Origin of the sequence: Actinomadura pelletieri DSM 43383 (assembly GCF_003634705.1) — a bacterium.
Lineage (GTDB): Bacteria > Actinomycetota > Actinomycetes > Streptosporangiales > Streptosporangiaceae > Spirillospora > Spirillospora pelletieri.
Window position 1 is genome coordinate 797,117 of the sequence record NZ_RBWU01000002.1, and the last position, 54,172, is coordinate 851,288.

Consider the following 54,172-nt stretch of genomic DNA (forward strand, 5'->3'; position numbering starts at 1 on the left):
CGTCGAGTCCCTCGCCAGGCTCCGTCCCGCGTTCGGCGCGGACGGGACGATCACCGCCGGTTCGTCCTCGCAGATCTCCGACGGCGCCGCCGCGGTCGTCGTGATGTCGAAGGCGAAGGCCGAGGAGCTCGGTCTGCCCTGGCTCGCCGAGATCGGCCCGCACGGCAACGTCGCCGGCCCGGACACCTCGCTCCAGTCCCAGCCGTCCAACGCGATCAAGCACGCCCTCGACAAGGCCGGTTTGGACGTCGCCGATCTCGACCTCATCGAGATCAACGAGGCGTTCGCGTCCGTGGGCGTCCAGTCGATGCGCGACCTCGGGGTCGGACCCGAGAAGGTCAACGTCAACGGCGGCGCGATCGCGCTCGGCCACCCGGTCGGCATGTCCGGCGCCCGCATCGTCCTGCACCTGGCGCACGAGCTGAAGCGCCGCGGCGGCGGAACCGGTGCCGCGGGCCTGTGCGGCGGTGGCGGCCAGGGCGACGCCCTCATCCTCCGGGTGCCCTCGTCCTGACCGGGGCCGCGCGGCGGTGAACCGACGAGTCACCGGGAGCCGATGTTGACGGTGACGGTCGTGAAGCCGAGGGCCCTGAGCATGTTCTCCAGCATCGTCTTGGTGTTGGCGTCGGCGCGTTCCTTGAGGCCGCTCTGCGCGGCGGCCGTCTGAATCTTCTGCGCCGCCAGAACGTACATCTGCTGCTGGTTGCTCGGGTTGTCGCTGAAGAAGTCGCCGAAACGGTCGAACAGGCCGCGTTCGGTGGCGTAGACGTAGCTGTGCTTGGTGTCCAGGTTGGTCTTGTCCAGTTGGGCGTGCGGCAGCGTGAGGGTCGCGGCCGTCCGGTCGGCGTTCACCTTCACGGCGCCGGAACCCAGCTTCGAGAAGTCGACGTAGGCGTCCACGGAACCGTTGCCGACGAACAGGGTGCGTTTGCCGCGCAGCGCGCTCGGCAGGAACTTGGCGTCCTTCTCCAGGTCGACGATGACCTGGAAGTTGCCGCTCGCCGCCTCGTAGCGGTGCAGGTCGCGGATCGACTTCAGCAGGACGGGCCCGCTGCGGTCCTTGGTCTCCTCGGCGAACGGGTTCAGCCAGCCGGGAAGGCCGCGCCAGACCTGCTGGACCACCAGCACGGCGGCGATCGTCGCCACGACGAGCAGCACGGGGACGAGCAGCCCGCGCCGGGGCCGCACGGGATTCGAAGACGCGTCCTTGTCCATCTATCGGATCTTCCCGGAAGAACCGGTCCGTATCTGGCGGGACGGTGAGGTCGGTGTGAGCGAAGCCATAGCGCGGCCCGAAACCCGGGCACGAGCAGGCGCGTTCCATCGGGCGTGGACATGGTGCGTGTATTTCGTTACGTCTCCCTCGCCGAGGCGGTCTCCTTCCTGGTGCTGCTGTTGGTCGCGATGCCGCTGAAGTACGGCGCGGACGCGCACGCGGGAGTCCAGGTGGTGGGACCGACGCACGGAGCCCTGTTCATCGCCTACATCGGGCTCGTGTTCGTCGTCCGCTCGCGACTCGGATGGAACCTCAAGCGGACGGTGCTGGCCCTGGCCGCGGGTGTGCTGCCGGTCGCGCCGTTCTTCGTGGAGCGCTACTGGGCGAAGCGTCCCGTGTCGGCCCCGGCGTCGTAGAGACGCGGGTGCTCGAACGGCCGGAAGTTCACCGGCCCCAGCGTGCAGTCGCGGTAGGCGGCGAAGTGAACGCGTAGCCAGGAGCGGCGCCGGGCCTCACTCCAGGAGGCGAAGCGGCGCCCGGTCTGCGCGTCGGGAACGCTCGGCGGATCGTCGCCGAGGAGCCAGGCGTCGACCAGTTCGCGGTACCGGTTCGGCGGGTCGGTGCAGGTGCGGGCGTCCTTGAGGGTCTCGCTGATCTGCCGGACCGCCCGCGCGGCGTACCCGGGTGCCAGGGTCTCGTCGAGATGGACGGTGGCGACGCCGTCCTCGACCGTGAGAGGAGCCCACGCCGGACGCTGCTCCACCGTCGTGAACGCGCCGGGCGTTCCGTCCAGCCGCGCGGCGAGCGGGGTGGCCGCCGCGATCAGTCTGGGCAGCGCGTCCCGGAGCGCGGGGTGGACGCAGACGGTCAGCGGCCAGTCGCGGCACACCGGTTCGGCCGCCACGGGGGTGACCGTCCCGTCGGAACGGTGGAGGCCGAGCGTGGCGGCGCCGGTCGCGCCGAGGGCGACGACGAGGGGCAGGACGATCAGGAGCCGCCGCGTCGCCCACATCACGTAGCCGAGGATCAGCGCGGTCGTCAGCCCGGCCGCCCAGGTGAGCTGGTCGACGAGGATCTCGGGACGCAGCGTCGTGAACAGGGCGATGTGGTCGAACGCCGCCGGCGGAAGCAGGCTCCACCACGACACGCCGGGGACGCGCGCCGCGGCCCACACCGCCGCCACCGTGAGGACCAGGGCGGCCGTCGCGCGGTGCGGGATGAGACGTCCCGTCAGGTAGCCGACGACGACGTGCAGGACGAGGGAGCCCGCGCCCGCGACCACGCCCAGCGGATGCGGATGCCCGGCCTCCGACTGGGCGAGGGTGGCGGCGACGACCACGACCGTCACCGCCGCGTAGGAGACCAGCGCGGCGGCCGACAGCAGCAGCAGGTCGAACAGGACGCCCGTGGCGGGCGAGCGCGCCGTGAGGTCGCGCAGATAGTCGAGCGGACGTTCCCGCACCGCCGTCCACGCGGCGAGGGCCGCGGCGACGGGACCGAGGAACCGGACGGCGTTGACCAGCGCCACGACGGTGTTGTCCCAGTACGCGACCGGGCACAGCGACATCGCGGCGGCCACCGTGCCGACCACGGTGAGGACCGGCACCGCGACCAGCAGTGCCGTGCGACGGGCGTCCAGCCGGAGCACCCGCCCGAGGTCAGACACCGGTGGCGCTCCGGGCGGGCGGCCGCCGGGCCCGCAGCCTCGCGATCTGCGGCAGCGTCATCTCCGGCAACGTCAGCCGCCCCGGCCTGCGGTGACCGGCGTTCCGCGATGCCGGCGCGCCCTGTGGGGCCCTGGCCTGTGGCGTTCCCCCTTGCGGGGCTCCGGCCTGCGGGTGCGCGGCCCGCGGGCGCACGGCCTGCGGATTCACGGCCTGCGGGTTCACGGGCTGTGGGTTCACGGGCTGCGGAGTCATGGCCTGTGGGGTCATGGCGCCGGTGTCGCGTCGCCGGGCGCCGGCGGCGCCGCGGCGGTCGGCGGCGGTGCGGCCACGGCGGGCGGTGGCCGAGTGCGTGGGTTGCTCGCTCAGCCTGCCGCGGGCGAGCGTGAAGAGCCGGTCGCACCAGCCGCTGAGCGTCCCCGTGGCGTCGGCGGTGACGACGACCGCCGGGGCGAGGGAGCGCAGCACCGGGATCAGCTCCGCCATGGCGGCGGTGAGCGCGTGGTGGCCGGGACCGGCGGCCCCGGTGGGCCACGGCTCGGCGGCGGCGCACAGGTCGCCGAACGGGTCGTCGAGCAGGACGACATCGGGCTCGTGGACGCAGGCGGCGGCGAGCCCGGCGCGGAGGCGGACGTCGGGCGGCAGCAGCGCGAGTTCGGTGCCGGCGGCCTCGACGAGGTCGAGCCGTCGCACCATGGAGCGCGCGGCGGATGCGCTCGTCCGCTTGTAGTAGGCCGCGTACTCGACGAACTCGCGGGCCGTCATGTGCTCTGCCCGCGCGAACCGCGCGGGCAGGTATCCGATGACGGCCCGTGCGGCGCGCAGACCGGCGGCGGTCGTGATGTCATGTCCGAGAATGTGCAGCGCACCGGCATTCGGCCTGCGCAAGGTCGCGAACGTGGCCAGCAGAGTGGATTTCCCGGCACCAGGTGGACCGGCCAGGCCGACCACGCCTTCGGGCACGCCGAAGGTCACCGGGCGCAGGAGCCACCGCCCCCCGCGGCGGACACCCATTCCTCGGGCCACGATCACGGAATGATCCGCGATCACAAGTTTCCCCCCGTTACTCGTCATGCGGTCGCGGCGGCCGGTCGGCGCGTCCCGTGAAAACGGGTGCGCCGGTGGCCTCGTCCCCCAACATTGCCACGTGGCGCCCGTCGGACCGGACCTCCGCCGTTCGGCGGGCCCGGCGTGCCGGTCGCTTTTGCCGTGCCGCGATGCATCGACACGGTGACTATAACCGGGCTTGGTGATGGCTGTCAGCAATCTTTTTGCCTTTACGGCAGCGCGTCTGGATTTTTTGCCTGCCCCGCCGAAATGCCAGAATTCTTGATAATACGGACAAATGGTAAATTGGACGTCGAGTGTGGAGGGGTGGGCGGCACGCCGGGCCGTCCGGGCCGTCCGGTCCGCTGGGAGCGTACGGGCGTACGGTCACCACCGGTCATGGGGCAGGATGGACCCATGCCTTCTCGGGACTTTTCGTTGCACGGGGCCATCGATCTGGGGGCGCGCCAGGCGGCCGCCCGGAAGCAGCAGGAGCGCCGGGCCCAGGGCGGAGACACGTCCGCGGGCACGGGCGGGGGCGGCGCCGCCACCGAATACGTCGTGGACGTGACCGACCAGACGTTCAACGCCGAGGTCGTGGAACGGTCGCAGTCCGTTCCCGTCCTCGTGGACTTCTGGGCCGAGTGGTGCGGCCCGTGTAAGCAGCTCTCGCCGGTTCTGGAGAAGCTGGCCGAAGAGGCGGCCGGCAAGTGGATCCTGGCCAAGATCGACATCGATGCCAACCCGCAGCTCGCCGCGTACATGCAGCAGATGGGCGTGCGGGGCATCCCGTTCGTGGCGGCGGTCGTCGCCGGGCAGCTGCTTCCGTTCCTGAACGGGGCGGCGCCCGAGGCGCAGGTGCGGCAGGCCATCGACCAGCTCTTCGAGGCGCTGGTCAAGGAGGGCCTCCTGCTGGAGGCACCGGAGAGCGGCGAGCCCGGGGACGCGCCCGCCGTCGACCCGGTGCGGCAGCAGGCCGAGGACGCCCTGCAGCGCGGCGACCTGGACGGCGCCAGGGCCGCGTTCGAGCAGATGATCGCCAGGGATCCGCGGGACGCCGGGGCCAAACAGGGCCTCGCGGCGGTCGAGCTGAGCCGGCGGGTGCGGGCGCTGGACCCCGAACGCGTGCTCCAGGAGGCCGCGGAGAAGCCGGGCGACGTGCAGACGCAGATCAACGCGGCCGATGTGGAGATGGCGTCGGGACGCTTGGAGCAGGCGTTCGAGCGGCTGCTGTCGGCGGTTCGGGGCAGCGCGGGCGACGATCGCGACGCGGCGCGCAAGCACCTGCTGTCGCTGTTCGAGGTCCTGCCGCCGGACGACCCGCGTGTCACCAAGGCCCGCAGGTCCCTCCAGTCGGCCCTGTTCTGACGCCCGACCCGCCGTCTTCCGTGGGCGTCGCGGCTCGTCGTCCCGCCCGCCGGGAACCGCCCCGCGGGCGTGTCCCGGGCGGGACGAGCCGGGGCGATCGGGACACCCTACGGCCTGGTTGAGCGTATGCTCGATGGCAATGACCGCGCCCGTACGGCCCATGTGAAGCACGTCCACGGGGCCGATCCCGTTGATCCCCGGCTCCACCGTCTCGTGATCGACGCGATGAGCCGGTCCGCGTCCGCGACCGGTGAACCCGTCGTCGCGGCGCGGGTGTGCCGAGTCACCTGAAGGGACCGGGCCGCGGCTCTCATCCGAGCAGAGGGGCAGTTGTCGTGGCGAGCGTGCCGAGCGTGTCGTACTCCATCACCGTCCGGCTGGAGGTCCCGGCGGGCGGCCGGGCCGTCAGCCAGATCACCCATGTCGTGGAGAACGCCGGCGGGATCGTCACGGCCCTCGACGTCAACACCGCCGGGCACGAGACGCTGCGCATCGACGTCACGATCGCGACCCGCGACACCGAGCACGCCGAGGCGATCGCGGCGGCGCTGGAGCAGATCGACGCCGTCAAGATCCACAAGGTCAGCGACCGGACGTTCCTGATGCATCTCGGCGGCAAGATCGAGATGCAGTCCAAGGTGCCGCTGCGCAACCGCGACGAGCTGTCGATGGCGTACACGCCCGGCGTCGCCCGCGTCTCCCTCGCCATCGCCCGCAACCCCGAGGACGTCCGCCGCCTGACGATAAAGCGCAACAGCGTCGCGGTCGTCACGGACGGGTCGGCGGTGCTCGGGCTCGGCAACATCGGCCCGGAGGCCGCGCTGCCGGTCATGGAGGGCAAGGCGGCGCTGTTCAAACGGTTCGCCGGCATCGACGCCTGGCCGATCTGCCTCGACACGCAGGACACCGACGAGATCGTCCGGACCGTCCAGATCCTCGCGCCCGCGTTCGGCGGCATCAACCTGGAGGACATCTCCGCGCCCCGCTGCTTCGAGGTCGAGGCGCGGCTGCGCGAGCTGCTCGACATCCCCGTCTTCCACGACGACCAGCACGGCACCGCGATCTGCGTCCTGGCCGCGCTGACCAACGCGCTGCGCGTCGTCGGCAAGGACATCGGCTCCGTCCGCATCACGATGGCGGGCGCGGGAGCGGCCGGCACCGCCATCCTCAAGCTGCTGATGCACGCGGGCGCCCGCGACCTGGTCGTGTGCGACTACCGCGGCGCCGTCCACGCCGGCCGCGACGACCTGGACGAGTCGCTCGGCTGGATCGCGTCCCACACCAACGCGGGCGGCTACGCGGGCGACCTGCGCGGCGCCGTGAAGGACGCCGACGTGTTCATCGGCGTGTCCGCTCCCGGCATCCTGACCGGCGACGACGTCGCCACGATGAAGGACGACGCGATCGTGTTCGCGCTCGCCAACCCCGAGCCGGAGGTGTCCCCGGACGAGGCGCGCGAGCACGCCGCCGTCGTCGCCACCGGCCGCAGCGACTACCCCAACCAGATCAACAACGTGCTGGCGTTCCCCGGCGTGTTCCGCGGGCTGCTGGACGCGCAGGCGGACGTCGTCACCCTGGACATGCTGGCCGCCGCCGCGAAGGCCCTCGCCGAGGTCGTCACGCCGGACGAGCTGGGCCCGAACTACATCGTGCCGAGCGTCTTCCACCCGGAGGTCAGCACCCGGGTGGCGGGCGCGGTGCGCGAGGCCGCGGGCGGCCGTCCCCGCACCGAGGCCTGAGCGGTCTAGGAGTTCTTCTTCGGGAAGATCTGCTCGCGCCGGCGGGGCCAGATCCCGCCGTACCAGAAGATGATCACGCCGGTGAGGATGACGCCGACGCCGGTCGCCGCGCGGGCCCACAGGACCGCGTCGGGGCCGGTGTTGGGGAGCTCGTCCGGCGGGGTCTTGGTCGGCGCGGGCGCCGCCTCCGCCTTCTCGCAGTTCGCCTTGACGGTCTTGGCCGTGAGGCGCTTGCCGGCCCAGTTGACCGTGATGCGGGTGCGGCGGTCCTCGCGGACGTCGACGGCCACCGTCCGGGTCGCGTCCGGCCGGATCTGGCCGGGAATCGCGGCGGTGTCGTCGTTCTTCTCGATCCCGAAGTCCTCGGTCTTGCTTCCGGTGTTGCGGATCGTGACCCGGACCGTGCTCGCCGGGCACGACACGGCCCCGATGGTGGCGGTCACCGGACGCGCCGAGCTGCCGCCGCTGGGAGACGCGGACGGATCGGAGGTGCTCGCGGACGCGCTGGGCGAGGTGGTGGCCGAGGCCGCGGGCTCGGAGTCCGGCGACATCCAGCTGACCAGCGCCGGGACCGCGATCAGTGCGCCGATCACGATGAACACGGCCGCGATGACGACCCTGGGCAACTGCATTGCTGTCCTCCCCGGCCCAACTGGCGGGCATCGAGCGGGTGGCCGAACTGACTCTAGATCATTCTTAACCTAGGTCCTTGTGGTGCCGATATCCCCATCGATAGGAATGCGTAACAGGCTAACGAGCCGGCGGACGTGCCGCCGGAGGTCCGCGCAACGCATGATGGAACGCATGGAAGACGGCATCAGGGTGGGGCTCCTGCTGGTGGCGACCCCTCAGCTCGAGGATCCGAATTTCCGGCGGAGCGTCGTCCTGCTGGTCGAGCACGACATGGAGGGCGGCACGCTCGGCGTCGTCCTCAACCGGCCGACCGAGGTTCCGGTGGACCGGGTGCTGCCGCCGTGGGCGGAACTCGTCACCGGACCGGCGGTCGTGTTCCAGGGCGGCCCGGTCGCGCTGGAGAACGCGCTCGCGCTGGCCCGGCTGCCCGGCGAGGAGGAGCCGCTCGGGTGGCGCGCGCTGGACGGCGGCGCCGAGGTCTCGCGGGTGGGGCTCGTCGATCTGGAGGCCCCGCCCGGGTTGCTGGCGGCCGAGCTGCTGCAACTGCGGGTGTTCGCGGGTTACGCGGGCTGGTCGGCGGGGCAGTTGCGGGCGGAGATCGAGGAGGGCTCGTGGTACCTGGTGCCGGCGGAGGCGGGAGACGTGTTCGCGGGCGACCCGGACGGGCTCTGGCGGCACGTTCTGCGCAGGCAGGGCGGTGACCTGGCGTTCGTCTCCACGTTCCCCGAGGACCCGACGCTGAACTAAGGTGAGCGATGTGAGTACGAAGATCCTGCCCGACGGCGACACCCAGACAGATGTCCGGCCGGACCTCTCGCACGGTGACGGCGACCATGAGCGGTTCGCGCACTATGTGAAGAAGGCAAAGATCACCGAGAGCGCGGTGACCGGCACGCCGGTGATCGCGCTGTGCGGCAAGGTCTGGGTCCCGAACCGCGACCCGAAGAAGTACCCGGTCTGCCCGGAGTGCAAGAAGATCTATGAGTCGATGAAGTCGGGCGGCGGCGAGGGCGACGAGTGACCGGCCGCCGACCGGCGGCCGTCGACGCGCGTGCGTGAGTAGGGTCCCGCGATCAGGGGGCTGACCGCGGGGCCTTGGTGTTGACATTTTTACGGGGGACGAATGCGGCGGATGGCCGGGGTTTCGCTATGCGCACTGTTGGTTACGGTCGGTGCCGTTTCGGGGTCGGTGGGTGACCGGCCCCGGGGCAGGGCGGCACCGGTGGCGCCGGTGGCGCGGGCGGCGGCACACGGCGACGAGTGCTTCTCGGGCGCCCTGTCGGACGGCGGGGCCCGGGTGACGCGTCCGGACGACCGGGCCGACGACCGGGCCGACCTCGACCGTGGTCAGGTCGTCGCCATGCTCGCCGACCTTCGCCGGACGCTGCGCGACCGGTTCGGCACGTCCGACGAACGGCGCCTCGACACGGCGCTGCGCCGGGCGCGGCCCGTCGTCGTGCCGGTGCGGTTCCACGTCGTCCACAGCGGACGTCTGGGCAAGCTGTCGGAGGCGTCCGCGCGGCGGCAGGTCTCCACGCTGAACGCCGCCTACGGAGGTAGGACGGGTGGTGTCGACACGCGCGTCCGGTTCCGGTTGGTGAGCTATGGCAGTTTCGACCAGCCGGCGTGGTTCGACAATCCGCACCGGTACGAGGCCCCGATGAAACGGCGGCTGCGCAAGGGGGGACGCGGCACGCTCAACATCTTCACCGCGGCGGTCGGCACCGACGTGCTGGGCTACTCCACGTTCCCGCAGCAGTACCGGAAGAACCCGCGTATGGACGGTGTCGTCATCGACTACCGGAGCGTGCCGCGCGGGCAGTACAAGTCGTTCAACCGCGGGTACACGGCCGTCCACGAGATCGGGCACTGGCTCGGCCTGCTGCACACCTTCGAGGGCGGTTGCGTGCCGCCGGGCGACGGGGTGGCCGACACCCCGTACGAGGCCGCACCGGCGGAAGGATGTCCTCACTTCCGGGACACATGCCCGCGGCGGGGCGTCGACCCGGTGCACAACTTCATGGACTACGCGCACGACGCCTGCATGCGGGAGTTCACCGCAGGCCAGGGCCGCCGGATCCGCGCGTCCTGGGCCGCCTACCGGTCCCGCTGAACCCCGCCCGTGCCGTGTCCGCGCCGTGCCCGCGGGTTGTGGATCTCGGCACATGTGCGGCGCGGGCGGCGCGATCTGTCGGTGCGGCTCGATAGCCTTCGATGACCGTGAGCACCTTCGCCGCATCGAGCATGCCTCCCGCCTTCCCCGAGCGGGCCGCCTGGGGAACGGCGTCGTCCCTGCGCGCCTGGCAGCAGCAGGCGCTGGAGGCCTACTTCGGGCGGGACGGCACCGCGCCCGGTCCGCGCGACTTCCTCACCGTCGCGACGCCCGGCGCCGGTAAGACGACGTTCGCGCTCCGCCTCGCCCGGGAGCTGCTGGAACGCCGTATCGTCTCGGCGATCACGATCGTGTGCCCCACCGAGCATCTCAAGCGGCAGTGGGCCGAGTCCGCGGCCCGGGTCGGCATCAAGATCAACCCGGAGTACCAGAACGGCGACGGGCCCGTCGGCAAGGACTTCCACGGCGTCGCCGTCACCTATGCGACCGTCGCCGCGCGGCCCGCGCTGCACCGCAACCGCACCGAGTCCCGCAAGTCCCTGGTCATCTTCGACGAGGTGCACCACGCGGGCGACGGGCTGTCCTGGGGCGACGCCGTCCGGGAGGCGTTCGAGCCCGCGACCCGCCGGCTCGGCCTGTCGGGCACGCCGTTCCGCACCGACATCAACCCGATCCCGTTCGTCCAGTACGACGAGGGGCCCGACGGCGTCCGTCGCAGCCGCGCCGACTACACCTACGGCTACGGTCCGGCCCTCGCCGACGGCGTCGTCCGTCCGGTGATCTTCCTGGCGTACGCGGGGGAGATGCGCTGGCGCACCCGCGCGGGCGACGAGATCACCGCGACCCTCGGCGAACCGCTCACCCAGGACCAGACCGCCCAGGCGTGGCGTGCCGCGCTCGACCCGAAGGGCGACTGGATCAGACAGGTCCTGGCCGCCGCCGACCGGCGGCTCACCGAACTGCGCCGCGCCATTCCGGACGCGGGCGGCCTGGTGATCGCCACCGACCATGAGACGGCCCGCGCCTACGCCGCGATGCTGCGCGCCGTCACCGGCCAGGGCGCCACGGTCGTGCTGTCGGACGACCCGTCCGCGTCCAAGAAGATCAAGCAGTTCACCGACTCCGGCGACCGCTGGATGGTCGCGGTGCGGATGGTGTCCGAGGGCGTCGACATCCCGCGCCTGTGCGTGGGCGTGTACGCGACGTCCACCAGCACGCCGCTGTTCTTCGCGCAGGCCATCGGCCGTTTCGTCCGGGCCCGCCGCCGGGGTGAGACCGCCTCGGTCTTCCTGCCCTCGGTGCCGACGCTGATGGGTCACGCCGCCGAGATGGAGACCGAGCGCGACCATGTCCTCGACCGTCCGGTCCGCGAGGACGGCCTGGACGACGACCTGCTCGCCGAGGCCAACCGGCAGAAGGACACCCCCGACGCGGTCGGGGAGGAGCTGCCGTTCGAGACGGTCGAGGCGTCCGCGACGTTCGACCGCGTCCTGTACGACGGCGGCGAGTTCGGCATGCACGCCGAGCCGGGCTCGGCCGAGGAGGAGGAGTATCTCGGCATCCCCGGTCTCCTCGAACCCGAGCAGGTGTCGGCGCTGCTGCGCAAACGGCAGGCCGAGCAGCTCGCCACCGAACGCAAGCGCAAGACCGGCGACCCGCGCGCCGACCGCACCGCCGCCGAAGACCTGGCGTCCCTGCGCCGCGAGCTGAACGGCCTCGTCGGCGCGTGGAACCACCGCACGGGCCAGCCGCACGGCGTCATCCACAGCGAGCTGCGCCGCTCCTGCGGCGGCCCGCCCATCGCCCAGGCCAGCGCCGACGACATCCGCAAGCGCATCGCCAAGATCCGCGACTGGGCCGCCAAACGCCGCCACTGACGCGCCCGGCGTGCCCTTCGTCCGGCCGGTGCCGGGCCCGTCCGCGCTCGCGTTCGCGCCGTGGTGACCGGAGTGGGTCAGGGGGGCGGCCCGGTGCTTGTGTGCGGCGGCGCGTCCCAGGATGATCAATAACTCCGCGCCATTTCGGGAGGTACGGAGTGTACCTGGCAGGGTTCGAGGAGATCCTGGAGGCGGTGCTCGCGCGGCTCGGGCGGTTCGTCGAGGCGCGCGATCGTGCGGACCTGCTCGCCCCCGCCGGAGTCCGGGACGCGCAGGCCTTGATGACCGCGGTGTTACGGGCGGCGCCGGACGCGGACCCGCCGGAGGAGTCCCTGGCGCGAGCGGCGTCCGCGGCGGGGCTCCTCTACTACGGGCGCCAGCTGGTACAGGACGACGAGGACGACCGGGACGAGGCCACGCGGCTGCTGGAGCTGGCCCGGTCGCGGGGCGGCGGTGACCTGGCCGACGAACGGGCCGACCTGCGGGACGCGGTGTCGGCGAAGCCCGTGCCCGGTCCGGCCGACCAGCTCGACGGGCTGAACCTGCGGGCCGCGATGACTCCGGCGGGCACCCCGCTGGCCCAGCTCGACGAGTGCGCCGCCCTGCTGCGGCGGGCGCTGGCCGCGGCGGACGAGGACCTCGACCCGCGCATGTACGAGAGCAACCTGATCGGCCTGCTCGAACGTCGGTACGGCCGCACCGGACACGAGGACGATCTGCGCGAGGCGACCGCGCTGTCGGAGTCCCTCGTCGAGCGGACGGAGGACGAACACCCGGCCTATGCCGGTCGCATCTCCCAGCTCGCCCTGCTCGAGCAGATGGTGTTCGCGCAGACCGGGGACGCCGCGACGCTCGACGCCGCCGTCGACCGGCTGCGCGAGGCGGCACGGCACACGCCGCCCGGTCACGAGGACCACGCGATGCGGCTGTCCAACCTCGGCCGCGCCCGGAAGCTGCGCTACCAGACGACGCGTCCCGAGCCGGAGGAGATCGCGGCGGCGGTGGCCCTGCTGGAACAGGCGGTCGCCGCCACCCCCCGCGACGATCCCCACGCCGCCCAGGCCACCCGCCGGGGCGAACTCGCCGCCGCCCTGGCGCTGCACTACCGCGAGACCGACGACGTGGCGCATCTGGAGGCCGCCATCCGGTGCGCGCACGAGGCCTGGCGGCTGACCCCGCGCGGCGACCACAACATTCCCGAACGCCTCCAGGACCTCGCCGTCGTGCACATGCTCCGGTACCGGGTCACCGGCGACCGCGCCGACAAACGTACGGCGATCAAGGCCGCGCGCGGTCTCCGGCGGGCCGTCCCCAAGGGCCACCCGCTCCATGACGCGGCCGAGATGCTGCTCAACGAACTTTGACCGCTATCGAGATGCCAGGGCCCCGAGAATCCGGGTGACGGTCTCCGCCGGGGTGCCCGTGACGGGCACGACGGGGACGTCCTCGTCCGGGCCCGGGAACTCCAGGTCGGCGAACTGGGAGTCGAGGAGTTCGGCGCCGAAGAAGTGGCCCTCGCGGGCTCTCATCCGGGCCGCGATCGTGTCGCGGTCGCCGTCCAGGAGGACCACCCGGACGGCGGGACGGCCGCCCGCGAGCAGGTCGCGGTAGCGGCGTTTGAGAGCCGAGCAGGTCACGACGCCGGGACGGCCCGTGGCGAGCCGGTCGTCGATCCACGCGGCGATGGCGTACAGCCAGGGGAGCCGGTCGGCGTCGTCGAGGGGACGGCCCGCGCGCATCTTCGCGATGTTGGCCGCCGGGTGGAAGGCGTCGGCCTCGGCGTACTCCCAGCCGAGGCGTTCGGCGAGCAGGGTGCCGACCGTGGTCTTGCCGCTGCCGGACACACCGGCGACCACGATGACCGTGGGGGGCGGTGGCGCCATCAGAACGCGGCGGTCAGGCGGCCACCACCGGGGCGCCGGACAGCGCGACCCCCTCCCGCGCGAGCTCGTCGAGGGCGCGGTCGACGGTCGCCTTGCCGACTCCGGCGGTGAGGTCGAGCAGGACCGTGGTGCGCAGGCCGGCGCGGGCCGCGTCCACGGCCGTCGCCCGGACGCAGTGGTCGGTGGCGATGCCCACGATGTCGACGGCGTCGACGCCGCGGGCGGCGAGCCAGTCGGCGAGGGGCTGCTCGTCGTCGGAGACGCCCTCGAAGCCGCTGTAGGCGGCGCTCTCCCGGCCCTTGCTGAACACCGCCTCGATGGGCGCGAGGGCCAGGTTGGGATGGAAGTCGGCGCCCGGTGTGCCGATCACGCAGTGCGGCGGCCAGGTGTCGGCGAAGTCGGGCGCGGCGGAGAAGTGGTCGCCGGGATCGAGGTGGAAGTCGCGGGTCGCCACGATGTGCGCGTACTCGGCCCGGTGCGCGGCGACGTACTCGGAGATGGCCGTGGCCACCTGCGCGCCGCCCGCCACCGCGAGCGAGCCGCCCTCGCAGAAGTCGACCTGCACATCGACGATGATCAGAGCCTTCTTGCCCATGACCGCTCCCTGTACCCGTTTCACTCCGACCGTACCCCAGGTGGACGCGGTCAGCGGGGCGGGTCGCCGTCGTCGAACTCGGTGGGCAGCGCCGGTTCACCCCTGGACAGCTTGGTCGCCGTCGTCGGCAGCTCCGCGACACAGCGCGCGTGCCGCTCCCGGGCGGCGGCGAGCGACTCGCGTCCGACGATCTCGCCGTCGCGCACCAACGGGACCTGGAGGAGCCGGTCGTGGGGCGCCCGGCTCGGCTCCCCGGTCGAGACGGTCTCGGCGTAGGCGGTGCCGTGGCCGTCGACACGGCGGACCGCTGTCTTGCGCCCGCCGCGGCTCGGCTTCCCGGGGGAGCGCTTGGCGACCGGGCGCAGGGGCACGTCGTCGCCGGGTGCGTCCGCTCGGGCGACCAGCTTGTAGACGAGGCCCGCCGTGGGCGCGCCCGACCCGGTGACGAGGGACGTTCCGACGCCATAGCCGTCCACCGGCGCGGCGGCCAGCGCGGCGATGCCGAACTCGTCGAGGTCTCCGGTCACCACGATCCGCGTGTCGCGGGCGCCGAGGGAGTCGAGCTGGTCGCGGACGAGACGGGCCATGACGCCGAGGTCGCCGCTGTCGATCCGCACGGCCCCGAGGGACGGCCCGGCCAGCTCCACGGCCGTCCGGACGGCCCGCTCCACGTCATAGGTGTCGACCAGGAGCGTGGTGCCGGCGCCCAGCGCCTCGAGCTGCGACGCGAAGGCGTGCCGTTCGCTGTCGTGCAGGAGGGTGAACGCGTGCGCGCTCGTCCCGGCGGTCGGCACGCCGTGGCTCCGGCCCGCCTCAAGGTTGGACGTGGTGGTGAACCCCGCGATGTAGGCGGCGCGCGCGGACGCCACGGCGGCGCGCTCGTGGGCCCGCCGCGACCCCATCTCGATGATCGGCCGACCCTGCGCCGCCGCCACCATCCGGGACGCCGCCGACGCGATCGCGCAGTCATGGTTGAGGATCGACAGCGCGAGGGTCTCCAGCAGGACGGCCTCCGCGAACGTCCCCTCGACCGCCAGGATCGGCGAGTCCGGGAAGAAGCAGTCGCCCTCGGCGTAACCCCAGACGTTCCCGGTGAAGCGGTACTTCTCCAGCCATCGCGCGGTGGGTTCGTCCACGATGCCGTTCGACGTGAGGAAGTCCAGTTCCGCCGTCTCGAAACGGAAGCGCTCGATCGCGTCGAGGAGGCGGCCCGTCCCGGCGACGACGCCGTAACGGCGCCCGGCGGGCAGACTCCGCGCGAACACCTCGAACACCGCGCGGCGGTCGGCGGTCCCGCTGCGCAGGGCCGCCTGAAGCATGGTCAGCTCGTACTGGTCGGTCAGCAGAGCGGTGCCGTCGGCTCGGTCCACATGTGGAACCTTACGGCCGGGTGTGGGCACGATGGTCGTGCGGGTCATCACATCCGGGGAGCGGGCGCATAGCATCGGGTGCGGTGGGACCGCGTCACGCACGGAGTGGACGACCGCGGAGAAAGGAGGCGACGCGGAATGACCGCCATGAGCACGGCGCCCGCGCCCGTCGAGCTGGAGCGGCCGGACGTCGATGAGGAGGTCGGCGCCGACCGGCCGTGGCTGGCCATCGTGTGGAACGACCCGATCAACCTGATGTCGTATGTCACGTATGTTTTCCAGGCCGTGTTCGGCTACGCCAAACCGAAGGCCGAGAAGCTGATGCTCGATGTGCACCACAAGGGACGGGCCGTGGTCGCCAACGGCACCCGCGAGGAGATGGAGCGGGACGTGGAGATCCTGCATTCCTACGGGCTGTGGGCCACCGTGAAACGGGACGACTGACCCCGTGAGCCAGGTGACGAAGACCCGCCACGGCCTCAAGGTCCGCCTGGAGGCGGAGGAGGTCGCGCTGCTGCGCGCCCTCATGGAACAGCTGCTGGCGTTGATCGGCGAGGCGCCCGGCGCGGACGACGAGCTGGCGTCCCTGGGCATCGCCGAGAACGCCACCACCCCCGACGACCCCGTGCTGGCCCGGCTGTTCCCCGACGCGTACCGCGACGACGGCAAGGCCGCCGAGGAGTTCCGCCGCTACACCGAGATGGGGCTGCGCGACGGCAAACGGGAGGCGGCCACTGCGGTGCTCGGCGCGCTGGGCGATCCGGGGGCCGACATCGTCTTGGACGAGAAGCAGGCGCAGGCGTGGCTGCGGGCGCTGAACGACGTCCGGCTGGCGCTCGGCACCCGGCTCGACATCACCGAGGAGTGGTACGAGGAGGCGGAGACCCTGGACGCCCGCGACCCCCGCGCGCCCATGTTCGCGGTCTACGACTGGCTCACCACGCTCCAGGAGAGCCTGGTCCGCGTCCTCTGGTGAGACGGGTGGCGGCGGCTGCGCATCCGGTGAGATCTGCGTATCCGAACGGCCGTATCGAACCGGCCGAGCCCGGAGGCCGTTCGGAAACACCCCCCGGTAACCTTCGGGACATGCTGACGATCGAACGTGCTCTGGTCGAAAAGATCATCGCGCATGCCCGCGCCGACCATCCCGACGAGGCATGCGGCATCGTGGCCGGACCGGTCGGATCGGACCGGCCCACCCGGTTCATCGCGATGACCAACGCCGAGCGGTCGCCCACCTACCACAACTTCGACACGCAGGAGCTGCTGCGGGTCGACCGGGAGATGGACGCCAACGGCGAGGAGCAGATCGTCCACTACCACTCCCACACCTCCACCGAGGCGTACCCGTCCCGCACCGACATCGACTACCTGCGCAACCCGCTGGCCGACCCGCGCATCCACCGGGTGCTCGTGTCCACCCGTGACCCGGAGGAGGTGGAGTTCCGCTCCTACCTCATGGTGGACGGCGAGGTCGTGGAGGAGGAAGTCAAGATCGTCGAGTCGTACGACGACTGAGACGGCGGTGTGGCGGTGCGCGGACGTGCCGGTGCGACGGCCGGTAGACTGACCGTCATGGGGACGAGCGGGCACAAGGCGGGCGCACGGCGCCCCATGCGCGCCTTCGCCGTACCGCCCGTGCAGAGCTTCCTGTTCGGTCATTCGCGCGCCGAGGTCGTCTACGACTGTCGCTGACGCGCCGATCCGGCCGAGATATCCGGTCGTAACCCACCCCGGAATTCCCCCGTGCCCCGCCCGGTTGTGACGCTGGGGGGCGGGAAGCCCCGTACGAACTAAGGAGATCATCGCGATGGCGATCGAGGTCCGGATCCCCACGATCCTGCGCAACCTCACCGACGGCGCCAAGGCCGTCGAGGGCAAGGGCGGCACGCTCGACGAACTGTTCGCCGACCTGGACACCCGGCACCCGGGCCTGCGCGACCGGCTGGTGGACGACAAGGGCCTGCGCAAGTTCGTCAACGTCTACCTCAACGACGAGGACGTGCGCTTCCTCGCCGGTCTCGGGACGCAGGTCTCCGACGGCGACAGCGTCACGATCCTGCCCGCCGTGGCCGGCGGCTGACGAGGGTCGGCGGGCAGGGCCATGCGTTTCGATTCGTTGCTGGACTCGCTCGGCCGCACACCGCTGGTCGGGCTGCCCCGGCTGTCCCCGTCCGCCGACGTGCGGATCTGGGCGAAGCTTGAGGACCGCAACCCGACCGGGTCGGTGAAGGACCGTCCCGCCTTCTACATGATCGAGAAGGCGGAGAAGGAGGGGCTGCTGACGCCCGGCTGCACGATCCTGGAGCCGACGTCCGGCAACACCGGCATCTCCCTCGCCATGGTCGCGAAGCTGCGCGGCTACGACATGATCTGCGTCATGCCGGAGAACACCTCCGCCGAGCGGCGCCAGCTGCTGGAGATGTGGGGCGCGCGGATCATCTCCTCGCCCGCGGCGGGCGGGTCGAACGAGGCCGTCCGGGTGGCGAAGGGCCTGGCGGCGGAGAATCCCGACTGGGTGATGCTCTACCAGTACGGCAACGAGGCCAACGCGCTCGCGCACTACGAGACGACCGGCCCGGAGATCCTGGCGGATCTGCCGACGGTGACGCACTTCGTCGCGGGGCTCGGCACCACGGGCACGCTGATGGGCGTCGGCCGGTTCCTGCGCGAGCGGGTGCCGGACGTCAAGATCGTCGCGGCGGAGCCCCGGTACGGCGACCTGGTGTACGGGCTGCGCAACATCGACGAGGGCTTCATCCCGGAGCTGTACGACGATTCGGTGCTGACCACCCGGTTCTCCGTCACCTCGGGGGACGCGCTGCGCCGCACCCGCGAGCTGCTGGAGCTCGAGGGCATCTTCGCGGGGATCTCCACCGGCGGCGCGCTGCACGCGGCGATCGGCATGGCGAACAAGGCCGTCAAGGCCGGGGAGCGGGCCGACATCGCATTCGTCGTCGCGGACGGCGGCTGGAAGTACCTGTCCACCGGCGCGTACGGCGGCACCCTGGAGGAGGCCGAGGCCCGGCTCGAAGGTCAGCTCTGGGCCTGATCGCCCGGCAGGGTACAGTGCGTTCCCGAACGCTGTTCTAGACGGTCGGAGGGCACGGATGAGCGGATTCGGGGCGGCGACCGAGGTGCGGCGGGTCGGCGAGGGCCGGTTCGAGGCCGTCCTGGACGGCGGCTACGCCATCGCCGGTGCCCTCAACGGCGGCTATCTCATGGCCGTCCTGGCCCGCGCCGCCGTCGCCGCGTCCCCGCACGAGCATCCCGTCTCGACCGCGGCGACGTTCCTGCGCGTCGCCGCGGCCGGGCCCGCGGAGGTGATCGTCGAGCCCCGCAAGGAGGGCCGCACGACCGCCACGTCCCTGGTCACGCTCGTCCAGGACGGCCGTCCCACCGTGGACGCGCTGATCACCACCGGCACGCTCGACGCCGACCACGAACCCGCCTGGTCCGGCGCGCAGCCGCCCGGAATGCCGCCATTGGAGCGGTGCGCGCCGTTCGAGCCGGTGCCGGAGACCCGCGACTTCGCCGAGCGGCTCGACCTGCGCTTCGACCCCGCGCTGATGGGCTGGACGGACGGTCGGCCCAGCGGACGTCCCGAACTTCGCGCCTGGCTCCGGCTCAGCGACGGCCACCCGCCCGACCCGTACTCCCTCGCGCTCGCCGTGGACGCGTTGCCGCCGGTCACGCTGAACCTCGGCCGCAACGGCTGGGCCCCGACCGTGGAGCTCACCTGGCACATGCGGGCCGTTCCCGCGCCCGGCTGGCTCGCCGTGCACGGCACCGGCCGCCTCCTCACCGGCGGCTGGTTCGACGAGGACGTCGAGGTGTGGGACTCCACGGGCCGTCTCGTCGCGCAGAGCCGCCAACTCGCCCGCGCGCCCCGCACCCCGGAGTGACGTCCCGGGTGTGACATTCAACGGTGTGATGTCCAACGCATGAACGACCTGCTGCGGGCGGAGTCGCCTAGCCTTGTGCACCATGCCGAGACAACCCGCGGGGACGGGCTCCCGGACGCCGCCACCTGGCCGTCCGCGCGGACACGGCCGTGCCGCCCTGGGCGGCGGCCGTACACATTACTCCGGCCTGACCAGTGTCGTCTCGTATGTCATGGGAGACGGGGTCACACTGGTGTCGAGCGCCGACGAGTCCGTCGAGGACGTGTACCGAGTGCCGGACGACCGCGGACCGGCCCGCGCCGAGGCGACGGCACGGGCGCGGGACGCGTTGGACCGGGACGCGTTGGACAAGGCCCTGACCTGAATTCCTCGGGGGACACGAAGGAGGAGTGAGCGTGCGGGTCACTGTGATCGGCTGCTCCGGCAGTTTCCCGGGGCCGGACAGCCCCGCGTCCAGCTATCTGGTCGAGGCGGACGGTTACGCGCTGGTGCTCGACCTCGGCAACGGCGCGCTCGGGTCGCTCCAGCGGTTCCGCTCGCTGTACGAGATCGACGCCGTCTGTATCTCGCACCTGCACGCCGACCACTGTCTCGACCTGTGCGGGTACTGGGTGGCGCGCAAGTACCGTCCGGGCGGCCCGCCGCCGCGGATCCCCGTGTACGGGCCCGCGGGCACCGCGGCCCGCATGGCCAAGGCCTACGACCTCGCCCCCGACCCGGGCATGTCGGAGGCGTTCGACTTCCGGCCCCTGCCGAGCGGCCCCTACGAGATCGGGCCGTTCCGGGTGACGACCGCGCTGATGCCGCACCCGGTCGAGGCGTACGCGTTCCGCGTCGAGCACGGCGGCCGGACCCTCGCCTACTCCGGCGACACCGGCCCGTCCGATCTGCTGGTCGACCTGGCGAGGGACGCGGACCTGTTCCTCTGCGAGGCGTCGTTCCTCGACCGGCCCGGCCTGCCCGAGGGGCTGCACCTGACCGCCCGCGAGGCCGGTGAGCACGCCGCCCGCGCCGGGGTGGGACGGCTCGTCCTCACCCATCTGGTGCCGTGGAACGACAGCGACGTCTCGCTCAAGGAGGCGCGGGCGAGCGATTACGACGGTGCCATCGACCTGGCCCGGGTGGGCGCCCAGTACACCCTGTGAACCCCGCTAGGGTAAGGCGCATGGCTCGCCCCGACGATCGCGCACCCGACCAGCTCCGTCCCGTCCGCGTCAAGCGCGGATGGCTCGACCACGCGGAGGGGTCGGCGCTCATCGAGTTCGGCGCGACCCGGGTGCTGTGCGCCGCGTCCGTCCAGGAGTCGGTGCCCCGCTGGCGACGCGACAGCGGGCTCGGCTGGGTCACCGCCGAGTACGCGATGCTGCCGCGCGCCACCAACACCCGCAACGACCGCGAGTCCGTCAAGGGCCGGATCGGTGGCCGCACCCACGAGATCTCCCGGCTGATCGGACGTTCCGTCCGGGCGTGCGTCGACTTCAAGGCCCTCGGCGAGAACACGATCCAGCTCGACTGTGACGTTCTGCAGGCCGACGGCGGCACCCGCACCGCCGCGATCACCGGCGCGTACGTGGCGTTGGCCGACGCCGTCGCGTGGATGCGGGAACGCAGACTGCTCCGGGGCGACCCGCTCGTCACGTCCGTGTCGGCGGTCAGCGTCGGCGTCGTCGACGGCGAGCCCCGCCTCGACCTCTGCTACGAGGAGGACAACGTCGCGGGCACCGACATGAACGTCGTGTGCACGGGCGACGGCCGGTTCGCCGAGGTGCAGGGCACCGCGGAGGGCACGCCCTTCGACCGCTCCGAACTGGACGCGCTCCTCGACCTCGCCGCCGCGGGCTGCGCCGAGCTGACCCGCATCCAGACCGAGGCCCTCGCCCGATGACGAGGATCGTGCTTGCGACCCACAACCGGGGCAAGGTCGCGGAACTGCGGCGCATCCTCGACGGCTTCGACGTCGTCGGCCTCGACGAGTTCCCCGGCGCGCCCGACGTTCCCGAGACCGAGCTGACGTTCGAGGGGAACGCACTGCTGAAGGCGCGGGCGGTCGCCGCGTTCACCGGGCTGCCCGCCGTCGCCGACGACTCCGGCCTGTGCGTGGACGCGCTGAACGGCATGCCGGGAGTGCTGTCCGCCCGCTGGTCGGGGGGCCTCGGCGCCGCCACCGGCGACCGTGATGCCGCGAACCTCCAGTTGGTCCTCGACCAGCTCGGTGACGTTCCGGACGGTCAGCGCGGCGCGTCGTTCGTGTGCTCGGCGGTGCTGGTCGTCCCGGACGGTGTCGAACACTGCGTCGAAGGCCGGTTGCACGGTTCCCTCATCCGCGACCCCCGCGGCACGGGCGGCTTCGGCTACGACCCGATCTTCGTCCCGGAGGGCGAGACCCGCACGACCGCCGAGATGTCCCCGGAGGAGAAGGACGCGATCAGCCACCGGGGCAAGGCCTTCCGCGCCCTGGCGGCCCTCATTCCCGAAGCGGTGGCCTGACCCCGCACGTCAGATGCGGCTGTAGAGCCTGACCGAGGTGGCGTTCCAGTCGGCGCGCAGTTCCACCAGGTCGACCAGGAGCCGGACGGTCCAGAGCCCGAAGCCGCGCTGGAGCGCGGTGTCGGGCGGGATGTAGCCGGTGAGCGGGCTCGGGCCGGGACACCAGCGGCCGCGGTCGCCGATCTCGCAGACCAGGTCGTCGCCGCTCTGCCACATCCACATGCCGACCGGCGGGGTGCCGTGCCGGAGCGCGTTCGCCGCCACCTCGTTCGCGGCCGTGACGAGGTTCTGCGTCTGCTGTCCGGTGAGGCCGTGCTTGTGGGCGCGTTCGCCGACGAACGCCCGCAACGGGTGCAGGTCGTCGCCGTCGACGGGGAGGTGTTCGGCGGTGTCGGGACGTTCGGGGCTCCGTGCGCGGTCGCAGTCGGCCCCGAACGTGACCGGGTCGACGTAGTGGTCGCTGGAATGGGCGCGTCCGCCGTCCAGGAGCAGGGGGTGGGTGCGCCGGGCGCCCGTGAGGATGGGCGGTGGCAGCGTCCGGGTGTCGTAGGTGCACAACGCGCGGGCGCCCGAATGTTCGAACACCGCGTTGATGAGGGACTCGTAGCGGATCCACTCCCGTGTCCGCCGTTCGTCCAGCCCCTCCCAGATCGGTTCGGCGACGGCGCAGACCCTGCGGGGGGCGCTGGCCGTCACGACGGTCTGGTAGTCGCGCAGGGTATGGACGGGATGCCGGTAGAACCCCGCCGCGTCGATGAACTGGATCGGCGGGTCGGTGGCCGGGAACACGTCCCGCAGAGCGGACAGGTTCGGTTCCCGGACCACGGCGAGGACGGCCTGGTCACGCTCCAGCCCGGACGTGAGGAACGGGACGGTGGCGGACAGGAAGTCGTCGGTGCCGCGGTACAGGAACGCCCTGTGCTCCAAGGACATCAGCCGACGCCCCCCGAGGCACCGCCCCGCGACCCCTGCGCGGGCCGGGCGGGACCGCCGCGGACGACGCCCGGCAGCCGGTGCCAGCCGACCATCTCGATGACGTTCTCCACATGCGGCGACAGATGGTCGAGCACCAGCGGCTCGCCCTCGGGCCGCCGGGTGGCGTGCCTGGCCAGCAGGTGCAGACCGCCGAGGTCGATGAACGCCAGGCGCGAGAAGTCGAGATGGACGCGACCACAGGCGTTGTCCACCTGCGACAGCTTCTCGGCGAACACGGCGTGGCGGGCGGCGTCCAGCTCCCCCTCGACGCGCAGGCCGTCCGGTTCGAAGGTGCGCACGATCTTCAAAATCCCGTCATCGAATTCGGGGTTCACTTCCACGAGGACCTCGTGTGTGTCGCGGAGGGCGATGAGCTCGTCGGGCGAGCACGCGCGCCGGTCGATCTGGCAGATGGCCATCGCCATGGTGCTCGGCGACACCGTGTCGCCGACGCGATGCTCGCAGCCCAGCACCTGGCCGAGGTCGGAGCGCCGGGGCCCGTTCACCAGCCAGCTGTGGTCGGTGGTGATGCGCACGGCGCGGAAACCCTGGTCGAACGCCTCGCCGACCTCGCGGCCGAGCGTGTCCACCATCATGGCGGGTGCGAAGTGGCCGTGCCGGTCGAGGCAGGCGTCCCGCAGGGAGATCACCCGCAGTGTGCCGGTCCGGCGGTGGGCGTCCACGTCGATCCGGGGCCCGGTGCCGAGGCCGGGGAGGCGGTCCGGTGGAACGTCGGTGACATAGACGACCTTCTCGGTGGTTTCCAGGCCTTCCCGGACGAAGGGGCCGATGACCCGGTCGCGCTCCTCCAGACCGCTGTAGGCCAGCCAGCCGTGGTCGCCCGGCCGGAGGGCGCTCACGGGACGCTTGGCCAACCAGGGTGTCTCCATGGCCTGCCCATCGGGTTCGGTGGTCCGCTCAGGGTACGCCGGGCCGGGGACTTCGCGTGCCGAATGCATGGAGTTCCTCACGCTCCGTTCGTGTCGGCGGATACGGGCAGTGCGAACCTCAGCCGGACGACGCTGCCGCCGTCGCCCCGCCTGATCTGCACGGTCGAGCACAGCAGCCGGACGGCCCACAGCCCGAACCGGCCACCGGACGCGGCCTCGCCGGGCCGCGGCGGGATCAGCCCGTACCCGGTGCCGGACGGCCAGCGACCTTCGTCGGCGACCTCGCAGACGAAGGCGGGCACGCCGCCGGACGCGTCCGTCCACATCCGCAGCACGATGGGCGGTTCACCGTGCCGCAGCGCGTTGGTGACGACCTCGGTGACGGCGACGAGAAGCCGTTGCAGGTCCTCGCCCGGCAGCGGCGTCCGCCGGGCGTACTCGCCGACATAGGCGCGCAGCCAGTACAGGTCAGGGCGATCGATCTTGAACGTGTCGGCGTCGGGCGGCGGCTCCGGCAGTGGCTCGCCGTCGCGCTGTTCGCAGTAGACCCACGGGTCCACGAACCCGGGGTTGGCGACGGCCCGCGCGCCGTGCACCGTCTCCGGATGCGTCCGGCGGGCCGCCGCGACGACGCCCGCGGGCAGCGCGGCTGCGTACGGGCACAGGAGCGAGGCGCCGGTGCCGCGCAGCGCGACGTTCGCGACGGCCTCGGTCCGCAGCCACTCGGCGACCTCGACCGGCGGCCGTGTCGCCCACACCGGTTCGCCGAGGACCCGGAGCCGGTGCCCGCGCCGGGCGGCGTCGTCGGCGTCGTTGAGGCAGTCGGCGAGGGTCCGCGGCGGATGCGCGTACCAGATGGCCGGATCGCGGAACTCGACCCGCGGCGCGGCGGGGCCGAGCGCGTCCCGCAGCAGCGTCTCCCGCCCGGTCCCGCAGACGGCGAGGACGCGGTCGCCCGCGTCCACCCCGTCCAGCAGGAAGGGCAGCACACCGTCGAGATACTGGTCCAAGCCGTCATAGGGCAGCACACGGTGTGTGAAGGAGCCGCTCGGCGCGGACCCCGCCGGACGTGTGATCATGATGTCACCGACTGTGCTGGCGGACGGCCCCTCAAGCCTAGGCCGTCTCCGACCGCCCTGCCGAGACCGTCCCGCAAATGAAGCCGGAAATTCTCACAGTTCCCGTCCGCAATTTCGCGTAGGGTCGGCCCCTTATCCCGGGCCCGGCGGAAATCCGTTGCCGAGGCCGCGGACCGAACCGCTAAGCTGAACGCGCTCCGGACGGAGCACCGGCGGGCGTGGCGAAACCAGGTATACGCGGCAGGTTTAGGTCCTGTTGGTGGCGACACCGTGGGGGTTCGAATCCCCCCGCCCGTACCCCTTGTTCGGCGCTAGATGCCGAGGTCGCGGCGGAGACGCTCGACGTGACCGGTGGCCTTCACGTTGTAGTACGCCTTCTCGATCCCGCCGTCGGCGTCGACGAGGAAGGTGGAGCGGATGACGCCGACGACGACCCGGCCGTAGAGCTTCTTCTCCCCGTAGGCGCCGTAGGCCTGGAGCACCTCGGCGTCCGGGTCGGACAGCAACGGGAAGGTCAGGCCCTCCTTCTCCCGGAACTTGGCGAGCTTGGCCGGCTTGTCAGGGGAGATGCCGACGACGGCGACACCCGCCGCCTCAAGGTCGCCGAGGCTGCCCTGGAAGTCGACGGCCTCCTTGGTGCAGCCCGGGGTGAGCGCCGCCGGGTAGAAGTAGAGGATCACGCGCTTACCGCGCAGCGAGGACAGCGACACCGGGACGTCGTCGGCGTCGGGAAGCTCGAATTCGGGGGCGACGTCGCCCGGCTGCAGCCGCTCGGACACCCTGTCCCGCCTTTCGCTCGGATGATGAACCCAACGGTACCGGCTGGGGTACCTCGGGCGTTCGGCGGGAGAACCTGCCAGACTGTTCGGATCACCCTTCGTCGGCCACGGTTTCGTCCGCGCGAACCCGTCCGTACGAGCCCGCTCGCACACTTCGCTCGAACACGATAAGGACACGGCATGGCTGACAGTGCCCGCAGCCCCGATGAGCTGGAACGGGAGATCGAGATCCGCCGCCAGCGGCTCGCGCGTACCGTGGACGAGTTCGCCGCCCGGGTCAGCCCGAAGAACGTCGCGCAGCGGGGCACCGAACGGCTGAAGGAGGAGGCCGGTCAGGTCGCGCGGGCCGTCGGCGCGATCATGCGCCCCGACGACGCCGCCGTCGAGGCCAAGGACCCGGCGGGCGGCGGGCCGGACAAGCGCCTGGTGCTGGTCGGCGTCGGCGCCGCCGTCACCGTGACCGCCCTGATCCTCTGGGGCCGCAGGCGCAGGCGCCGCTGAGCCGCGTCCCCGGGGCGGCACGCCGCTCCCGGACGCCACGGCGCAGGATCCGGGCGACGTCCCGCAGGTCGGCGAGTTCGGCGCGGCACGGCGGGCAGCCGCGCAGATGCGCCGACAGTTCGTCGGCCTCGGCGCCGGGCAGCCGTCCGAGGGCGTAGACGCCGAGGCCGACGCGGAACTCCCCGCAGTCCGTACCTCCCACGTCTGATGTACGGGCCCCCGGCCCTACCCGTTCAGTTCGGGGGGCGTCACGGTGAAGCGGGCCTCGACGGCGGCGCGAATGACCTGCGTCACGGGCTCCAGGTCGATCGGCTCGGGTTCCTCGGCCGCCCCCCGGCTCCTTTCCCGCCCGTAGGCGGCGGCGAGCGCGACGGGACCGCCGACGTCCCGGCCGAGACCCTCGTCCGACAGTTCGACGAGGCCGGTGAGCCGCGACCCGAGCGCCTCGGCATAGCCGCGTGCGCGTTCGACGGCCTCGTGCGCGGCCTGCCGCGCCGCCCGTCGGTACACCTCGCTCTCGCGGCGCAGCGCCCACTCGGGCCCGTCGACATAGGTGCGCTCCATGTCACCGAGCCGGGTGACCAGTTCACCGAGCACACCGAAGTCCACCACCGTGATCTTGATCCACACGGTGCCCCGGTAGGCGCGGACGTCCCCCTCGCGCCGCCGGTACTTCAGCAGCGGCGCGATCGACAGCCCGCCCGTCTCCACCTTCTCCACGGCCTCGCCGTAGGAGGCGAGCAGGTCGAGGCAGCGCTGGTTGCGTTCGGTGAGCCGGTCGAGGGCCCTGCGCCGGTCGGTCTCCTGCGACTGGACGTGCACCGACAGCCGCGCGATCTCCGGCTCGGCCTCCACCACGGCCTCTCCACGCACACTGATCACCGGAGCATCGCTCATCCCCCCAACCTAACCCCCCGAACCCCGCGCACGGACCCCAGTCCGAAACGGGGCTCCAACCCAAACCGAGCGCGGGCTGAGCCCAACCCGGGGACGCGGGCCTTCACCTCGATCCGGGACGTGGGCCTTACCCCGATCTGGGACGTGGGCTCTGACCCCAACCCGAGGCCGCGGGGCGACCGCAGCGGTGCATCACGAACCGCAAGGGGCACAAGGACCGTAACTGCGCCGTGAGGATCGCCTGCGTCGCGCGGGGGTCGAAGGGGGTCGCCCCCCTTCAAATTCAAAGAAACGCGTGGCCTTCGCCTCTGTATGTCGGGACGGTTTCGATCGTCCGGTCGCCGTCGATCAGGTGCAGGGCGTCGAAGCGTTCGCACATCTCGCCGGCCTTGCCGTGGCGGAACCAGACGCGGTCGCCGATGGACAGCAGGTCGGCGGATTGCCCGAGCAGGGGCGTCTGCACCTCGCCCGCGCCCTCGTACGGGTCGTAGGAGAGGCCGGTCGGCAGGTACGGGCGGGGGAGGCGGTCGGCGCCCGGGGGGCCGGACGCGTGGTAGCCGCCGCCGAGGCAGGTCGCGACGCCGGGCGCGGGACGCCGGACGACGGGCAGCGCGAACAGCGCCGCGGGACGTCCGGTGAAGGCGGAGTACTGGTCGAACAGGTGCGGCTGGTAGAGGCCGGATCCCGCCGCGACCTCGGTGACGGAGCGTTCGGCGGCGGTCGTCTCGACGCTGCCGGTGCCGCCGCCGTTGACGAACTCCAGGTCCGTCAGGTCGCGGACGGCCCGGACGATCGCGGCGCGGCGGCGGGCCAGTTCGATCCGGGACCGTTGTTGCATGGCGCGGACGGCGCGGCTCCGCACGGGACGTCCGGGCGGGGTGTCCCCGACGCCCGCGATCTGTGACTCGTAGGCCATCAGCCCGGCGAGGTCGAGCGACGGTCGCCGCAGGATCGTCTCGGCGAACGCGGCGACCTGGGCGGGGCTGTGCAGGGGGGAGCGCAGCGCGCCGATCCGGACCCGTCCGCCGAGGGGCCGGTAGGAGGCGTCGACGTCGACGCACACGCGGATCCGGCGACCGCCCGCGGCGTCCTCGATGAGGCCGAGGTTTTCGGGCGCGTCGACCATGAGCGTGACGGCGCGGGCGGCGGCGGGATCGGCGGCCAGCGCGGCGAGGGCCGTCCGGTCGGTGGTGGGATAGGCGACGAGGATGTCGTCGCTGACGCCCTCCCGGGCCAGCCAGAGGGCCTCGGGCAGCGTGAACGCCATGATCCCGGCGAAGCCGTCCATGGCGAGGACCTCCGCGAGGAGCGCCCGGCAGCGCACCGACTTGCTCGCGACCCGGATGGGCTTGCCCGCGGCGCGGCGGACGAGCCCGGCGGCGTTGGCGCGCAAGGCCGCCAGGTCGACGACGGCGAACGGTGCCTCGATCCCGGCCGTCGCGGTGTCGTAGCGGTCCCGGAGGCTCATGCTCGTCACGGCGTCATGCTACCCAGCGAATATGAAGACTTCTCATTTATGTTGGTGGTGCGGGTTCGGTCAAGGCGCGTCCGCGCGGCCACGGTCACGCGTGGGCGCCGCGTAAGCTCGAAGGGCACCTTTTGAGCTGCCGTTCCCCGCGAGAGTGAGACCGTGAACGAACACGTGCTGACCCTGTCATGTCCCGACCGGCCGGGCATCGTGGCCGCCGTGTCGGGGCAGCTGGCCGAGCGCGGATGCAACATCGTCGAGAGTCAGCAGTTCGGCGACGGCGAGTCCGGCACGTTCTTCATGCGGGTGCAGTTCGCGGCCCCGGACGGCACCGACCCCGACGAGCTGCGCGGCGCCTTCGCCTCACTCGTCCCCGAACTCGGGCTCCAGTGGCGGCTGCACGCGCTCGCCGAACGGCCACGCGTGCTGATCATGGTGTCGAAGGGTGGGCACTGCCTCAACGATCTGCTCTACCGGACCCGCTCCGGGCTGCTCGACATCGATATCGTCGCGGTCGCGTCCAACCACCCTGACCTGCGGCCCCTCACCCAGTCGTACGGGATCGACTACCACCATCTGCCGGTGGGGCCGGGCGGCAGGGCCGGGGGCGGCAAAGCGGCCCAGGAGGCCGAGATCCTGGCGCTCGTCGAGCACTACCGCGCCGAACTCGTCGTCCTCGCCCGCTACATGCAGATCCTGTCGGACGACTTCTGCGCCAAACTCCCCGGCGCGATCATCAACATCCACCATTCGTTCCTGCCGAGCTTCAAGGGCGCCCGTCCCTACCACCAGGCGCACGCGCGCGGCGTCAAGCTGATCGGCGCCACCGCCCACTACGTCACCGCCGACCTGGACGAGGGGCCGATCATCGAGCAGGAGGTCGCGCGCGTCGACCACACCCACAGCCCGGAGGAGCTCGTGGCCGTGGGACGCGACGTCGAATGCCTCGCCCTGGCCCGTGCCGTCCGGTGGCACACCGAGCACCGCGTTCTGCTCAACGGCGACCGTACCGTGGTCTTCCGCTGACCCGACCGTTCCCTTTCAGAACTCTGACCTGCGCTTTCGTCCAGTCGAAGGCGTGAGATGTCGGCATGGCGAGTTTCGCTCCACGTGACGATGGATCACCATGAGTGAGGAAGCACGTGCCGAGGCTCACGGGGGTCGAGCATGGCCGAGACGCTGGTCAAGGACCTGATCGAGGAGGCGCGGAACGAACGGCGGGCGCGGCGGCTCGCCGTCCGGGAGTTCCGGCCCCGCCGCGCGTTCGCCGGACTCGCCGCCGCGCTGCTGGTGACCGTGGTCGGCGGGGTCGCCGCGATCGAACTGCTGGCCGCGGCGCTCGGCTCCGCCGTCCACCCGGTGCCGGGCGTGGCCGTGGCGGCGGACGCGCTGCGCCGCCACGCCTGGCACGACCCGGAGGTGCTGGCCGGCGCTGGCGCCGTCACCGTCCTCGGGCTCGCGTTCCTGCTGGCGGCGCTGCCGGGACGCCCGCGCGGCGTTCCGCTGGCCTGCTCCGATCCGCGCCTGGCCGGCGTCATCGGCCGCGCCGCGCTGCGCCGCGCCCTGGAGGACGCCGCGCTGGACGTCCCCGGCATCGTACGCGCCCGCGTCCGGGGGCCCGGCCTGGTCCGCCGGAACGTCGTCGTCTGGGCGACCACGCACTACCGCAACCCGGCGAACCTCGCCGAACTGGTACGCGATGCGGTCGACGAGCGACTCGACCGGATCGAGCCGATGCGCCGCCCGGACGTCGACGTCCGGCTCGGCTGGCGGAAGGACTGAACGAGATGAGGATCGCGATCGCGCTGACCGGAGCGGCGCTGTTCCTGTGCGGCGGCGCGGCGCTCGCCGCGGGACTCGGCGCGTTCGACGCGCTCGCCGCCCTCTCCGCCGGGGCGTCCGCCGACCCGCTGTCGGCCAGGCCCCTCATCGACGCGGCGCTGCTGCGGTTCGTCGAGGACAACACCTGGTTCCTCGTCACGGCCGCCGTCGTCGCGGAGGTCGCGGCACTCGCCGGGCAGTTGTGGCTCGTCCTGCAGTGCCGGTCGCTGATCCATCGGAGGTGGCCGGACGTCGACGCGCGGACCCGCGTCCTCGCCCGGTCGGCGGCCGAGGATCTGAACCGGGACGCGCGGGACCTTCCCGGAATCGAGGACTCCCGCGTCCGGCTCACCGGCACGGTCGTCCGGCCCCGGCTGCGGTTGCGGATCGTCTGCGCGGGCGACGCCCACCTCGGCGAGATCTACGGGGAGCTGGGCGCGGGCCCGGTCGAACGGTACCGGTACGCCGTCGGAATGCCGGACCTGCCGGTGCTGATCCGCTTCCGTTCCGCGGCCACGCGTTTCGGAAGGCGCCGACGTCCGCAATCGGACATCCAGTAGTTCGGACCGTTCTAAGGATGGCCGCCCGGCGTCAGGAGCGGGGGAATGCTGACGCCGGACGGCCAGGTCGATCAGAGGGAAGATCCCATCGCGATGGGAGCGGGTGGTTGCGCGAACACGGTGATCTCCCTCTGATCAAGTTGTCGCCGGGACGATGCCCGGTCATGCCCTGTACTGCGGTGATGCAAGGAGCGGCGCCCGTCCGGGGCCACAGAACCCGGACGGGCGCCCGCGCCTTGGCAGGCACCCATGCGCCGGTGGAGCGGGCGCATGCACACGGCGGGTGCCTGCGCTGGGGATGAAAGTCACGCGGGTCGGTTGTCGTCGGAATTCGCCGGAATTCGTCTGATAGTTATCTGGGGGTCGGTCGCCGATGTTGTGGTCTGCGTACTGGTGACTATGCGCGATCCTGTGGCGAGGGGTCATGCTTGTGTACATTTCGTTCACGGCGTGGAGCAGACGATGGGGTGCGAGAGTGCGTCTTCCCGCGTGGCTGAGGCCGGGCCGCTGGAGCCTGGCAGGGCAGTTGCTGGTATTGCAGACCGCGATCGTCGGACTGCTGGTCGGGGCGGGTGTCACCGTCGCGTACCTGGACGCCGAGCGGGCCGCCAACGACGCCGCCGCGCAGACCGTCACGGCGGTCGCCGCGACCATCGCCGACTCCGACAACGTCCGTGCCGCGCTCAAGACCCCCGACCCCAGCCGGCTGCTACAGCCGTACGCCGAACGCGTCCGCCGCGACGCCGGTGTCGACTTCATCACGATCATGAATCCGGCGGGGGTCCGTTACACGCATCCGAACCCGTCCCGGATCGGCGGGAACTTCGTCGGCAACACCGGGCCCGCCGTCGCCGGGCGGACGTTCACCGAGACCTACACCGGCACGCTCGGGCCGTCCGTCCGCACCGTCACGCCCGTCTTCGACGACGACCGCAGGGTCGTCGCGCTCGTCGCCGTCGGCATCACGGTCCGGGTGATTTCCGCGGAGCTGCGGCAGCGGCTGCTGTACCTGCTCGGGGTCGCCTCGGCCGTCCTCTCGATCGGCATCGGCGGCAGCTACCTGGTGTCGGCCCGGCTGCGCCGCCAGACCCGCGGCGCCGGGCCCCGCGAGCTGCGCGGAATGTTCGACTACTACCACGCCATCCTGCACTCGGTGCGCGAGGGACTGCTGCTCCTGGACCGGGCGGGACGGGTCGTCCTGTGCAACGACGCGGCCCGCGACCTGCTGAACCTGCCCGACTCGTCCCGCGGGAAGCGGGTCGGCGACCTCGGACTTCCCGGTGAGCTGGCCGCCACCCTCACGTCCCGGGAGGCGCGGTCGGACGAGATCCATGTCGGCGACACCCGCGTCCTCGTCGTGAACACCTCGCCCGTCCGGTCCCGGGGCCGCGCGATGGGCAACGTCGTCACGCTGCGCGACCACACCGAGCTGCTGGCGCTGACCGGTGAGCTAGACACCGTCCGCGGCTTCGCCGAGTCGCTGCGCTCCCAGGCGCACGAGGCCGCCAACCGCCTGCACACCGTGGTGTCGCTGGTGGAGCTCGGCCGTCCCGACCAGGCCGTCGAGTTCGCCACCGCCGAGCTGGCGACGGCGCAGCGGCTCACCGACCGGGTCGTCGGCTCGGCGACGGAACCGGTGCTGGCCGCGCTGCTGCTCGGCAAGTCCGCGGAGGCGGGGGAGCGCGGCGTCGACCTCGTCGTCACCGAGGACAGCGCCATCGAGGGCGTGGTGGAGCCGCGCGACCTCGTCACCATTCTCGGTAACCTGATCGACAACGCCATCGACGCCGCCCTCGCCAACACCGGCGCCCGGCCGCCGCGGGTGGTCGTCAGCGCCCGCAAGGACGGCGGTGAGTTCATCCTCCAGGTCGCCGACAGCGGGCCCGGCGTCGACCCGGCGACCGTGCCCGACATGTTCCGGCGCGGCTGGACGACCAAGACCTCCGGCGGCCCCGTCGGCCACGGTCTCGGCCTCGCGCTCGTCGGGCAGGCCGTCCGGCGGCACGGCGGCGACGTCCATGACGTCCATGTCGGCCATGACGGTGGAGCCATCTTCACCGTCCGACTTCCCCTGGGGTCCCGATGATCAAAGTGCTCGTCGTCGAGGACGATCTCGTCGCCGCCGAGGCGCACCGCGCCTATGTCGAACGCGTCGCCGGGTTCACGGTCGCCGGTGTCGTCCACTCCGGCGCGGACGCCCTGCGCTTCTACGAGCGGACGCCCGTCGACGTCGTGCTCCTCGACTTCGGCCTGCCCGACACGCACGGCCTGCGGGTGTGCCGCGCGCTCCGCGCGGGCGGCAGCGACGTGGACGTCATCGCCGTCACCTCCGCCCGCGACCTCGCCGTGATCCGGTCCGCCGTGTCGGTCGGCGTCGTCCAGTACCTGCTCAAGCCGTTCACGTTCGCGTCGCTGCGGGACAAGCTCGTCAGCTACAAGAAGTTCCGGGAGCAGGCCGTCGGCACCGGTGAGGTCAGCGGCCAGGCCGACGTGGACGGGATGCTCGCCGCGCTGCGCACCCCCGACCACCGTTCGCTGCCGAAGGGCATGAGCCACGAGACGCTCCAGGCCGTCACCGAGGTGCTGGCCGGGGCCGTCGACGGTCTGTCCGCCGCCGCGGTCGCCGACCTCACCGGCGTCTCCCGTGTCACCGCCCGCCGGTACCTGGAGTACCTCGCCGAGAACGGCCTGGCGCGGCGCCGTCCGCACTACGGTCAGGTCGGTCGTCCCGAGGTGCGCTTCTACCCGGGGTAACCGGGGTACGAATGTGACGACGGTGCAGCGAGATCGGGGGGAATCGTCGTGACCGAGAAGCCGGAGAAGAAGGTCGAAACGACCGGTAAGGACCGGGAGGGGCGCCCGCCCGCCGAGCCGAAGAAACCTCAGAAGAAAAAGCCCGGCGACGCCGCCAGGAAGATGCGGGAGATGTTCAAGGGCTAGAGGTAAACCGGCGTTGACCTGGTCTTTCTCCGATGTGGCGATTTCGGTGTGACGTTTGCGAGCATCAATGGCAGGTCAGCCGGATCGTGGGGGCGCAATGAGCCAGGATGACGCGCCGGGCCCTTTTTGGGGCGGTGTCGGTAAACCGCGATGGAAAGGCGTCGGCAGAAGAGGTAGATTCCTTCCGCCCGGCGGCCAGACCAGGATTTCCGGCGCCGTCGTCGCCAAGGTCGCGGCGATGGCGGCCGGGGACGTCCACGGGTCGGGGACCGCCGTGCGGGGCGCCCATGTCCGGGGCCGCGGGCCCCGGACCGCCGTCGACATCGACCTCCTCGTCCGGTCCGGGCCGTCCGGCCCGGACCTCACCGGGGCCGTCCGCGACACCGTCGTCACCGAGGTCGAGCACATGTGCGGCCTGGAGGCGGCGGAGGTCAACGTCACCGTGGACGACGTCCGCGTGCGTGCCGGCTACCCCGAGGAGCCGCACGTCCGATGATCGCCTGGACGGACGCACCCCATGCGGCCATGGCCCCGAGCCTGGCCGACCGGATCGCCGAGGCCGCCCTGGCCTGCCCGGACGTGACGGAGTTGACCGCCGGGCCGCGCGGCCGCATCACGACCCGCCGCGCGGGGCCGCCGCTCACGGGCGTCTCGGTGCGCGACCGCGAGATCGAGGTGGGGGTGGTCGTCCGCTACGGACGTCCGCTACCCGAGATCGCGGAGGACGTCCGGCGGCTGATCCGTCCGCTGGCCGGCGGTCGCGTGATCCACGTCCTCATCGCCGACCTGGCCGACCGCTAGCGCGTACCCGGCGCCGCCTCCCAAGAATTAGCGGCACTTTGACGTCTGTTGACGGATTCCTATCCCTTTGGGGGCTAATGTCCGAAGGGAACGTGACGTCGAGGGCCATGAGGAGGCACGCTTGTCCAACCTTGTAGTTCTGGGCGGCTCCGCTGAGGGGCGCTTCGACGTACGGAGGGAACAGACGGACCACTGCATGGGCCCCTCCCGCTGAGCGGCCCGACGGCCCGGGGTCGCGGCTCTCACGCCGCGGCCCCGGGTTTTGTTCGCTGTGACCCGTGACACACCACCGCTGGGTTGTGTTTTCCAACTAACAAACCGGACACTCGGACGGTGAGTTGGAAAACCAAACGGAGGTGGCCATGCGGGACGCGGTGATCGTCGAGGCGGTGCGCACACCGCTGGGCAGGGGCAAGACGACCGGAACGCTGCACGACCACCACCCCGCCGACCTACTGGCCCGGACACTGCGGACCCTCGTCGAACGCGCCGGCATCGACCCCGCGCAGGTCGACGACGTCATCGGCGGGGTCGTGACCCAGGTGGGCGAGCAGGCGCTCAACATCACCCGCACCGCCGTCCTCGCCGCGGGCTTCCCCGAGAGCGTCCCCGCCATGACGGTCGACCGGCAGTGCGGCTCGTCCCAGCAGGCCCTGCACATCGCGGCGCAGGGCGTGCAGAGCGGCGCGTACGACATCGCGATCGCCTGCGGGGTCGAGTCGATGTCCCGGGTGCCGATGGGGACGAACGCGCCGCCCGGCAGCGACCCGTTCGGGCCGATGCTCGCCGAACGCTATCCCGGCGGGCTCGTCGGACAGGGCATCAGCGCCGAGCTGATCGCCGCCCGCTGGGACCTGTCGCGCGAGGAACTCGACGCCTACGCCTACGAGTCGCACCGGCGCGCCGCCGAGGCATGGAGCAACGGGGAGTTCGCCCGCGAGGTCGCCTGGCCCGGCCGACGGGACGAGACCGTCCGCCCCGTCACCGAACCCACCACACCAGCGAACCCGAAGCCACGAACAGCCGCCGTCCACGAAGGCGCCACCACACCGACGGACCGGCAGGCACGAACAGCCGCCGTCCACGAAGGCGCGCACAGCGGCCCTCCGGGCACATCCCTGGAGGTCCTCGCGGGGCTCAAGCCCGCCTACTACGACCCGCGCATGGCCGAGAGATTCCCCGAGATCGGCTGGAAGGTCACCGCCGGAAACGCCTCCCCGGTCAACGACGGCGCCGCCGCGGTGCTCGTGATGGGCGCGGACGTCGCCGCACGGCTCGGCCTGCGCCCCCGGGCTCGCTTCCACGCGTTCGCCGTGACCGGCGACGACCCCCTGCTGATGCTCACCGCGATCATCCCCGCGACTCGGAAGGTCCTCGCCCGCGCCGGGCTCACCCTGGACGCCGTCGACCTGTTCGAGGTGAACGAGGCGTTCGCCCCGGTCGTCCTCGCCTGGCAGCGCGAGATCGGCGCCGACCCGGCCCGCGTCAACGTCCGCGGCGGCGCGATCGCGATCGGCCATCCGCTCGGCGCCAGCGGCGCCCGCCTCATGACGACGCTGCTGCACGCCCTCGAAGACCGCGGCGGCCGGTTCGGGCTCCAGACCATGTGCGAGGCGGGAGGCCAGGCCAACGCCACCGTGATCGAGCGACTCTGAGCGGAGGTTACCCTTCCGGTATGCCGAAGGACGCCGTCCCGCGCGAGTGCTCCATCGCCGACACCCTGGAACTCGTCGGCGAACGCTGGAGCCTGCTCGCCGTCCGTGAACTCAGCCACGGCGTGCGGCGCTTCGACCAGATCGTCCGCAACACGGGCGCGCCCCGCGACATCCTCACGACCCGCCTCCGCAAGTTGGAGGCCAACCGCATCGTCCGCCGGGAACGCTACAGCGACCATCCGGTCCGCTACGAGTACCACCTGACACCCGCGGGCATGGAGCTGTGCGACGTCCTCCTCGTCCTGATGCGATGGGGCGACCGCCACCTGCACCCCGACGACCCGCCCGTCCGGTGGCAACACTCCTGCGGCCACACCCTCAGCCCGATGGTCATCTGCCGCCACTGCGGCAACGAGGCCCGCGTCGGCGCCCACTCACCCACCGGCCGCGGCACCCGCACCCCCTGACCGCCCTCAGCGTTCGGCGGCGAGCCTGACCCCGAGCCCGATGAACAACCCGCCCACGGCGACGTTGAGCCGCCGCCGCGCGGCCTGCCTCCGCCGCAGCCAGTCACCGATCCGCCCCGCCAGCACGCCGACCGTCCCGTCGACGAGGAACTCCAGCGCGATCAGGACGACCCCGAGCACCGCGAACTGCATCCACACATGACCTCGCGCCGGATCGATGAACTGCGGGAGGAACGCGATCGTGAACGTGACCATCTTCGGGTTCAGCAGATTGGTCACCATGCCGTTGACATACGCGCGGCGCCCCGAGATCCCTCCGCTGGACTCCATGTCGTCCCCGTCCCCACGCCGCCGAATGGCCTGCACGCCGAGATACACGAGGTAGACCGCCCCCACGATCCGCACCACGGTGAACGCGGTCGGCACCGCCGCGAAGAGGGCCGCCAACCCGGCGGCCGCGACCGCGACATGCACGGCCTCACTGGTCGCCACCCCCGCCGTCGCCAACAGCCCGGCCCGCGCCCCGCCCCGCATCCCGCACCCGAGGACGAACAGCATGTCAGGACCCGGAATGGCCATGGCCACGACCGTGGTCACCAGGAACATGGCAAGCAAATGCGAATCAACCGGCATACCGCGATGCTCCCACGCCCCTCTGCCACTCCCACGCGGCCGCCCATCAACCTGCGAACCTTCCGCACGACGGAACGAACGTCGCCGTGCCCGAAGTCGACCGACCCGCCGGAGCCGCTGGCTCGCACGCCCGCCGCACCACCCTTTCGCGCACGTTGGCTTCGCGGAGCCCACGGACACGTACCAGCGTGCAGCGCTCTGGTCGCCAACTCGACGTTCAGAAACGGCTTTGTGGGTGGGTGTTCGTTAGGTGGTGGTCGGGCGGGGTTCGACTCGCAGCGCCTTGGCGACCTCTTGGACGTTGGTTTGGACGCCGGAGGCCGCGATGTGCACGACCAGGTTGAACGCCTCGTCCTCGGAGAGGTCGGGGCGCTTGTCGTGGAGGGCGAGGAGGACGCGGGCGGCCGTCCAGCCGACGCGTTTGTTGCCGTCGACGAACGGGTGGTTGCCGAGGACGGAGTGCAGCAGCGCGGCCGCCTTCTCCTCGACCGTCGGGAACGCCTCGGTGCCGAAGGTGACGGTCTGGGGGCGTGCCGCGGCGGAGGCGATGAGGCCGGGGTCCCGGATCTGGGCCGTTCCGCCGTGCAGGGCCGCGTTGATCGCGATGAGGTCGGCGGGGTGATCATGCGTCCCCCAGCCGGGCGAGCAGGGTCGCGTCCTCGTCCATGATCTCCTGGATCAGGGTGTGGACGCGGGCCCGGTGCTCCCTGCGTCGCCGAATCCAGTCGGTGACCGCCCGGGTGAGCGCTTCTTCCGGCGGGAGGCCCTCGTCCGCGGCGACGGCGGTCAGGTCGTCCCGAAGCGTTCGTGGCAGTTCGACGTTCATTTCCGTGAGGTTAGTGAGGGGCTTCGCGGTGGGCCATCGGTTATTGGCGGGTCAGCATTCGATGACGTTGACGGCCAGGCCGCCGCGGGAGGTTTCCTTGTATTTGTCGAGCATGTCGCGGCCGGTGTCCCGCATGGTCCGGATGGCCTTGTCCAGGGAGACGAAGTGGCGGCCGTCGCCGCGGAGGGAGATGCGGGCGGCGCTGATGGCCTTGATGGCGCCGACGGCGTTGCGTTCGATGCAGGGGACCTGGACGAGGCCGCCGACGGGGTCGCAGGTGAGGCCGAGGTTGTGTTCGATGCCGATCTCGGCGGCGTTCTCGACCTGTTCGGCGGTGCCGCCGAGGACCTCGGTGAGGCCGGCGGCGGCCATGGAGCAGGCGGAGCCGACCTCGCCCTGGCAGCCGACCTCGGCGCCGGAGATGGAGGCGTTCTGCTTGAACAGGACGCCGATCGCGCCCGCGGCGAGGAGGAAACGGACGATGCCCTCGTCGTCCCGGCCGGGAACGAAACGGTCGTAGTAGTGCAGGACGGCCGGAATGATTCCGGCGGCGCCGTTGGTGGGCGCGGTGACGATGCGGCCCCCGGCGGCGTTCTCCTCGTTGACGGCGAGGGCGAACAGGGTGACCCAGTCCATGGCGTGGAGGGGGTCGGCGGGTTTCTCGGCCGTGAGCTGGCGGTGGAGCTGGGGGGCGCGGCGGCGCACCTTGAGGCCGCCGGGGAGGAGGCCCTCGCGGGTGCAGCCGCGGGTCACGCAGGCGCGCATCACGTCCCAGAGGGTGAGGAGGTCCCGGCGGATCTCCTCGGGGGAGCGGCCGAACGCGTGCTCGTTCTCCAGCATGAGCGCCGAGACTGAGAGGCCCGTCTCGCGGCAGCGGTCGAGGAGTTCGGCGGCCGTGTCGAACGGGTGGGGCAGGACGGTGTCGTCGGGCTTGATGCGGTCGGCGCCGGTGGCGTTCTCGTCCACGACGAAGCCGCCGCCGACGGAGTAGTACACCCTCGCCCGGAGTTCTTGGCCCGCCGAGTCGAAGGCGGTGAAGCGCATCCCGTTGGGGTGGCCCGGGAGAGACTCCTTGCGTTCGAAGATCAGGTGCTCGTTGACGACGAAGGGGATGTCGTGGTCGTCGAACAGGCGCAGGGCGCCGCGTGCGCGGATCGACTCCAGGCGTTCGTCCACCCGGTCGACGTCGACACGTTCCGGTTTGTCGCCTTCTAGACCGAGGATGACGGCCTTGTCGCTGCCGTGGCCCTTACCGGTGAGGCCGAGCGAGCCGTAGAGGATCGCCTGGACGGTCGCGGTCTTCTCCAGCAGACCGTCGCGGTGCAGGCCGCGGGCGAAGCGGTGCGCGGCGGCCATCGGGCCACCGGTGTGGGAGGACGACGGGCCGATGCCGATCTTGAACAGGTCGAAAACGCTGATGGCCATGCGCTACCTCGTCGTGGCGGCGCCCCCTCCCGGTGGGGAGGGGGCGCGGGGCGTCACAGATCCGGGTACAGGGGATGCTTGTCCGCCAGGGCCTTCGCGCGGGCCGCCAGCGCGTCCCGGTCGTAGGACGGCTGGAGGGCCAGGGCGATGACGTCGGCGACCTCCGCGAAGTCCGCGGAGGTGAATCCGCGGGTGGCGAGGGCGGGGGTGCCGATCCGCAGCCCGGACGTCACCATCGGCGGCCTCGGGTCGCCGGGGACGGCGTTGCGGTTGACGGTGATGCCGATGCCGTGCAGGCGGTCCTCGGCGTCCCGCCCGGTGAGCTCGGAGTCCACCAGGTCGACCAGGACGAGATGGACGTCCGTCCCACCGGTCAGGACCTTCACCCCGGCCTTGGCGGAGTCCTCGGCGAGGAGCCGCTCGGCGAGCAGCCGCGCCCCCTCGACGGTGCGCGCCTGCCGGTCGCGGAACTCCTGCGACGCGGCGACCTTCAGCGCCACGGCCTTGGCGGCGATCACATGCTCCAGCGGCCCGCCCTGCATACCGGGGAACACCGCGGAGTTGATCTTCTTGCCGTACTCCTCGCGGGCGAGAATCAGACCGCCGCGGGGGCCGCCGAGCGTCTTGTGCGTCGTGGTCGTCACGACGTCCGCGTACGGGACGGGCGAGGGGTGCAGACCCGCCGCGACCAGGCCCGCGAAGTGCGCCATGTCGACCATGAGCAGCGCACCGACCGAGTCGGCGACCGTCCGGAAGGCCGCGAAGTCGAGCTGCCGCGGGTACGCCGACCAGCCCGCCACGATCATCTTCGGCCGGTGCTCGGCCGCGAGCGTCGCGACCTCGTCCATGTCGACCCGGCCGTCCTCGGCGCGCACGTGGTAGGGCACCACGTTCAGCGTCTTGCCGGAGTAGTTCAGCCGCATCCCGTGCGTGAGGTGCCCGCCGTGCGCGAGGTCGAGGCCGAGGATCGTGTCACCGTGCTGCAGCAGCGCGAAGTACACGGCCGTGTTGGCCTGCGCGCCGCTGTGCGGCTGGACGTTCGCGTGCTCCGCGCCGAACAGCGCCTTGGCCCGGTCGATCGCGAGCTGCTCGGCGACGTCGACGTACTCGCAGCCGCCGTAGTAGCGCCTACCGGGGTAGCCCTCCGCGTACTTGTTGGTCAGCACGGAGCCCTGCGCCTCCAGCACCGACACCGGCGCGAAGTTCTCCGACGCGATCATTTCGAGGGTGGACTGCTGCCGCCGCAGCTCCGCGGCGACGGCCTCGGCGATCTCGGGGTCGATCGCGGCGAGCGGGTCGTGCAGACTCACCGGTCAGGCCTCCTCGATCAGCTTCTCGTAGGCGACGGAGTCCAGCAGGTCGCCCGGCTCCTCCGAGACACGGACCTTGAAGATCCAGCCCTCGCCGTACGGGTCGTCGTTGATGACCTTCGGCTCCTCCACCACCGCCGCGTTGATCGCGGTGATCTCGCCGCTGACGGGGGAGTAGATGTCGCTGACCGACTTGGTCGACTCGACCTCGCCGCAGGGCTCGCCCGCCTCGACGGTGTCGCCCTCCGACGGCTGCACCTCGATGTAGACGATCTCCCCGAGGGCGTCGGCGGCGTGGGCGGTGATGCCGACGGTGACGATGCCGTCCTCACCGTCGAGGCCGGACACCCACTCGTGCTCCTCGCTGTAGCGGAGCTGCTCCGGAACGCTCACGATCACTTCTCTCTCTTCCTTGCGGGGTTCGCCGCAGAGATCCCTGGGCGGGTTCTGTTCAGGAACGCTTGTAGAACGGCAGGGCCACCACGTCCACCGGCTCGGGCCGGCCGCGGACGTCCACGGCGAGGCCCGTCTCCTCGACACCGCTGTCGAGGTACGCCATGGCGATCGGCCTGCCCAGTGTGGGGGACGGGGCGCCGCTCGTCACGACCCCGCACGGCGTGCCGTCGGACGTGATGACCTGGTATCCCTTGCGCGGCGCCCGGCGTCCGCGCGCCACCAGCCCTACGAGCCTACGACCCGGCGGGGTCTGCGCCACCGCCTCCAGCGCCGACTTCCCGACGAAGTCGCCGGGCTTGTCCAGTTTCACGACCCGGCCGAGGCCCGCCTCGAACGGGGTGACGTCCGGCGTCAGCTCGTTGCCGTACAGCGGCATGCCCGCTTCGAGACGCAGCGTGTCGCGGGCCGAGAGCCCGGCGGGCACCACGTCGTCGACCCGTTCGAGCGCCTTCCACAGCGGGACGGCGTCGGCCACGTCCACGAACAGCTCGAACCCGTCCTCTCCCGTGTACCCGGTCCGGGCGACGAGCGCGTCGACGCCGGCGACCCGTCCCGCGAGGATCGCGTAATACCTGAGGTCGGCGAGCGGCGCGTCGGTGAACGCGCCGAGAATCTTCTGTGAACGCGGCCCCTGCAACGCGATCAGAGCGTACGACGCGGACCGGTCCTCCACGGCCGCGTCGAAGCGCGCCACCCGTTCGGTCAACGCGTCCCGGACGACGGCGACGTTGGCCGCGTTCGCGACGACCATCCACGTCTCGTCCCCGAGCCGGTACACGATCAGGTCGTCGAGGACGCCGCCGTCCGGCGCGCAGAGCATCGTGTAGCGGGCCTTGCCGACGGCCATCGACGCCAGCTTCCCGACCACCGCGTGGTCGAGCGCGGCGCCCGCGTCCGGTCCGGAGAGAAAGATCTCCCCCATATGGGACAGGTCGAACAGTCCGGCGCCGGTGCGCACGGCCTGGTGCTCGGCGGTCTCACCGGCGTAGCGCAGCGGCATCAGGTAACCGGCGAAGTCCACGAGGTTGGCGCCGAGATCCTGATGGACGTCGTGCAACGGCGTCTTCACCGGGGCGTTCACCGGGGTGTTGGCGTTCGGATCGGCGGACATGGGTTCGGCTCCTTCGTCACGGGCGCATGTGGTCCATCGTCCCACTCGCGCACCGGGCGTGTCGGTGCCTCCCCCTCTGTCATCGGCGCCTGAGAGTTTCACCCGTCCGTCCGGCGGGCTTTCACCTTCGGCGGGGGACGTCGCGTCCCCGCTTTCCAGAGGTCGCCTCGCCCGCGCGGTCCGTTGGCCTGAGAGGTTCCGGGGAGGAGTTGCTCCTTCGGCGTCCCTCACCGGCTGCGAGGGACTCTCCCACGTGGGGTCGTCGGCCCGGCCAGGCTAGCAGCGGCCCCGTTCCGCGACCAGCCACGGGCCCCGGTGGGATTTCAACCGAACGCGGGCGGTTGACGTACCCTGTTGTGATTGTTGGAGATCACCTCGCGGGCGGGGTGGCGCGCGAGCGGAGGGACGCGGCGGATGGCCTACCTGGCTGGAGCTTTGATCCTGTTCTTCGGCCTGCTGGTGTCCATCGCGCTGCACGAACTCGGGCATTTCTCCTTCGCCAAACTCTTCAAGGTCCGCACGACCCAGTTCATGGTGGGTTTCGGGCCGACGATGAAGTCCTGGCGGCGCGGTGAGACCGAGTACGGCATCAAGTGGATCCCGCTCGGCGGCTATATCCGCATGATCGGGATGCTGCCGCCCCGCAAGGGCGACGCACCCGGGCAGATCCGGCGGGCCAGCACCGGCCCCTGGCAGGGCCTCATCGAGTCGGCGCGCGGCGCCGCGCTGGAGGAGGTCAGGCCCGGCGACGAGGATCGCGTCTTCTACGCCAAGAAATGGTGGCAGAAGATGCTGATCATGATCGGCGGGCCCGCGATGAACCTGGTCCTGGCGGTGCTGTTCTTCGCGATCCTGCTGATGGGCATCGGCACCAACCAGCCGCAGCCGGTGATCGACCAGGTCGCGCAGTGCATCGTCCCGGCGAGCCAGGCCGACCTGCGGGCCTGCCCGGCGAACGCGCCGCCGACCCCCGCCAAGCAGGTCGGCCTCCAGCCCGGCGACCGGATCGTGACGTTCGGCGGCACGAAGATCGACGACTATCGGGATCTGCAGAACCTGATCCGCGACTCCGGCGGGCGGAGCGTGCCGATGACCGTCCGGCGGGACGGCAAGGACCTGACGCTGACCGTCCCGATCACCCGTAACCAGCTCCGCGATCTGGAGGACGAAGACAAGATCGTCAACGTCGGGTTCCTCGGCATCACCCCCGCCAGCGCGATCGAGCGGGAGGGGCCGGGCGCGGTCGCGAGCACGATGGGCGACCTGACGGCCCGCACCGCCGGGGCGCTGGTGCGGATGCCGCAGAAGATGGTCGGGGTGTGGAACGCGGCGTTCGGCGGCGAGGAACGCGACCCGAACGGCCCGATCGGCGTCGTCGGCGTCAGCCGCATCGGCGGCGAGGTCGCCGCCGACGAGGACTACACCGCGACCCAGAAGGTCTCCTACTTCGTGATGCTGCTCGGGTCGCTGAACCTCGCGGTCGGGCTGTTCAACCTGGTGCCGCTGCTGCCGCTGGACGGCGGTCACATCGCCGGCGCGATCCTGGAGGCGATCAAGAAGCTGTTCGCCAAGATCTTCCGCAGGCCGGATCCGGGATATGTGGACGTCGCCAAGGCCCTCCCGGTGACCTACGTGATGGCGGCCGTCCTCATCGTCATGGGCGGGCTGCTGATCTACGCCGACCTGTTCAACCCGGTCCGCGTCACGGGATAGCCGCGCCGGGCAGCTCACCGGTCTTCAGGAAGGCGTCCAGCGCGGCCCGGTACGGCGCGATGTCAAGGCCCTGCTCCGCCAGCCACGTGTTCGACCCGTACGTGCCGGTGTACCGGTCGCCGCCGTCGCAGATCAGCGTGACGACGCTGCCGTGTTCCCCGCGCGCCAGCATCCCGGCGATCAGCTCCGCCGCGCCCCACATGTTCGTGCCGGTCGAGCCGCCGACATCGCGCCCGCTGACCTCGGCCGTCCAGCGCATCGCCGCGACGGACGCCGCGTCCGGCACCTGGATCATCCGGTCGATCACCGTCGGCAGGAACGACGGCTCGACCCGTGGACGCCCGATGCCCTCGATCCGGGAGCCCGCCGCCGTCCGCTCCGGGTCGCCGTCGGCGAACGAGCCGTGGAACGCCGAACCCTCCGGGTCGACGACCGCCAGCCGCGTCTGGAACCGCCGGTACCGGACGTACCGGCCGATCGTCGCGGACGTTCCCCCCGTCCCGGCCCCGACCACGATCCACGACGGCTCGGGAAACCGCTCCAACCGCAGCTGATCGAAAATCGACTCGGCGATGTTGTTGTTGCCGCGCCAGTCCGTGGCCCGCTCGGCGTAGGTGAACTGGTCCATGAAGTGGCCGCCGCACTCGGCCGCGAGCCGCCGCGACTCGTCGTAGATCGAGGACGGGTCGCGCACCAGATGGCAGCGTCCGCCGTAGAACTCGATCAGCTGGATCTTCTCCGGACTGGTGGACGCGGGCATCACCGCGACGAACCGCAGCCCGAGCAGCCGCGCGAAGTACGCCTCCGACACCGCCGTCGACCCGCTGGACGCCTCGATGATCGTCGTGTCCTGGCGGATCCAGCCGTTCGCGAGCCCGTACAGGAACAGCGACCGCGCCAGCCGGTGCTTCAACGACCCCGTCGGGTGGACGGACTCGTCCTTCAGATACAGGTCGATGCCCCAGTCGGGCGGCAGCGGGAACACGTGCAGGTGCGTGTCGGCGCTACGGTTGGCGTCGGCGTCGACACGCCGGATCGCCTCCGACACCCAGGCGCGATACCCGAGGTCGGTGCGATCCACGGTGCGGCTCACAGCGGTCTTCCCCCTGAAATGTCACAGTTCCGCGGTGTCCGGTGTTGGAGTCCCACGATATCCGTGCATGTCGCCGGGCATGATGGAGGCTGCGGGGGGCAGATGATCGAGATGTTCGACGAACGCATCGTGGCGACCGGGCGGCTACCACTGTTCGGTTTCTTCGTCGCGTTCATCATCACGTTCGTGTTGACGCGGGTCAACGTGCGGTTGATCCGCTCCGACGTGCGCTGGATCCGGAACGTGACCGCCGGTGACGTCCACATCCACCATGTCGTGTTCGGGGTCGTGCTGATGCTGGCGGGAGGCGTCGCGAGCCTCGCCGTGCCGGACGGCCACGTCCGGCTGGATCTGGTCGCGGCCGTCGTGTTCGGCATGGGCTCCGCGCTGGTGCTGGACGAGTTCGCGCTGATCCTGCATCTCAGCGACGTCTACTGGACGGAGAAGGGCCGCGCGTCCGTCGACGCCGTCTTCGTCGCCATCGCCGTGACCGGACTGCTGCTGCTCGGCGTCCGCCCGTTCGGCTACGAGAGCGTCGGCATCGACCCAGGTGGCGGCGACCTCAGCGGCCTCTACGCCGCGTTCCTCATCGTCAACCTGCTCTTCGCCGTGATCACACTGCTGAAGGGCAAGATCTGGACCGGGCTCATCGGGCTGTTCCTGCCCGCGCTGCTGATCGTCGGCGCCGTCCGGGTGGCGCGACCCGCCTCGCCCTGGTCCCGTTGGCGCTACGACCAGGAGTCGCGCCGGTACCAGCGGGCCGTCCGGCGGGAGAAGCAGTACCGGCGCCCCCTCATCCGCGGCAAGATCTGGGTGCAGGAGTTCATCGCGGGACGCCACGACCTGATCCCGCCGGAGCTGTTGCAGCGCCGCAACGAGGCCGCCGAACGCGCCCGCCGCCGCCTGCGCGGCGCACGCACGACCGGACGCCGAGCCGCCGCCCGCGCCGAACGCAAGGCCGCCGCCCGCGCCGCCCGCGCCCGCAGGGCGGCCGGCCGCAGGTCAGGCGCATGGGCGGAACGCCGAGCCGAGACCCACGACCGACGCGGCGGCACATCCCGCGGCCGCAACAGGGCCGAGTCACGCCTACGAACACGCGCCGCGTCCCGACGCCGCGCCCGCAACACCCCCACGGAGGAGGAACCCCCACCGAACAGACGCGACCGCGTGCGCTAGCCCCTGCCGCTGGACAGGACGGTCGCGTGCCCGGAACCTGAGCCAAGGCGACGATCGACGCGGTGGCATGTTTCGCGGGCGCTGGCGGCGTCGCAGGCGGCGTCGCAGGGGGTGGGCCCGGGTGCGCTAGCCCTTACTGCTTGTCCGTGGTGGAGCGTGGAGGAACGCCGGACGGAGACGCGGGTCGTCGCGGTGGCACGTTTCGCGGGCGTTGGCGGCGTCGCGGCGGCGGGCCTCGGGTGCGTTAGCCCTTACTGCTTGTCCGTGGTGGAGCGTGGAGGAACGCCGGACGGAGACGCGGGTCGTCGCGGTGGCATGTTTCGCGGGCGTTGGCGGCGTCGCGGCGGCGGGCCTCGGGTGCGTTAGCCCTTACTGCTTGTCCGTGGTGGAGCGTGGAGGAACGCCGGACGGAGACGCGGGTCGTCGCGGTGGCATGTTTCGCGGGCGTTGGCGGCGTCGCGGCGGCGGGCCTCGGGTGCGTTAGCCCTTACTGCTTGTCCGTGGTGGAGCGTGGAGGAACGCCGGACGGAGACGCGGGTCGTCGCGGTGGCATGTTCCGCGGGCGTTGGCGGCGTCGTAGGCGGCGGGCCCGGGTGCGCTAGCCCTTACTGCTTGTCCGGGGCGGGGGCGTGGCGGAACGCCGGACGGAGACGCGCGATCTTCGCGGTGGCACATCGCGTGGGCGTGGGATGGTCGAGCCGCGGTTGCGGGCGCGGCGGCGTTCCGGCGGCGGGCCCGTGGGCGTCGCGTCGGAGGTAGAGGCGCCGTCGAGTGGACGTGGTCGAGTGCGTTAGTCCAGGACGGGGGCGACGGCTCGGACCGTGTCGATCGTGTCGGCCTCGGTGGCGGTCTTGTCGGGGCGGTAGCGGAGGACGCGGGCGAAGCGGAGTGCGATGCCGCCCGGGTAGCGGGGGCTGTGTTGGACGCCGTCGAAGGCGATCTCGACGACCAGTTCGGGGCGGACGTAGACGGTCCAGTCGTCCTCGCGCACGGCCAGTTCGCGGAGCCGCTTCGTCTGCCAGGACAGGAGTTCGTCGGTCAGGCCCTTGAACGTCTTGCCGAGCATGACGAACCCGCCGGTTTCGGGGTCGCGGGCGCCGAGGTGCAGGTTGGACAGCAGGCCCTGGCGCCGTCCGTGTCCCCACTCGACGGCGAGGACGACGAGGTCGAGGGTGTGCCGGGGTTTCACCTTGATCCAGCCCGCGCCGCGCCGTCCGGCGGTGTAGGGCGTGTCGAGGGACTTCACCACCACGCCTTCGTGGCCGCGCGCGACGGCCTCGTCGAAGACCTCCTTCGCCCGTGCCGGGTCATCGGTGACGACCCGGGGCGTTCGCAGGTTCTCCGGGACGACCCGGGCGAGCGCCGCGTTCCGGTCCGCGCCGGGGGCGTCGAGCAGGTCGTCGCCGTCGAGATGAAGCACGTCGAACAGGAAGACCGCGAGCGGCACCGGCTCGGTGGCCTTGGAGGTTCGGGTCGCGGTGCGGGCCGCCGTCACCTGGAACGGGTGGGGGCGTCCGTCCGGGCGTAGCGCGATCAGTTCGCCGTCGAACACGGCGTCGCGGACGGGCAGTTCCGCCACCGCCGCCACGACCTCGGGCAGCCGTGGGGTGATCTCGTCCAGCGTCCGGGTGAACACCCGTGTCTCACCGCCGGACACGTGCAGTTGCGCGCGGATGCCGTCGAGCTTCCATTCCACGGCCGCGTCCGCCTTCAGCTTCCCGAAGGCGTCGTCGAGGGACGGCGCGGACGCCGCGAGCATCGGTTTGATCGGGCGCCCGACCTCCAGCGTGAACGCGCGCAGCCCCTCGACGCCGGTGCCGAGCGCCGCCGTGGCGACGGGCCCGAGCGACCCCCGCAGCATCACCGCCCGCCGCACCTCGGCGGACGGCACCCCGGCCGCCGCCGCGATCGCCTCCGCCATCACGCCGTCCAGCGCGCCCTGCCGCAGCTCACCCGTCAGCAACCTGACCAGGAAGTCCTGTTCGGGACGGGTGGCGCGACCGAGCAGTGCCGCGAGGAGTTCGCGCCGCCGGGCGACCGACCCCGCTCCGGACACCGCGCCGATCTCGGTGAACGCCGCGTCGACCTCCGGGACGGTGAGGGTGGGAGCCGGGGCGGGTGCGGGGACGTCCCGCAGCGCGGCGTACCCGACGCCGATCTGCCGCTGCGGCAGTTCGCCGGACAGGTAGGCGACCACGATCGCCGCCTCGCCGGGCTCGGCCGCGCGCAGGCACTCGGCCAGGGCCGTGACCTTGGCCTTTCGGCCCGAGGTGGCGGCCACCGCGGCCGATGTCCGGGTGAGGTCCGCTATCAGCATCCCTTCATTGTGTCCACGGGAACCGACAGTCAACACTGGTCAGTGGTCGGGGGCCTGACCTACCTTGAGCCGGGGAACCAAGACGGGAGTGAGGTGCGAGGCGTGGGACCAGAGCGTCCGGTTGAACCGTTCCATCGGCTGTATTCTCCGCCGGAGCCGCCGTCTCCCGAGCGCGGCCCGTACCGTTCGCGGAGGTTCACGTGGTCCGCGGGTGGTGTCGTGCTCGCCGCCGCGGCCGTCCTGACCTACCTGGTGGTACCCGGGCCGGGGGAGGGCGACGCGGCCGCACGGTCGGAACCGGCCAGGGCGGCCATGCCGGGGTCGGGTGGGCGAGACCGGGCGGCGCCCGCGGGTCCGCGGGTGGCGCGGGCGCTTCCGCCGCCCTGCGGGACGGTGTCGCAGGGCACCGTCGACCGGGTCGTCCCGGGGGCGAGACGGTCGCAGAACGCGAACTCGACGCTGACCACGTGCACGTACTCCTCGGCGGGAGCGGAGTTCCCGTGGCTGCGCGTGGAGGCGCACCTGTACGCGCCCGGGAACACCGTGACGCCGGTACGGGACGCCGAGGGCTCCTACGACGCGCGGTGGGCGGAGGCCAACGACGCCCCGGCCGTCCGGACGATCACCCTGGAGCGCCAGCCGGGCGTCGGGAACGAGGCGTACCGCTGGTTCAAGGCGGACGAGACGGAACCGGCCGTGGTCGGGCAGCTCACCGCCCGGACCGGCAACACGGTCGTCACGGTCAGCTACGGCGAACACGCCCCCGACGAAGAGGCGCGGGAGAGCCGGGCGGAGTCGAGTCTCGCCACGGTCACGGCCATCGCCCGAGAAGTGCTCGCCGCGCTAAATGATTTCTGACCTGAATCGGCCGATCATGGCATATTCCCTGTCAACAGCTTCTAAGGTGGTCGCTAAAGGGGAGGGAGCGCGTCGATTATGCTCCCGGACCATGCCAGGTGATCGGCGCGCGTGACGCCCGGGGAGGAGGAGGTCGACGACGTGACCGTACAATCGGTAGGAGTGTCCTGGGTGAGATGAGCCCAGGTCAGTAAGCCGTACTCGTCGACGGGCCGCGGAGTGGACCCCGCTCCGCGGCCCTAGTGGTTTCCGTTGCATGTGCCAATGCAGATGGCATTTCTCACACCGTTTTCGGCCAGTATTTGGAGTCAAACAAAATGGCCCGGTGGTCGCTTTTCGCGGCCCGACGTTCCCGCGATCAGACGCGGGGAGCGGGCAACTTCGCCAGGAGGCGCAGAGATGCCGGAGACACCCGCGACAGGGTGTGCAGGAGATGCCCCTCGAAGTTGACGGGAACCACCGGCCTGTTCTTCACGATGGCGTGCACGATGCGTTCGGCGACCCTCTCCGGCGGGTAGTTGCGCATCTTGAGGGCTCGCCGGCCGCGCTCGCGGAGCAGCTCACGGATCGACTCGTCGCGCACGGCGTAGAGCCCGTTCTTCGCGATGTCGGTGCTGACGAAGCCGGGGCAGACGGCGGTGACGCCGATACGGGATGCCGCGAGTTCGGCGCGCAGGCACTCGCTCAGCATGAGCACGGCGGCCTTCGTCGTGCAGTAGGCGGGCAGCGTGCGGGTCGGGGCGTACGCGGCGGCGGACGCGATGTTGACGATGTGTCCGCCGAAGTTGGGGGCGTCGGGCTTGTTGGGCAGTGCGTGCACCCGGTCGTACATCTGGCGGCCGAACAGGCGGCAGCCGTGCACGACGCCCCACAGGTTGACGCCGACGACGCTGTTCCACTCGTCCAGCCCGGTGTCGAGGAACGACCCGGAGACCGCGATGCCCGCGTTGTTGACCAGGATGTCGGGGACCCGGCGCGACTCCTTCACCTCGGCCGCGAACTCCTCCATGGCGGCGGCGTCCGACACGTCCACCTGGTAGGCGACGCCTCCGGCGCCGACCGACTTGGCGAGCGTGGCGGTCCGTTCGGCCGCGTCCAGGTCGATGTCGGCGGCGACGACGGTCGCGCCGTGCCCGGCGAGCGCCAGGGCGGTGGCCCGGCCGATGCCGCTGCCGGCTCCGGTGACGACGGCGAGCGCCCCGTCGAAGTGCGCAAGGGGCATATGGACCTCCCAGGCGTCGGATGAGCGGTAACCACCGTACAAAGGTCGTGGTGGCGGTCGGCGATTAACCTACTCCGGGTAGGTATCGCGAGAGGACGGGTCATGACCGAGCGCGCTCCGGCGATCGTCATCATCGGTTCGGGTTTCGCCGGCCTCGGCATGGCGATCCGGCTGAAGCAGGCGGGGTTCCACGACTTCGTGATCCTGGAGAAGAGCCACGCCCTCGGCGGGACGTGGTACGACAACACCTATCCCGGCTGCGCCTGCGACGTGCCCTCGCACCTGTACTCCTTCTCGTTCGAGCTGAACCCGGGGTGGACGCGGGTGTTCGCGTCGCAGCCCGAGATCCGCGCCTACATGGAGCGCACCGCCGACAAGTACCGCGTGCGGGGGCACATCCGTTTCGGCGCGGCCGTCGACGCCATGGAGTGGGACGACGCGGCCCGACACTGGAAGGTGATGCTCGCGGACGGGACGACCCTCACCCCGAAGGCCGTCGTGTCGGGTATCGGCGCGCTGCACGTCCCGTCCGTGCCCGAACTGCCGGGCGCCGAACGGTTCCGGGGCAAGGCTTTCCACTCCGCCGAGTGGGACCATTCCTACGACCTCACCGGCAAGCGGGTCGCCGTCATCGGGACGGGCGCGTCCGCGGTCCAGTTCGTCCCGCGGGTGGTGAAGCAGGCGGGCGACGTCGTCGTGTTCCAGCGGACGCCGCCCTGGGTCCAGCCGAGACCCGACGGCCCCATTTCCGAACGGCTCCGCCGGACGTTCAGGTTGGTACCGGGCACCGCTCGGGCGTTCCGCGCCGGCGTCTACTGGGCGTTGGAGGCCCGCGGCATCGGCTTCACCGTCGACCCGCGCCTGTTCGGGTCGCAGGAACGGCTGGCGCGGCGGCACCTCGAGAAACAGGTCGCCGACCCGGAACTGCGCGCCAAGCTGACGCCCGACTACGGGATCGGCTGCAAGCGGATCCTGCTGTCCAGCGACTACTATCCGGCGCTCACCCGTCCGCACGTGGAACTGGAGACGTCCGGCATCGCGGAGGTCCGCGAGAACTCCATCGTCACCGTGGACGGACGCGAACACGAGGTCGACTGCGTCATCTACGGCACCGGCTTCAAGGTGACCAAGACCCTCACCGACCTGCGGGTCACCGGACGCGGCGGCGTCAAACTCCAGGAGATCTGGGCGAACGGCATCGAGGCGCACCGCGGCACGACCATTCCGGGCCTGCCGAACTTCTTCATGTTGCTCGGCCCGAACACCGGCCTCGGGCACACGTCCGTCGTGTTCATGATCGAGGTGCAGATCCGGCATGTCATGAGCTGTCTGCGACTGCTGCGGGACCGCGGCGCCGACACCATCGAGCCGCGACCGGAGGTGTCCCGCCGCTACAACGACCGCCTGCAGCGGCGGCTGCGCCGCGCGGTGTGGAACGCGGGCGGCTGCGACAGTTGGTACCTGGACGACCAGGGCGTCAACCGCACGGTGTGGCCCGGCCCGTCGTTCGAGTTCTGGGCCACCGTCCGCAGGGCCAGGCCGAAGGAGTACGTCCTCGACCGTTGATGGGACGCCGTTCGGCAGGGGCTACTTGTCGGGAGCGAAGATGGGCCGGAAACCGGCGATGAGCTGGCGGATCACCGGACGCTGTTCGGCCGGGGTGCGGCCGCGCAGCCCGTGGATCGGATCGAGGCCGTCGTAGTAGGGAGCGAGGGCCAGGAACGGCAGGAGGGTCATCAACCAGGTGGCGAGGACCTCCAGGTCGGCGTCCTCGCGGATGTCGCCCCGGGCCTGCCAGACCTGGAGCAGCGGATGGATGACCTGCAGGTAGTGCTGGTTCGCCGTGTCGCGGACGACGGACCGGACGCTGTTGTCGAGTTCGAAGTTCGTCGCGGCGGTGACCCCGCGTTCCAGCGGGTGGTCGGCCATGTACTCGGTCCAGTCGCAGATGGCGTCGACCAGCCATTCGTCGAAGGGCTGGTCGAAGTCGATCCGCTCCATGCGGCGTTCCATCTCCTCGCGGACGCGGCGGGACGCCTCGTCGCAGACGAACGCGTAGAACTCCAGCTTGTCGCTGAAGTACTGGAAGAGGGAGCCCTTGGCGATGCCCGCCTCGCGCGCGATGGTGTTCAGACTGCCCGTCGAATACCCGTTCTCGCCGAACTCGCGCATCGCGACCTCGAGCACCCGCTCACGCTTGGCGACGTTGAGGCGGAACCAGGTCGACGTTGGCATGAATCCCTTCGACTTTCCGTCAGGAGCCGGTAATCCTCAGGTCAGGATAACGGTCCGTGCCCTTCCATGTGACCAAAAACACCACTGAAACATCACCCGTGGTTCGTGTCCGACTCGTCCAGATGCCGGAGCGTGTATTCGGCGGACGCGAAGTAGCCGCCCTGGGGTACGCCCTCGCCCACAAATGTGTCCGGAATGTCATAAGTTGCTGCGTTGTCCCGGGGGGCATAGCCGAGTCGTTCGTCCAGTTCCCAGAACCGCCGCGGGTTCGCGGACACGGCGTAGGCGGCGAGGAAGCCGGGGGACGGGACGGTCAGCGCCGCGCGGACGAACCCGGCGCAGTCGCGGGGGCTGAGCCAGGTGGACAGGTGCCTCGGCTCCGAGGGGCGGTCCACGAAGCTGCCGATGCGCAGGCACACGACGTCCATGCCGAACTTGTCGGCGTAGAGGCGGCCGAGCGCCTCGACGGCGACCTTGCTGACCCCGTACAGGCCGTCCGGTCGCGGCGGCATCTCGGACGACAGGGTTTCGGTCGACGGGTAGTGGCCGGTGAGCCGGTTGCTGCTGGCCAGCACGACGCGCGGGACGCCCGCCAGCCGCGCCGCCTCCAGGACGCGCTGCGTGCCGAGGATGTTGCCCTGGACCAGGTCGGGGAACGACGCCTCGTCGGGCACCCCGGCCAGGTGGACGACGGCGTCCGCGCCCTCCACGGCGCGCGCCGCGCCCGCCAGGTCGGTCAGGTCCGTCCGATGGACGACCTCGTTCGGCGCCTCGGCGCTCACCGGCGCGACGTCGACGAGGACGAGGCGCTCGGCCTCGTCGCGTAGTGGTCCCCGGAGCGCGGTGCCGATCCGGCCCGCGGCTCCCGTCAGCACGATCGTCCCCAGGGTCATGTGCAGCAGTGTCGCACTTCAGTGCACGTCATGATCAAACGCAACGCCGAAAAAGGACAGGAAACCAGGGCGAAATTAATGAAGTTCGTACGTACCCGTCAGTACCAGTTGTGCGACTGCCAGAACGCCCATGCGCCGCACGGGGTCTTGTACCGGGCCTTGATGTAGCCGAGC

At 71.4% G+C, this 54,172-nt stretch carries 62 protein-coding genes, 1 tRNA gene and 2 riboswitches (2 of these 65 cut by a window edge); of the genes, 36 read left to right on the top strand and 27 right to left on the bottom strand.

Annotated features, from left to right (window positions below; all coding sequences use genetic code 11):
- Positions 1 to 514, top strand: the final stretch of a protein-coding gene (locus tag BZB76_RS10435) for an acetyl-CoA C-acetyltransferase (RefSeq protein WP_211342982.1). Its footprint begins 674 nt before the window's first position; only the last 514 of its 1,188 coding nucleotides appear in the window; its start codon lies beyond the left edge, outside the window; its stop codon occupies positions 512 to 514.
- Positions 515 to 543: 29 nt separating this feature from the next.
- On the opposite strand, the gene BZB76_RS10440 is transcribed toward BZB76_RS10435, so the two are convergent.
- Positions 544 to 1,215, bottom strand: a complete 672-nt coding sequence (locus BZB76_RS10440) for a DUF4230 domain-containing protein (RefSeq protein ID WP_121434070.1) — start codon at positions 1,213 to 1,215, stop codon at positions 544 to 546.
- Between the two features lie 120 nt (positions 1,216 to 1,335).
- On the opposite strand from BZB76_RS10440, the gene BZB76_RS10445 reads away from it, so the two are divergent.
- On the top strand, positions 1,336 to 1,632 hold the full coding sequence (locus BZB76_RS10445) for a DUF3817 domain-containing protein (protein ID WP_121434622.1): 297 nt from the start codon (positions 1,336 to 1,338) through the stop codon (positions 1,630 to 1,632).
- Here the strand turns inward: BZB76_RS10445 and BZB76_RS10450 are convergent.
- Together BZB76_RS10450 and BZB76_RS10455 are read right to left on the bottom strand one after the other, a co-directional pair.
- Positions 1,593 to 2,882 carry a hypothetical protein gene (locus tag BZB76_RS10450; RefSeq protein WP_211342933.1) on the bottom strand — a complete coding sequence of 430 codons (1,290 nt, stop codon included), beginning with the start codon at positions 2,880 to 2,882 and terminating at the stop codon, positions 1,593 to 1,595. The genes BZB76_RS10445 and BZB76_RS10450 overlap by 40 nt on opposite strands.
- A complete protein-coding gene (locus BZB76_RS10455; protein ID WP_246006864.1) occupies positions 2,875 to 3,912 on the bottom strand; it encodes an ATP-binding cassette domain-containing protein in 1,038 nt (345 codons plus the stop codon). The genes BZB76_RS10450 and BZB76_RS10455 overlap by 8 nt, the downstream gene beginning before the upstream one ends.
- Positions 3,913 to 4,344: 432 nt before the next feature.
- Between BZB76_RS10455 and BZB76_RS10460 the strand changes: the two genes are divergently transcribed.
- The 3 genes from BZB76_RS10460 to BZB76_RS10465 all read left to right on the top strand — a co-directional run bounded on the left by BZB76_RS10460 (position 4,345) and on the right by BZB76_RS10465 (position 7,034).
- A complete protein-coding gene (locus tag BZB76_RS10460; RefSeq protein WP_246006865.1) occupies positions 4,345 to 5,295 on the top strand; it encodes a tetratricopeptide repeat protein in 951 nt (316 codons plus the stop codon).
- Between the two features lie 126 nt (positions 5,296 to 5,421).
- Complete coding sequence (locus BZB76_RS34690) at positions 5,422 to 5,586, top strand: hypothetical protein (RefSeq protein WP_170180573.1); 165 nt, start codon at positions 5,422 to 5,424, stop codon at positions 5,584 to 5,586.
- A 44-nt stretch (positions 5,587 to 5,630) separates the two neighbouring features.
- A complete protein-coding gene (locus BZB76_RS10465) occupies positions 5,631 to 7,034 on the top strand; it encodes an NAD-dependent malic enzyme (RefSeq protein WP_121434073.1) in 1,404 nt (467 codons plus the stop codon).
- Positions 7,035 to 7,039: 5 nt separating this feature from the next.
- Here BZB76_RS10465 and BZB76_RS10470 read toward each other — a convergent pair whose 3' ends face one another.
- Positions 7,040 to 7,666, bottom strand: a complete 627-nt coding sequence (locus tag BZB76_RS10470; protein WP_121434074.1) for a hypothetical protein — start codon at positions 7,664 to 7,666, stop codon at positions 7,040 to 7,042.
- Positions 7,667 to 7,838: 172 nt separating this feature from the next.
- Here BZB76_RS10470 and BZB76_RS10475 point away from each other — a divergent pair, with 172 nt between their 5' ends.
- The 5 genes from BZB76_RS10475 (at position 7,839) to BZB76_RS10495 (ending at position 13,021) form a co-directional block, all read left to right on the top strand.
- Positions 7,839 to 8,414, top strand: a complete 576-nt coding sequence (locus BZB76_RS10475; RefSeq protein ID WP_117403936.1) for a YqgE/AlgH family protein — start codon at positions 7,839 to 7,841, stop codon at positions 8,412 to 8,414.
- Between the two features lie 10 nt (positions 8,415 to 8,424).
- A complete protein-coding gene (locus BZB76_RS10480) occupies positions 8,425 to 8,688 on the top strand; it encodes a DUF3039 domain-containing protein (RefSeq protein WP_199487775.1) in 264 nt (87 codons plus the stop codon).
- A 201-nt stretch (positions 8,689 to 8,889) separates the two neighbouring features.
- The gene (locus BZB76_RS10485; RefSeq protein ID WP_246006866.1) at positions 8,890 to 9,780 is read left to right on the top strand and encodes a zinc metalloprotease; all 891 of its coding nucleotides are present in this window, start codon (positions 8,890 to 8,892) and stop codon (positions 9,778 to 9,780) included.
- Between the two features lie 131 nt (positions 9,781 to 9,911).
- Positions 9,912 to 11,657 carry a DEAD/DEAH box helicase gene (locus BZB76_RS10490; protein WP_211342983.1) on the top strand — a complete coding sequence of 582 codons (1,746 nt, stop codon included), beginning with the start codon at positions 9,912 to 9,914 and terminating at the stop codon, positions 11,655 to 11,657.
- Positions 11,658 to 11,815: 158 nt separating this feature from the next.
- Positions 11,816 to 13,021, top strand: a complete 1,206-nt coding sequence (locus BZB76_RS10495) for a hypothetical protein (protein WP_121434077.1) — start codon at positions 11,816 to 11,818, stop codon at positions 13,019 to 13,021.
- Positions 13,022 to 13,024: 3 nt separating this feature from the next.
- Here BZB76_RS10495 and BZB76_RS10500 read toward each other — a convergent pair whose 3' ends face one another.
- The 3 genes from BZB76_RS10500 to BZB76_RS10510 are packed head-to-tail and all read right to left on the bottom strand — an operon-like array spanning position 13,025 to position 15,505.
- Positions 13,025 to 13,540 (bottom strand): gluconokinase, encoded by a 516-nt coding sequence (locus BZB76_RS10500; RefSeq protein WP_121434078.1) that lies wholly within the window; start codon positions 13,538 to 13,540, stop codon positions 13,025 to 13,027.
- A gap of 13 nt (positions 13,541 to 13,553) precedes the next feature.
- Positions 13,554 to 14,135 (bottom strand): isochorismatase family protein, encoded by a 582-nt coding sequence (locus BZB76_RS10505; RefSeq protein ID WP_121434079.1) that lies wholly within the window; start codon positions 14,133 to 14,135, stop codon positions 13,554 to 13,556.
- Between the two features lie 50 nt (positions 14,136 to 14,185).
- Positions 14,186 to 15,505: a nicotinate phosphoribosyltransferase gene (locus BZB76_RS10510; protein ID WP_281273862.1), complete on the bottom strand. Its 1,320-nt coding sequence runs from the start codon at positions 15,503 to 15,505 to the stop codon at positions 14,186 to 14,188.
- Between the two features lie 147 nt (positions 15,506 to 15,652).
- Between BZB76_RS10510 and clpS the strand changes: the two genes are divergently transcribed.
- The 10 genes from clpS to rdgB all read left to right on the top strand — a co-directional run bounded on the left by clpS (position 15,653) and on the right by rdgB (position 21,897).
- The gene (gene clpS / locus BZB76_RS10515; RefSeq protein ID WP_121434624.1) at positions 15,653 to 15,949 is read left to right on the top strand and encodes an ATP-dependent Clp protease adapter ClpS; all 297 of its coding nucleotides are present in this window, start codon (positions 15,653 to 15,655) and stop codon (positions 15,947 to 15,949) included.
- Between the two features lie 4 nt (positions 15,950 to 15,953).
- The gene (locus BZB76_RS10520; protein ID WP_121434081.1) at positions 15,954 to 16,481 is read left to right on the top strand and encodes a DUF2017 domain-containing protein; all 528 of its coding nucleotides are present in this window, start codon (positions 15,954 to 15,956) and stop codon (positions 16,479 to 16,481) included.
- A 110-nt stretch (positions 16,482 to 16,591) separates the two neighbouring features.
- A complete protein-coding gene (locus BZB76_RS10525) occupies positions 16,592 to 17,023 on the top strand; it encodes a M67 family metallopeptidase (protein WP_121434082.1) in 432 nt (143 codons plus the stop codon).
- A gap of 292 nt (positions 17,024 to 17,315) precedes the next feature.
- Positions 17,316 to 17,588, top strand: a complete 273-nt coding sequence (locus tag BZB76_RS10530) for a MoaD/ThiS family protein (protein WP_121434083.1) — start codon at positions 17,316 to 17,318, stop codon at positions 17,586 to 17,588.
- 21 nt (positions 17,589 to 17,609) lie between these two features.
- Positions 17,610 to 18,557 carry a PLP-dependent cysteine synthase family protein gene (locus BZB76_RS10535; protein ID WP_121434084.1) on the top strand — a complete coding sequence of 316 codons (948 nt, stop codon included), beginning with the start codon at positions 17,610 to 17,612 and terminating at the stop codon, positions 18,555 to 18,557.
- Between the two features lie 58 nt (positions 18,558 to 18,615).
- Positions 18,616 to 19,410 carry a thioesterase family protein gene (locus BZB76_RS10540; RefSeq protein WP_121434085.1) on the top strand — a complete coding sequence of 265 codons (795 nt, stop codon included), beginning with the start codon at positions 18,616 to 18,618 and terminating at the stop codon, positions 19,408 to 19,410.
- 82 nt (positions 19,411 to 19,492) lie between these two features.
- Positions 19,493 to 19,774: a hypothetical protein gene (locus BZB76_RS35245; RefSeq protein WP_211342934.1), complete on the top strand. Its 282-nt coding sequence runs from the start codon at positions 19,493 to 19,495 to the stop codon at positions 19,772 to 19,774.
- A gap of 31 nt (positions 19,775 to 19,805) precedes the next feature.
- The gene (locus BZB76_RS10550; RefSeq protein WP_121434625.1) at positions 19,806 to 20,555 is read left to right on the top strand and encodes an MBL fold metallo-hydrolase; all 750 of its coding nucleotides are present in this window, start codon (positions 19,806 to 19,808) and stop codon (positions 20,553 to 20,555) included.
- 20 nt (positions 20,556 to 20,575) lie between these two features.
- Positions 20,576 to 21,295, top strand: a complete 720-nt coding sequence (gene rph, locus BZB76_RS10555) for a ribonuclease PH (protein ID WP_121434086.1) — start codon at positions 20,576 to 20,578, stop codon at positions 21,293 to 21,295.
- Positions 21,292 to 21,897, top strand: a complete 606-nt coding sequence (gene rdgB / locus BZB76_RS10560; protein ID WP_121434087.1) for an RdgB/HAM1 family non-canonical purine NTP pyrophosphatase — start codon at positions 21,292 to 21,294, stop codon at positions 21,895 to 21,897. Before rph ends, rdgB begins: the two co-directional genes overlap by 4 nt.
- A gap of 9 nt (positions 21,898 to 21,906) precedes the next feature.
- Here the strand turns inward: rdgB and BZB76_RS10565 are convergent, their stop codons facing one another.
- From BZB76_RS10565 to BZB76_RS10575, 3 genes are read right to left on the bottom strand one after another with little or no spacing between them, the layout of a single operon-like run.
- The gene (locus BZB76_RS10565; protein WP_121434088.1) at positions 21,907 to 22,830 is read right to left on the bottom strand and encodes a sensor histidine kinase; all 924 of its coding nucleotides are present in this window, start codon (positions 22,828 to 22,830) and stop codon (positions 21,907 to 21,909) included.
- Positions 22,830 to 23,831, bottom strand: a complete 1,002-nt coding sequence (locus BZB76_RS10570; protein ID WP_246006867.1) for an MEDS domain-containing protein — start codon at positions 23,829 to 23,831, stop codon at positions 22,830 to 22,832. The genes BZB76_RS10565 and BZB76_RS10570 overlap by 1 nt, the downstream gene beginning before the upstream one ends.
- Before the next feature lie 8 nt (positions 23,832 to 23,839).
- Entirely contained in the window at positions 23,840 to 24,841 is a 1,002-nt protein-coding gene (locus BZB76_RS10575) for a sensor histidine kinase (protein WP_121434089.1), read from the bottom strand.
- Between the two features lie 212 nt (positions 24,842 to 25,053).
- Between BZB76_RS10575 and BZB76_RS10580 the strand changes: the two genes are divergently transcribed.
- Positions 25,054 to 25,138, top strand: a tRNA-Leu gene (locus BZB76_RS10580).
- 14 nt (positions 25,139 to 25,152) lie between these two features.
- Here the strand turns inward: BZB76_RS10580 and bcp are convergent.
- Positions 25,153 to 25,620 carry a thioredoxin-dependent thiol peroxidase gene (gene bcp, locus BZB76_RS10585; RefSeq protein WP_121434090.1) on the bottom strand — a complete coding sequence of 156 codons (468 nt, stop codon included), beginning with the start codon at positions 25,618 to 25,620 and terminating at the stop codon, positions 25,153 to 25,155.
- 180 nt (positions 25,621 to 25,800) lie between these two features.
- On the opposite strand from bcp, the gene BZB76_RS10590 reads away from it, so the two are divergent.
- Positions 25,801 to 26,121 (top strand): DUF3618 domain-containing protein, encoded by a 321-nt coding sequence (locus BZB76_RS10590; RefSeq protein ID WP_121434091.1) that lies wholly within the window; start codon positions 25,801 to 25,803, stop codon positions 26,119 to 26,121.
- Here the strand turns inward: BZB76_RS10590 and BZB76_RS10595 are convergent.
- From BZB76_RS10595 to BZB76_RS10605, 3 genes are all read right to left on the bottom strand, one after another.
- A complete protein-coding gene (locus BZB76_RS10595) occupies positions 26,072 to 26,323 on the bottom strand; it encodes an anti-sigma factor family protein (protein ID WP_121434092.1) in 252 nt (83 codons plus the stop codon). The two genes, BZB76_RS10590 and BZB76_RS10595, sit on opposite strands and share 50 nt — an antisense overlap.
- A 23-nt stretch (positions 26,324 to 26,346) precedes the next feature.
- Positions 26,347 to 27,018, bottom strand: a complete 672-nt coding sequence (locus BZB76_RS10600) for an SIMPL domain-containing protein (RefSeq protein ID WP_121434093.1) — start codon at positions 27,016 to 27,018, stop codon at positions 26,347 to 26,349.
- A 283-nt stretch (positions 27,019 to 27,301) separates the two neighbouring features.
- The gene (locus tag BZB76_RS10605; protein WP_121434094.1) at positions 27,302 to 28,486 is read right to left on the bottom strand and encodes an amino acid deaminase/aldolase; all 1,185 of its coding nucleotides are present in this window, start codon (positions 28,484 to 28,486) and stop codon (positions 27,302 to 27,304) included.
- A gap of 162 nt (positions 28,487 to 28,648) precedes the next feature.
- Between BZB76_RS10605 and purU the strand changes: the two genes are divergently transcribed.
- The 10 genes from purU (at position 28,649) to BZB76_RS10650 (ending at position 36,730) form a co-directional block, all read left to right on the top strand.
- Positions 28,649 to 29,512 (top strand): formyltetrahydrofolate deformylase, encoded by an 864-nt coding sequence (gene purU, locus BZB76_RS10610; RefSeq protein ID WP_121434095.1) that lies wholly within the window; start codon positions 28,649 to 28,651, stop codon positions 29,510 to 29,512.
- A 141-nt stretch (positions 29,513 to 29,653) separates the two neighbouring features.
- Positions 29,654 to 30,268, top strand: a complete 615-nt coding sequence (locus BZB76_RS10615) for a DUF6286 domain-containing protein (RefSeq protein WP_121434096.1) — start codon at positions 29,654 to 29,656, stop codon at positions 30,266 to 30,268.
- A gap of 5 nt (positions 30,269 to 30,273) precedes the next feature.
- Positions 30,274 to 30,867 carry a hypothetical protein gene (locus BZB76_RS10620; RefSeq protein ID WP_121434097.1) on the top strand — a complete coding sequence of 198 codons (594 nt, stop codon included), beginning with the start codon at positions 30,274 to 30,276 and terminating at the stop codon, positions 30,865 to 30,867.
- A 475-nt stretch (positions 30,868 to 31,342) separates the two neighbouring features.
- Complete coding sequence (locus BZB76_RS10625) at positions 31,343 to 32,953, top strand: sensor histidine kinase (RefSeq protein WP_246006868.1); 1,611 nt, start codon at positions 31,343 to 31,345, stop codon at positions 32,951 to 32,953.
- On the top strand, positions 32,950 to 33,621 hold the full coding sequence (locus tag BZB76_RS10630; protein ID WP_121434099.1) for a response regulator: 672 nt from the start codon (positions 32,950 to 32,952) through the stop codon (positions 33,619 to 33,621). The genes BZB76_RS10625 and BZB76_RS10630 overlap by 4 nt, the downstream gene beginning before the upstream one ends.
- Positions 33,622 to 33,669: 48 nt before the next feature.
- The gene (locus tag BZB76_RS34695; RefSeq protein ID WP_170180574.1) at positions 33,670 to 33,807 is read left to right on the top strand and encodes a hypothetical protein; all 138 of its coding nucleotides are present in this window, start codon (positions 33,670 to 33,672) and stop codon (positions 33,805 to 33,807) included.
- Between the two features lie 97 nt (positions 33,808 to 33,904).
- A complete protein-coding gene (locus BZB76_RS10635) occupies positions 33,905 to 34,303 on the top strand; it encodes an Asp23/Gls24 family envelope stress response protein (protein WP_170180575.1) in 399 nt (132 codons plus the stop codon).
- Complete coding sequence (locus BZB76_RS10640; RefSeq protein WP_246006869.1) at positions 34,300 to 34,608, top strand: Asp23/Gls24 family envelope stress response protein; 309 nt, start codon at positions 34,300 to 34,302, stop codon at positions 34,606 to 34,608. The genes BZB76_RS10635 and BZB76_RS10640 overlap by 4 nt, the downstream gene beginning before the upstream one ends.
- Before the next feature lie 362 nt (positions 34,609 to 34,970).
- Positions 34,971 to 36,263: a thiolase family protein gene (locus tag BZB76_RS10645; protein ID WP_121434101.1), complete on the top strand. Its 1,293-nt coding sequence runs from the start codon at positions 34,971 to 34,973 to the stop codon at positions 36,261 to 36,263.
- Between the two features lie 20 nt (positions 36,264 to 36,283).
- Positions 36,284 to 36,730 carry a winged helix-turn-helix transcriptional regulator gene (locus tag BZB76_RS10650; protein WP_121434102.1) on the top strand — a complete coding sequence of 149 codons (447 nt, stop codon included), beginning with the start codon at positions 36,284 to 36,286 and terminating at the stop codon, positions 36,728 to 36,730.
- A 6-nt stretch (positions 36,731 to 36,736) separates the two neighbouring features.
- On the opposite strand, the gene BZB76_RS10655 is transcribed toward BZB76_RS10650, so the two are convergent.
- The 7 genes from BZB76_RS10655 to gcvT all read right to left on the bottom strand — a co-directional run bounded on the left by BZB76_RS10655 (position 36,737) and on the right by gcvT (position 42,491).
- Positions 36,737 to 37,327: a LysE family translocator gene (locus BZB76_RS10655; RefSeq protein ID WP_211342935.1), complete on the bottom strand. Its 591-nt coding sequence runs from the start codon at positions 37,325 to 37,327 to the stop codon at positions 36,737 to 36,739.
- Between the two features lie 282 nt (positions 37,328 to 37,609).
- A complete protein-coding gene (locus BZB76_RS10660; protein ID WP_121434104.1) occupies positions 37,610 to 37,969 on the bottom strand; it encodes a type II toxin-antitoxin system death-on-curing family toxin in 360 nt (119 codons plus the stop codon).
- A 16-nt stretch (positions 37,970 to 37,985) separates the two neighbouring features.
- Entirely contained in the window at positions 37,986 to 38,189 is a 204-nt protein-coding gene (locus tag BZB76_RS10665; RefSeq protein ID WP_121434105.1) for a hypothetical protein, read from the bottom strand.
- Positions 38,190 to 38,240: 51 nt separating this feature from the next.
- The gene (locus BZB76_RS10670) at positions 38,241 to 39,614 is read right to left on the bottom strand and encodes an L-serine ammonia-lyase (RefSeq protein ID WP_121434106.1); all 1,374 of its coding nucleotides are present in this window, start codon (positions 39,612 to 39,614) and stop codon (positions 38,241 to 38,243) included.
- Between the two features lie 53 nt (positions 39,615 to 39,667).
- Positions 39,668 to 40,924 carry a serine hydroxymethyltransferase gene (locus tag BZB76_RS10675; protein WP_121434107.1) on the bottom strand — a complete coding sequence of 419 codons (1,257 nt, stop codon included), beginning with the start codon at positions 40,922 to 40,924 and terminating at the stop codon, positions 39,668 to 39,670.
- Between the two features lie 3 nt (positions 40,925 to 40,927).
- A complete protein-coding gene (gene gcvH / locus BZB76_RS10680) occupies positions 40,928 to 41,317 on the bottom strand; it encodes a glycine cleavage system protein GcvH (protein ID WP_121434628.1) in 390 nt (129 codons plus the stop codon).
- A gap of 58 nt (positions 41,318 to 41,375) precedes the next feature.
- Positions 41,376 to 42,491 (bottom strand): glycine cleavage system aminomethyltransferase GcvT, encoded by a 1,116-nt coding sequence (gcvT, locus tag BZB76_RS10685; RefSeq protein WP_121434108.1) that lies wholly within the window; start codon positions 42,489 to 42,491, stop codon positions 41,376 to 41,378.
- 73 nt (positions 42,492 to 42,564) lie between these two features.
- Positions 42,565 to 42,653: riboswitch (glycine riboswitch) on the bottom strand.
- A 4-nt stretch (positions 42,654 to 42,657) separates the two neighbouring features.
- A riboswitch (glycine riboswitch) is annotated at positions 42,658 to 42,753 on the bottom strand.
- 98 nt (positions 42,754 to 42,851) lie between these two features.
- On the opposite strand from gcvT, the gene BZB76_RS10690 reads away from it, so the two are divergent.
- A complete protein-coding gene (locus BZB76_RS10690) occupies positions 42,852 to 44,204 on the top strand; it encodes a M50 family metallopeptidase (RefSeq protein WP_337959745.1) in 1,353 nt (450 codons plus the stop codon).
- Here the strand turns inward: BZB76_RS10690 and cds1 are convergent.
- Complete coding sequence (gene cds1, locus BZB76_RS10695; protein WP_281273863.1) at positions 44,194 to 45,297, bottom strand: L-cysteine desulfhydrase Cds1; 1,104 nt, start codon at positions 45,295 to 45,297, stop codon at positions 44,194 to 44,196. The genes BZB76_RS10690 and cds1 overlap by 11 nt on opposite strands.
- Before the next feature lie 102 nt (positions 45,298 to 45,399).
- On the opposite strand from cds1, the gene BZB76_RS10700 reads away from it, so the two are divergent.
- Positions 45,400 to 46,473: a hypothetical protein gene (locus BZB76_RS10700; RefSeq protein WP_211342936.1), complete on the top strand. Its 1,074-nt coding sequence runs from the start codon at positions 45,400 to 45,402 to the stop codon at positions 46,471 to 46,473.
- Positions 46,474 to 47,263: 790 nt separating this feature from the next.
- On the opposite strand, the gene BZB76_RS10705 is transcribed toward BZB76_RS10700, so the two are convergent.
- Positions 47,264 to 48,790: an ATP-dependent DNA ligase gene (locus tag BZB76_RS10705; RefSeq protein ID WP_121434110.1), complete on the bottom strand. Its 1,527-nt coding sequence runs from the start codon at positions 48,788 to 48,790 to the stop codon at positions 47,264 to 47,266.
- Positions 48,791 to 49,009: 219 nt separating this feature from the next.
- Here BZB76_RS10705 and BZB76_RS10710 point away from each other — a divergent pair, with 219 nt between their 5' ends.
- Positions 49,010 to 49,648, top strand: a complete 639-nt coding sequence (locus tag BZB76_RS10710; RefSeq protein WP_121434111.1) for a hypothetical protein — start codon at positions 49,010 to 49,012, stop codon at positions 49,646 to 49,648.
- 358 nt (positions 49,649 to 50,006) lie between these two features.
- On the opposite strand, the gene BZB76_RS10715 is transcribed toward BZB76_RS10710, so the two are convergent.
- A complete protein-coding gene (locus BZB76_RS10715; protein WP_121434112.1) occupies positions 50,007 to 50,870 on the bottom strand; it encodes an SDR family NAD(P)-dependent oxidoreductase in 864 nt (287 codons plus the stop codon).
- A gap of 102 nt (positions 50,871 to 50,972) precedes the next feature.
- Here BZB76_RS10715 and BZB76_RS10720 point away from each other — a divergent pair, with 102 nt between their 5' ends.
- Positions 50,973 to 52,436, top strand: coding sequence for a flavin-containing monooxygenase (locus tag BZB76_RS10720; protein ID WP_121434113.1), 1,464 nt, complete (start codon positions 50,973 to 50,975; stop codon positions 52,434 to 52,436).
- Positions 52,437 to 52,457: 21 nt separating this feature from the next.
- Here BZB76_RS10720 and BZB76_RS10725 read toward each other — a convergent pair whose 3' ends face one another.
- The 3 genes from BZB76_RS10725 to BZB76_RS10735 form a co-directional block, all read right to left on the bottom strand.
- Positions 52,458 to 53,105, bottom strand: coding sequence for a TetR/AcrR family transcriptional regulator (locus tag BZB76_RS10725; RefSeq protein WP_121434114.1), 648 nt, complete (start codon positions 53,103 to 53,105; stop codon positions 52,458 to 52,460).
- Between the two features lie 92 nt (positions 53,106 to 53,197).
- Positions 53,198 to 53,998: an NAD-dependent epimerase/dehydratase family protein gene (locus tag BZB76_RS10730; protein ID WP_121434115.1), complete on the bottom strand. Its 801-nt coding sequence runs from the start codon at positions 53,996 to 53,998 to the stop codon at positions 53,198 to 53,200.
- Positions 53,999 to 54,096: 98 nt separating this feature from the next.
- Positions 54,097 to 54,172, bottom strand: the 3' portion of a protein-coding gene (locus tag BZB76_RS10735; protein WP_121434116.1) for an aggregation-promoting factor C-terminal-like domain-containing protein. It continues 761 nt past the right edge of the window; only the last 76 of its 837 coding nucleotides appear in the window; its start codon lies beyond the right edge, outside the window; its stop codon occupies positions 54,097 to 54,099.

Bases quoted from the DNA above. Each gene is read 5' to 3' on its own strand.
- BZB76_RS10440 (WP_121434070.1), bottom strand. From the start codon at position 1,215: ATGGACAAGGACGCGTCTTCGAATCCCGTGCGGCCCCGGCGCGGGCTG.
- BZB76_RS10445 (WP_121434622.1), top strand. From the start codon at position 1,336: ATGGTGCGTGTATTTCGTTACGTCTCCCTCGCCGAGGCGGTCTCCTTC.
- BZB76_RS10460 (WP_246006865.1), top strand. From the start codon at position 4,345: ATGCCTTCTCGGGACTTTTCGTTGCACGGGGCCATCGATCTGGGGGCG.
- BZB76_RS34690 (WP_170180573.1), top strand. From the start codon at position 5,422: ATGCTCGATGGCAATGACCGCGCCCGTACGGCCCATGTGAAGCACGTC.
- BZB76_RS10470 (WP_121434074.1), bottom strand. From the start codon at position 7,666: ATGCAGTTGCCCAGGGTCGTCATCGCGGCCGTGTTCATCGTGATCGGC.
- BZB76_RS10475 (WP_117403936.1), top strand. From the start codon at position 7,839: ATGGAAGACGGCATCAGGGTGGGGCTCCTGCTGGTGGCGACCCCTCAG.
- BZB76_RS10490 (WP_211342983.1), top strand. From the start codon at position 9,912: ATGCCTCCCGCCTTCCCCGAGCGGGCCGCCTGGGGAACGGCGTCGTCC.
- BZB76_RS10500 (WP_121434078.1), bottom strand. From the start codon at position 13,540: ATGGCGCCACCGCCCCCCACGGTCATCGTGGTCGCCGGTGTGTCCGGC.
- BZB76_RS10505 (WP_121434079.1), bottom strand. From the start codon at position 14,135: ATGGGCAAGAAGGCTCTGATCATCGTCGATGTGCAGGTCGACTTCTGC.
- clpS (WP_121434624.1), top strand. From the start codon at position 15,653: ATGAGCACGGCGCCCGCGCCCGTCGAGCTGGAGCGGCCGGACGTCGAT.
- BZB76_RS10525 (WP_121434082.1), top strand. From the start codon at position 16,592: ATGCTGACGATCGAACGTGCTCTGGTCGAAAAGATCATCGCGCATGCC.
- BZB76_RS10530 (WP_121434083.1), top strand. From the start codon at position 17,316: ATGGCGATCGAGGTCCGGATCCCCACGATCCTGCGCAACCTCACCGAC.
- BZB76_RS10535 (WP_121434084.1), top strand. From the start codon at position 17,610: ATGCGTTTCGATTCGTTGCTGGACTCGCTCGGCCGCACACCGCTGGTC.
- BZB76_RS10540 (WP_121434085.1), top strand. From the start codon at position 18,616: ATGAGCGGATTCGGGGCGGCGACCGAGGTGCGGCGGGTCGGCGAGGGC.
- BZB76_RS35245 (WP_211342934.1), top strand. From the start codon at position 19,493: ATGCCGAGACAACCCGCGGGGACGGGCTCCCGGACGCCGCCACCTGGC.
- rph (WP_121434086.1), top strand. From the start codon at position 20,576: ATGGCTCGCCCCGACGATCGCGCACCCGACCAGCTCCGTCCCGTCCGC.
- rdgB (WP_121434087.1), top strand. From the start codon at position 21,292: ATGACGAGGATCGTGCTTGCGACCCACAACCGGGGCAAGGTCGCGGAA.
- BZB76_RS10565 (WP_121434088.1), bottom strand. From the start codon at position 22,830: ATGTCCTTGGAGCACAGGGCGTTCCTGTACCGCGGCACCGACGACTTC.
- BZB76_RS10570 (WP_246006867.1), bottom strand. From the start codon at position 23,831: ATGCATTCGGCACGCGAAGTCCCCGGCCCGGCGTACCCTGAGCGGACC.
- BZB76_RS10575 (WP_121434089.1), bottom strand. From the start codon at position 24,841: ATGATCACACGTCCGGCGGGGTCCGCGCCGAGCGGCTCCTTCACACAC.
- BZB76_RS10590 (WP_121434091.1), top strand. From the start codon at position 25,801: ATGGCTGACAGTGCCCGCAGCCCCGATGAGCTGGAACGGGAGATCGAG.
- BZB76_RS10600 (WP_121434093.1), bottom strand. From the start codon at position 27,018: ATGAGCGATGCTCCGGTGATCAGTGTGCGTGGAGAGGCCGTGGTGGAG.
- BZB76_RS10605 (WP_121434094.1), bottom strand. From the start codon at position 28,486: ATGAGCCTCCGGGACCGCTACGACACCGCGACGGCCGGGATCGAGGCA.
- BZB76_RS10615 (WP_121434096.1), top strand. From the start codon at position 29,654: ATGGCCGAGACGCTGGTCAAGGACCTGATCGAGGAGGCGCGGAACGAA.
- BZB76_RS10620 (WP_121434097.1), top strand. From the start codon at position 30,274: ATGAGGATCGCGATCGCGCTGACCGGAGCGGCGCTGTTCCTGTGCGGC.
- BZB76_RS10630 (WP_121434099.1), top strand. From the start codon at position 32,950: ATGATCAAAGTGCTCGTCGTCGAGGACGATCTCGTCGCCGCCGAGGCG.
- BZB76_RS10635 (WP_170180575.1), top strand. From the start codon at position 33,905: ATGAGCCAGGATGACGCGCCGGGCCCTTTTTGGGGCGGTGTCGGTAAA.
- BZB76_RS10640 (WP_246006869.1), top strand. From the start codon at position 34,300: ATGATCGCCTGGACGGACGCACCCCATGCGGCCATGGCCCCGAGCCTG.
- BZB76_RS10645 (WP_121434101.1), top strand. From the start codon at position 34,971: ATGCGGGACGCGGTGATCGTCGAGGCGGTGCGCACACCGCTGGGCAGG.
- BZB76_RS10650 (WP_121434102.1), top strand. From the start codon at position 36,284: ATGCCGAAGGACGCCGTCCCGCGCGAGTGCTCCATCGCCGACACCCTG.
- BZB76_RS10665 (WP_121434105.1), bottom strand. From the start codon at position 38,189: ATGAACGTCGAACTGCCACGAACGCTTCGGGACGACCTGACCGCCGTC.
- BZB76_RS10670 (WP_121434106.1), bottom strand. From the start codon at position 39,614: ATGGCCATCAGCGTTTTCGACCTGTTCAAGATCGGCATCGGCCCGTCG.
- gcvT (WP_121434108.1), bottom strand. From the start codon at position 42,491: ATGTCCGCCGATCCGAACGCCAACACCCCGGTGAACGCCCCGGTGAAG.
- BZB76_RS10700 (WP_211342936.1), top strand. From the start codon at position 45,400: ATGATCGAGATGTTCGACGAACGCATCGTGGCGACCGGGCGGCTACCA.
- BZB76_RS10705 (WP_121434110.1), bottom strand. From the start codon at position 48,790: ATGCTGATAGCGGACCTCACCCGGACATCGGCCGCGGTGGCCGCCACC.
- BZB76_RS10715 (WP_121434112.1), bottom strand. From the start codon at position 50,870: ATGCCCCTTGCGCACTTCGACGGGGCGCTCGCCGTCGTCACCGGAGCC.
- BZB76_RS10720 (WP_121434113.1), top strand. From the start codon at position 50,973: ATGACCGAGCGCGCTCCGGCGATCGTCATCATCGGTTCGGGTTTCGCC.
- BZB76_RS10725 (WP_121434114.1), bottom strand. From the start codon at position 53,105: ATGCCAACGTCGACCTGGTTCCGCCTCAACGTCGCCAAGCGTGAGCGG.
- BZB76_RS10730 (WP_121434115.1), bottom strand. From the start codon at position 53,998: ATGACCCTGGGGACGATCGTGCTGACGGGAGCCGCGGGCCGGATCGGC.